Below are 57671 nucleotides of genomic sequence, written 5' to 3'. Positions count from 1 at the left end.
CGCGGACGTGCCGGACCCAGTAGTCCGGGGTGTAGGTGTCGATGAGTTCGCCGGTGAGGTTCGAGACGACGGGTGTCCGGGGCGTCTCGAAGCGCAGTCCGCCGACGACGCGGGCGAAGTCCGCCAGCACGGGGTCCATCAGCGGCGAGTGGAAGGCGTGGCTCACCGTGAGCCGGGACGTCTTGCGGCCCTGGCGGGTGAAGACCTCCGCGATCTCCAGCACGGCGTCCTCGGCTCCGGAGACCACGACGGACTCGGGGCCGTTGACCGCCGCGATGTCGGTGTCGTCGGTGAGGTACGACCGTACCTCGTCCTCGGTGGCCTGTACGGCGACCATCGCGCCGCCCTCGGGCAGGGCCTGCATCAGCGCGGCGCGGGCGGTCACGAGTGTGGCCGCGTCCTCCAGTGAGAGGGCCCCGGCGACGTGCGCGGCGGCGATCTCGCCCACGGAGTGTCCGGCCAGGTAGTCCGGTCGTACACCCCAGGACTCCAGCAGGCGGTGGACGGCGACCTCGTGTGCGAACAGGGCGGGCTGGGTGAAGGCGGTGCGGTTCAGGTGCGCGCCGTCGTCGTGGCCCCTCTCGCCGAAGGCCACCTCCCGCAGCGGCCGGTCCAGGTGCCGGTCGAGATGGGCGCACACCTCGTCGTAGGCCGCCGCGAAGACCGGGAAGGCGTCGTACAGTTCACGTCCCATGCCGACGCGCTGGGAGCCCTGGCCGGAGAACAGGAATCCGACCTGGCCGGTGTCGGCGCGGCCGAGGGCGACGCCGGGGGCGGGCGCGCCGGAGGCCAGGGCGCGCAGGCCCTCGGCGATCCGGTCGTGGTCGGCGCCGACCACAGCGGCACGGTGCTCCAGAGCGGCCCGCGTCGTGGCCAGCGAGAACCCGATGTCGGTGAGGGAGGGTGCGGCGCCGTCGGCGACCAGGGCGAGCAGGCGTTCGGCCTGGTCGCGCAGGGCGGCCTCGGTCTTGCCGGACAGCACCAAGGGCACGGCCGGGGAGGTGACCTCGACCGGTGCGACGGCGGAGGGTTCGGCCATCGGCGCCTGTTCGATGATGGTGTGGGCGTTGGTGCCGCTCACGCCGAAGGACGAGATCGCGGCCCGGCGCGGGCGGTCCGTCTCCGGCCAGTCCACGGGCTCCGTCAGCAACCGCACAGCACCCGCCGACCAGTCCACATGCGGTGTCGGCACATCGGCATGCAGCGTCCGGGGCAGCACACCGTGGCGCATCGCCATGACCATCTTGATCACGCCGGCCACGCCCGACGCCGCCTGGGCATGACCGATGTTCGACTTCAAAGAGCCGAGCAGCAGCGGCCGTTCACGATTCTGTCCGTAGGTGGCAAGCAGTGCCTGCGCCTCGATCGGGTCGCCGAGCGTCGTACCCGTACCATGCGCCTCCACGGCGTCCACGTCCGCCGGGGTGAGCCCGGCGGAGGCGAGGGCCTGCCGGATCACCCGCTGCTGAGCCGGACCGTTGGGCGCGGTCAGACCGTTGGACGCGCCGTCCTGGTTGACCGCGCTCCCCCGCACGACCGCGAGGACGTCGTGGCCGTTGCGGACGGCGTCGGACAGGCGCTCCACCAGCACCACGCCCACGCCCTCTGCCCAGCCGGTGCCGTCCGCACCGGCGCCGAACGCCTTGCAGCGGCCGTCGGCGGACAGTCCGCGCTGGCGGCTGAACTCCACGAACGCGGCCGGTACGGCCATGACGTTGACGCCGCCCGCGACGGCCATGGTGCTCTCGCCGCCCCGCAGCGACTGGATGGCCAGGTGCAGGGCGACCAGCGACGACGAGCAGGCCGTGTCGACGGTGACGGCCGGACCCTCCAGGCCGAACGAGTAGGCGACGCGCCCGGAGACGACGCTGGCGGCGCTGCCGGTGAGCAGATGGCCTTCGACGCCTTCGGGGACCTCCGGGAGGCCGGCGCCATAGCCCTGGTAGGACATGCCGACGAACACACCCGTGCGGCTGCCCTTCATGGCGGCCGGGTCGATGCCCGCCCGCTCGAACGCCTCCCAGGTGGCTTCGAGGAGCAGCCGCTGCTGGGGGTCCATCGCGAGCGCCTCGCGCGGCGAGATGCCGAACAGCGCGGCGTCGAAGTCACCCGCGTCGTAGAGGAATCCGCCGTCGCGCGCGTACGTCCTGCCCGGGGTGCCCGGGTCGGGGTCGTAGAGGCCCTCGATGTCCCAGCCGCGGTCCTCGGGGAAGCCGGAGATCGCGTCGCCGCCGGACGTCACGAGCCGCCATAGGTCCTCGGGGGAGCCGACGCCGCCGGGGAGGCGGCAGCTCATGGCCACGATGGCGATGGGTTCGTCGCCGTCGACGGCCGCCTGCCGCTCGGGCCCCGCGGTGTCCTGCGCCCCGAGCAGTTCGGTGCGCAGGAAGTGGGCCAGGGCGGTGGCATTGGGGTAGTCGAAGACCAGTGTGGTGGGCAGTTTCAGGCCGGTGTCGGCCGTGAGCCTGTTGCGCAGTTCGACGGCGGTCAGGGAGTCGAAGCCGAGGTCGTTGAACGCCCGGCCCGGTTCCACGGCCGCGCTGCCTTCGTGGCCGAGCACGGCGGCGGCGTGGGTGCGGACGAGGTCCACCAGGGTGCGGTCCCGTTCGCCCGCCGACAGTCCGGCCAGTCGTGCGGCGAGCGCGTTGCCCGCCTCGGCGCCACCGGCGGCCGGACCCTCCAGGGCGCGGGCCGCCTCGGACACACCGGCGAACAGGGCGCTGGGCCGGGTGACGGTGAAGGGGCCGATGAACCGCTGCCAGTCGAAGTCCGCGACGGTGAGGGCGGTGTCGTCGTCGGCCAGTGCCTGTTGGAGCGCGGAGAGCGCGAGGGCGGGGCGCATGGGCGGCAGACCGCGGCGGAGCAGCATCTCCTCGCCGTCGCCGACCCCGGCCATGCCGCCGTCGGCCCAGCCGCCCCAGGAGACGGCGAGCGCGGTGCGTCCGCGTGCCCGCCGGTGCTCGGCGAGAGCGTCCAGGTAGGCGTTGGCCGCGGCGTAGGCGGACTGGCTCGCGCCGCCCCAGATGCCGGCGCCCGAGGAGAACAGGACGAACGCGTCGAGTTCCCGATCGGCCAGCAGTTCGTCCAGGTGGGTGGCGCCCGCGGCCTTCGCGGACACCGTACGGGCGAACCCGGCCGGGTCGCTGTCCTCGATCATGGTGTGGTCGCCGACGCCCGCGGCATGGACGACGGCGTTCACCGGGTGCTCGGCGAGCAACGTGGCCAGCGCCTCACGGTCGGCGACATCGCACGCGGCGACGGTCACCTGCACGCCCTGCGCCTCCAACTCCGCCTTCAGAGCGGCGGCACCGGGCGCGTCGAGACCACGACGGCTGGTCAGCACCAGGTGCTCGGCGCCCGCACCGGCGAGCCAGCGGGCCACATGACCGCCCAGCGCACCCGTACCACCCGTGATCAGCACCGTGCCGCGCGGCGACCACTCCTGTGCGGGATCGGTGGCGCGGGTGGCCCGGACGAGTCGGCGCCCGTGGACGCCGGAGGCACGGACCGCCACCTGGTCCTCGGCCCGCTGGCCGAGGACGGCGGTCAGACGGGCCGCGGCACGCGCGTCCAGCAGGTCGGGCAGGTCGATCAACCCGCCCCAGCGCCGCGGGTGTTCGAGCGCCGCGGCCCGGCCGAAGCCCCACACCTGGGACTGGAGCGGGCGGTCGACGCGGTCGGCGCGGCCGGTGGATACCGCGCCGCGCGTGGCGCACCACAGCGGGGCGTCCACGCCCGCGTCGCCGAGCGCCTGCGTCAGGCAGAGGGTCGCGGCGAGGCCGTACGGCAGACCGGGCTGCCCGGCCGAGGCGGTCTCGTCCTCGGCGAGCAGGGAGAGCACGCCGGTCAGCGGGCCGATGTCGGCCAGCTCGCGGGCCAGTGCGCGGCGGTCGGTGTCGGGTCCGGCGACGAGCGTGACCGTCGTCGCGCCGTGGTCGGTGAGGGCGGTGCGGACCGAGGCGGTCCACTCGCTCTCCCCGGCCACCACGAGCAGCCAGGTCCCGGCCGTGCCGGGTTGCGGGAGCGCGCCGAGCGGCCTCCAGGTGACGCGGTAGCGCCAGCCGTCGACCACGGACCGCTCGCGGCGCTGCCGGCGCCACGCGGACAGCCGGGGCAGGAGCGCGGTCAGCGAGGTGTCCGCGCTCAGGCCGAGGGTCGCGGCCAGGGATTCGGCGTCCTCGCGCTCGACGCTGTCCCAGAAGCCGGAGTCCGCCGGGTCGGCCGTGGCGCTGATGGCGGCCGGGTCCTCGTCGCCCTCCAGCCAGTAGCGCTCACGCTGGAAGGCGTAGGTGGGCAGGGTGACGCGGTGGGCGCCGGGGATGAGGGACTGCCAGTCGGGGGTCTCGCCGCGTACGTACAGTTCGGCGAGCGCGGAGACGACGGCCTGCCGCTCGGGACGGTCGCCGCGCAGGACGGGCACGGCCACGGTGTCGTCCAGGCAGCCCTGCGCCAGGGCGGTGAGGACGCCGCCGGGGCCGATCTCCACGAAGGTGGTCACGCCCAACTCGTGCAGGGTGTGCACACCGTCGGCGAAGCGGACCGCCTCGCGGACGTGCCGTACCCAGTATTCGGGGGTGTAGGGCTCTGCCAGTCGTCCGGTGAGGTTCGAAACGACGGGAATCTGCGGCTCGTTGAAGGTCAGGTCGTGGATGGCCTGCGCGAACTCGTCCAGCATCGGGTCCATCAGCGGAGAGTGGAACGCGTGGCTGACCTTCAGCCGGGACGTCTTGCGACCCTGCGCGACGAATGCCTCGGCAACAGCGAGAACTTCCTCCTCGGCTCCCGAAATCACGACCGACTGCGGCCCGTTGACCGCCGCGACACCGACCCCGTCGGTCAGATACGGCAGCACCTCGTCCTCGGTGGCCTGTACGGCGACCATCGCACCGCCACCCGGCAACGCCTGCATCAACGCGGCACGCGCCGACACCAACTTCACCGCGTCATCCAGCGACAACACACCGGCCACATGCGCGGCCGCGATCTCACCCACCGAGTGACCGGCCAGGTAATCCGGCCGGACACCCCACGATTCAAGAAGCCGGAACAACGCCACCTCGACCGCGAACAACGCCGGTTGGGCGTTCCCGGTCTGGTGCAGGGACTCGGCAGCGACATCGAACGGCACGTCCAGCCGCGCACACACCTCGTCGTACGCGTCGGCGAACACAGGGAACGCCTCGTACAACTCACGCCCCATACCCAGACGTTGCGAGCCCTGCCCCGAGAACAGGAAGCCGACCTTGCCCGTCGCGTGGGCGCGCCCGGTGACGACGTTCGCGGCCGGTTCGCCGGTGGCGAGGGCGGTGAGGGCGTGGCGGAGTTCTTCCGGGGTCTGGGCCAGGAGTACGGCGCGGTCCTCGAAGGTCTCGCGGGCGGCCAGGGAGTAGCCGATGTCGGAGGCGGTCCAGTCGTCCGTCGCGTCGAGGTGGCCGGCGAGGCGGGCCGCCTGTGCGCGCAGTGCGGGCTCTCCCTTGCCGGACAGGATCCACGGCACGGGTGCGCCGGAGTCCGGGGTCGGGGGCAACTCGGCCGCTGCGGGGGCCTGTTCGATGATGGTGTGGGCATTGGTGCCGCTCACGCCGAAGGACGACACAGCGGCCCGGCGCGGGCGGTCCGACGCGGGCCAGTCGACGGCCTCGGTCAGCAGCCGGACGTCACCGGCCGACCAGTCGACGTGCGGTGTCGGCTCATCGGCGTGCAGGGTGCGCGGGAGCACGCCGTGGCGCATCGCCATGACCATCTTGATCACACCGGCGACGCCCGCGGCGGCCTGGGTGTGGCCGATGTTGGACTTCAACGAGCCGAGCAGCAGCGGCCGTTCACGCTCCTGTCCGTAGGTGGCAAGGAGTGCCTGCGCCTCGATCGGGTCGCCGAGCGTCGTGCCCGTACCGTGTGCCTCCACGGCGTCCACGTCCGCCGGGGTGAGCCCGGCGGAGGCGAGGGCCTGCCGGATCACCCGCTGCTGAGCCGGACCGTTGGGCGCGGTCAGGCCGTTGGACGCGCCGTCCTGGTTCACGGCGCTCCCCCGGACCACCGCGAGGACCTCATGGCCGTGGCGCACGGCGTCGGACAGGCGCTCCACCAGCACCACGCCCACGCCCTCGGACCAGCCGGTGCCGTCCGCGTCCGCGCCGAAGGCCCGGCAGCGGCCGTCGGGTGACAGTCCGCGCTGGCGGCTGAACTCCACGAAGACGTTGGGGCTGGCCATGACGGTGACACCGCCGGCCAGGGCCATCGTGCACTCGCCGCTCCGCAGCGACTGCATGGCCAGGTGCAGGGCGACCAGGGAGGAGGAGCAGGCGGTGTCGATGGTGACGGCGGGGCCTTCGAGGCCGAAGGTGTAGGAGATCCGGCCGGAGACGACGCTGGAGGCGCCGCCGACGAGCCGGTGTCCCTCGACGCCTTCGGGCGTGCGGTGCGCGTCGGCGCCGTAGCCCTGGTAGGCCATGCCGACGAAGACACCGGTGCGGCTGCCGCGCAGCTGTCCGGGGGTGATACCGGCGCGTTCGAAGGCCTCCCAGGAGGTCTCCAGGAGCAGGCGCTGCTGGGGGTCCATGGCCAGGGCCTCGCGCGGGGAGATCCCGAAGAAGCCCGCGTCGAAGTCGGTGGCGTCGTAGAGGAATCCGCCGTCGCGGGCGTAGGTCTTGCCGGGGCGTTCGGGGTCGGGGTCGTAGAGCGCGTCCACGTCCCAGCCGCGGTCGGCCGGGAACTCTGCGATGGCGTCGCCGCCGGACGCCACCAGGTCCCAAAGGGCCTCGGGCGAGTCGACGCCGCCGGGCAGGTGGCAGCTCATCGCGACGATGGCGATGGGCTCGTCGTCGGCGGCAGGCGCCTGCCGGTCCTGCGGTACGGCGCTCCGCGCGCCGAGGAGTTCGCTCTCCAGGAAGCGGGCGAGCGCGGTGGCGCTGGGGTGGTCGAAGACCAGGGTGGGCGGCAGGGCGAGACCGGTGGCCGCGTTGATCTTGTCGCGGAGTTCGACGGCGGTCAGGGAGTCGAAGCCGAGGTCCTTGAAGGCCCGGTCGGGCTCGATCTCGCCGATGCCGCTGTGGCCGAGGACGGCCGCGACATGCGCGCGGACCAGGTCGAGCAGGGCCCGGGTGCGCTCGGCCTCGGGCAGTCCGGCGAGCCGGTCCGCGAGGGGCCCGGCGCCGGTCCCGGCGTCGGCGGGCGCCGCGGCGGTGCGGGCGCGGCGCACCTCGGGCACCTCGGACAGCAGGGCGCTGGGGCGGCCGAGGGTGAACGGTCCGATGAACCGTTCCCATGCGATGTCGGCCACGACGACCGCGGTGTCGTCGCAGTCCAGGGCGCGCTGGAGTGCGGTCACGGCGAGTGCGGCGGGCAGGGTGACGACGCCCCGGCGGCGCAGGTGTTCCTCGTCGGCGTCGGTGACCATGCCGCCGTCGGCCCAGGGGCCCCAGGCGATCGCGGTGGCGGTCAGGCCCCGGGCCCGGCGCCGGGCGGCGAGCCCGTCGAGGTGGGCGTTGGCGGCGGCGTAGGCGGTCTGGCCGCCGCTGCCCCACACGCCGGCGATCGAGGAGAAGAGCACGAAGGCGTCCAGCTCGCGGTCGCCGAGCAGTTCGTCCAGGTGGGTGGCGCCGTGGGCCTTCGCCGCGAGGGTGCGGGCGAAGTCGGCCGGTGTCAGTTCGTCGAAGGGGGTGAACTGGGGCACGCCCGCGGCGTGGAAGACGGCGGTGAAGCCGTGTTCGTCGAGCAGGGCCGCGACCGCGTCGCGGTCGGCGACGTCGCAGGCGGCGAGGGTGACGCGGGTGCCCAGTTCCTCCAGTTCGGCCCTGAGCGCGGGCGCGCCGGGTGCGTCGGCGCCCTGGCGGCTGGTGAGCACCAGGTGCTCGGCGCCCGTACCGGCGAGCCAGCGGGCGATGTGTCCGCCGAGGGCGCCCGTGCCGCCGGTGATCAGGACGGTGCCGCGCGGCGACCATGTCCGGGCGGTGGCGCCGCGGGCGTGGTCGAGCCGGGCGGTGAACACGCCGGAGGCGCGGACGGCGACCTGGTCCTCCCACTCCCCCGCACCGGTGCCCTGGGCGAGTACGGCGGCGACCCGCCCGGCGGCGCGCTCGTCCACGGTGGCGGGCAGGTCGATCAGGCCGCCCCAGCGGTGGGGGTGCTCCAGTGCCAGGGTGCGGCCGAGGCCCCACACCTGGTGCTGTACGGCGCTGAGCGGGGCGTCGTCGAAGCGGCCGGTGGCGGCCGCGCCACGGGTGGCGCACCACAGCGGGGCGTCGATGTCCGCGTCGCCCAGCGCCTGCGCCAGGGCTACGGTCTGGGCGAGGCCCTGGGAGAGCGCGGGGTGCTCGGGCGTGGCGGTCTCGTCGGCGGCGAGCAACGACAGGACGCCGTCGAACGGTCCGGCTTCCGCCGCGGCCCGGGTCAACTCACCGGCCAGCCGGGCGCGGTCGGCGCTCGCGTCGACCGTCAGCGGGACCAGTCGCGCGCCGCGTCCGGCGAGAGCCGTGCGCACCGCCTCGGCCCACTCGTCGCCCTCCGGCGCGGCGAACAGCCAGGTGCGGTCCAAGAGGTCGCCCCCGGACAGGCCGTTCAGCGGCTGCCAGGTCAGCTGGTAGCGCCGGCCGTCCACGGCGGACTGCTCGCGTCGTCGGCGCCGCCAGGCGGACAACTTCGGTACGACGACGTCCAGTTCGCCGGGGCTCAGCTCCAGTGTCGCGGCGAGGGATTCGGCGTCCTCGCGCTCGACGCTCGCCCAGAAGTCGGCGTCGACCGCATCCACGGCGACGGTCTCGGCCTCGGGGGTCTCCAGCCAGTAGCGCTGCTGCTGGAAGGCGTAGGTGGGCAGGTCGACGCGGCGGGCGCCCGGGAAGAGGGTCCCCCAGTCGGGGGATACGCCGTGGGCGTGCAGTTCGGCGAGCGCGGTGACGACGGCTCGGGGTTCGGGGCGGTCGGCGCGGAGTACGGGGACGGTGACGATGCCGTCCGCACAGCCCTGCGCCATGCCGCTGAGGACACCGCCGGGACCGATCTCCGCGAAGGTGGTCACACCCAACTCGTGCAGGGTCCGGACACCGTCAGCGAAACGGACCGCCTCGCGGACATGCCGTACCCAGTACTCCGGGGTGTACGGCTCGGCCAGCCGCCCGGTGAGGTTCGAAACGACCGGGATCCGCGGCTCGTTGAAGGTCAGCCCACTGATCGCTTGCGCGAACTCCTCCAGCATCGGATCCATCAACGGCGAATGGAACGCGTGACTGACCCTCAGCCGGGACGTCTTGCGACCCTGGCCGGCGAACAGCCCGGCAACCGCGAGGACCGCGTCCTCGGTGCCCGAAATCACCACCGAACGGGGGCCGTTGACCGCCGCGACACCGACCTCGCCGGTGAGATGCGGCAGCACCTCGTCCTCCGTCGCCTCTACGGCGACCATCGCGCCGCCCTCGGGGAGCGCCTGCATCAGCGCGGCACGCGCCGACACCAGTTTCGCCGCGTCCTGAAGCGACAGCACACCCGCCACATGCGCGGCGGCGATCTCGCCGACCGAGTGACCGGCCACGTAGTCCGGCCGCAGGCCCCACGACTCCAGCAGCCGGAACAGCGCCACTTCGAGGGCGAACAGCGCCGGCTGGGTGTGCCCGGTGCGGTTCAGCTGCTCCGCGTCCGTGTCGAGCGTGACGTCGAGGTGGGCGCGGATCTCGTCGTAGGCGGCGGCGAACGCGGGGAAGGCGTCGTAGAGTTCACGGCCCATGCCGAACCGCTGCGAGCCCTGACCGGAGAAGAGGAACCCGGTCCGGTCGCCGAGGCCGCCGGTGTTCTGCACGACGGCCGCGGAGGGAATGCCGGACGCCAACGCCCGTACGCCCTCGGTGAGTTCTTCCAGGCTCTCGCCGACGACGGCCGCCCTGCGGTCCCAGGCGGTGCGGGTCGTGGCGAGGGAGTGGCCGATGTCGGCCGGGGCGCAGCCGGGGCCGCGGTCCTCCAGGAAGGTGAGCAGGCGCTGGGCCTGGGCGCGCAGCGCCGCCTCGCTCTTCGCCGAGAGCACCCATGGCCGTACACCGGTGGCGGGGGCCTCGGCCGGTTCGGTGGCGGGTTCCTCGTCGGGGGCCGGGGCCTGCTCGATGATCGTGTGCACGTTGGTGCCGCTGACGCCGAAGGACGAGACGGCGGCGCGGCGGGGGTGGTCGGTCCCGGGCCAGTCGACGGCCTCGGTGAGCAGCCGTACGCCGCCCGCCGTCCAGTCGACCTGGTCGGTCGGCTCGGCCACATGCAGCGTCCGCGGCAGGACGCCGTTGCGGATGGCCATCACCATCTTGATGACCCCGGCGACACCGGAGGCCGCCTGGGTGTGCCCGATGTTGGACTTGACGGATCCGAGCCACAGCGGCCGGTCCGCCGGGTGCTCCTGGCCGTATGTGGCGAGCAGCGCCTCCGCCTCGATCGGGTCGCCGAGGGTGGTGGCCGTGCCGTGTGCCTCGACCGCGTCGACCTGGGAGGCGGTCAGGCGCGCGTTCTCCAGCGCCTGCCGGATCACCCGTTCCTGGGACGGGCCGTTCGGGGCGGTGAGGCCGTTGGATGCGCCGTCCTGGTTGACGGCGCTGCCACGGATGACGGCGAGCACGTCATGGCCGAGCCGGCGGGCGTCGGACAGCCGCTCCAGCAGCAGGACGCCGACGCCCTCGGACATGCCGGTGCCGTCGGCGGTGGCGGAGAACGCGCGGCAGCGGCCGTCGGGCGACAGGCCGCGCTGGGCGCTGAACGCGACGAAGGTGTTCGGGGTGGCCATCACGGTGGCACCGCCCGCAAGGGCGAGCGAGCACTCGCCGCGGCGCAGCGCCTGGGCGGCCAGGTGGAGCGCGACCAGTGAGGACGAGCAGGCCGTGTCGACGGTGACCGCGGGGCCTTCGAGGCCGAGGGCGTAGGAGATGCGGCCGGAGATCACGGCGGCGGTGTTCGCGGTGACGAGGTGGGCCTCGATGTCGCTGTCGCCCGGCCGCTGGAGGTAGGCGTGGTCCTGCCCGTTGGTGCCGACGAACACACCGGCCCGGGTGCCGCGCGCGGTGGCGGGGTCGATGCCCGCGCGTTCGAAGGCCTCCCAGGAGGTCTCCAGGAGCAGCCGCTGCTGCGGGTCCATGACCAGGGCCTCACGCGGCGAGATCCCGAAGAACGCGGGGTCGAACTCCCCCGCGTCGTCAAGGAATCCGCCCTCGCGCACATAGCTGCGGCCGGTCCGCCCGGGCTCGGGGTCGTAGAGCGCATCGAGGTCCCAGCCCCGGTCGGTGGGGAATCCGGAGATGCCGTCACCGCCCGAGGCGACGAGGCGCCACAGGTCCTCGGGGGAGGTGACGCCGCCCGGGTAGCGGCAGGCCATGCCGACGATGGCGACGGGCTCGGTGTCCTTCGCCTCCAGCTCACCCAGCTGCCTGCGGGTCTGGCGCAGGTCCACCATCACGCGCTTGAGGTAGTCCCTGAGCTTGTCGTCGTTCGACATGTTTTACGTCCTCGGTAGCAGTGCGTGAGAGAGGTTCAGAGAGACCCGAGCTCTTGGTCGATGAGGTCGAACATCTCGTCGTCAGTGGCCGCGTCGATCCGATCGAGGTCGAGATCGCGGTCGGCGCCGGTGCCGGTGTCGGCGGTGTTCGACGCGGTGCCCTGGGTGTCGGTCCACTTCCAGAGCAGCGCCTTCAGACGGGCGGTGACCTTGTCCCGTACCGCGTCCTGCGGGGCGAGCGCCGTAAGCAGCGTCTCCAGCCGGTCCAGTTCGCCGAGCACGGGCGGGATCTCGGCGGCCGACTCCCGTACGAGGTTCTTGTGCAGGAGCCGGGCGACGGCGACGGGGCTCGGGTAGTCGAAGACCAGGGTGGGCTTGAGCCGGAGTCCGGTCGCGGCCTTGAGCCGGTTGCGCAGTTCCACGGCGGTCAGGGAGTCGAAGCCGATGTCCCGGAAGGCGGTGGTGGGTTCGACGCGGGCGGCGGTGGCGTGGCCGAGGGCGGCCGCCGCCTGGTTGCGCACCAGCTCCAGCAGGATCTTCTCCTGGTCGGCCTCCGGCATCCCGGCGAGCCGCCGGGCCAGGGCGGGGGTCCCCGAGTCCGTGGTCTCGCCGGACGCGGCGCCGGCGCTGCCGACGAGACCGCGCAGGACGGCGGGCAGCAGCCCGGTACGGGCCATGGCGCGCAGGCCCGGCACGTCCAGCCGGACCGGCACGATCACCGGCCGGTCCACGGTGAGGGCGGCGTCGAACAGGGCCAGCCCCTCGGACGGGGTGAACGGTACGACTCCGGCGCGCCCCATCCGGTTGCGGTCGGCGTCGGTGATCCGGCCGCCCATGCCGCCGTTGTCCGTCCACAGGCCCCAGGCCAGCGAGGTGCCGGGCAGGCCGGCGGCCCGGCGCCGGAGCGCCAGCCCGTCGAGGAAGGCGTTCGCGGCGGCGTAGCTCGCGGCGCCCGCACTGCCCAGGACCCCGGCCAGGGAGGAGAAGAGCACGAACGCGGAGAGGTCCAGGTCCCGGGTCAGTTCGTGCAGGTTCAGTGCTCCGTCGGCCTTCGGCCGCAGCACGGTGTCCAGGCGCTCCGGGGTCAGGGCGGTGATCACACCGTCGTCCAGGACCGCGGCCGCGTGCACCACGGCCGTGAGCGGGTGCTCGGCCGGGACCGTGGCCAGCAGGGCGGCGAGGGCGTCCCGGTCCGCGATGTCGCAGGCGGCCACGTCGACGTGCGCGCCCAACTCGGACAGTTCGGCCACGAGTTCGCCGATGCCTTCGGCCGCGGGGCCCCGGCGGCCGGCCAGCAGCAGCCTGCGGGCGCCGCGTTCGGCGACGAGATGGCGGGCGAGGGACCGGCCGAGGCCACCGGTCGCGCCGGTGAGCAGCACGGTCCCCTCGGGGTCCCAGGCGGGAGCGGCGGGCTCCTCGGGCGGGGTGATCCGGGCGAGGCGCGGCACGTAGAGCTTTCCGTCGCGCACCGCGGCCTGCGGCTCGTCCAGGGCGGCCAGCGCGGCAACCAGCGCGGGGCCGGTGGTGACATCCGCGACCGGGTCGTCCACATCCACGTCGACGTCCACGAGCAGGATCCGGTCCGGGTGCTCGGTCTGGGCCGATTTCACCAGCCCGGCGACCGCGGCATGCGCCACGTCGGTCTCCGGGCCGTCCAGTTCGACGGCTCCCCGGGTCAGCACCACGAGTCGCGCGTCGGAGAACCGCTCGTCCGCGACCCACTCCCGGACGACGGACAGCACATCCGCGAGCGCCTCACGCGTCGCCGCGGCGAGGTCGCCCCGGCTCGGGGCGCAGGACAGCAGGACGTGCGCGGGTACGGCCGTACCCTCGTCCACGGCCCCGCGGAGCGCGTCGAGGTCGGAGAAGGCGCCCCCGTCGCCGAGGACCGCCCACCCCGCTTCGGGATCGCCTGCGGGGGCGGACGTCGTGGTGTGCTCGACCCACTCGACCCCGAACATCCAGTCCTGGTGCGCCACTCTCGAGGCCAGTACCTGCTGTGCGGACATGGTCCGGGTCCGCACGGAGGCGGCCGAGGCGACGGGAGAGCCGTCGGCGTCGGCCAGCTCGATCGCCACCGTGTCCTCGCCGACGGCCCGGACCCGGACGCGTACGGCACCGGCCCCCGGCGTGTGCACGGACAGACCGCTCCAGGCGTACGGCATGCGCACCTCGCCCGGCTCCCCGGCGTGCGGCAGTCCGAGGGCGGCGGCCAGCAGTGCGGGGTGCAGCGCGTAGCGGCCCGCCCGGCCCTGCTCGGTGGCGGGCAGTACGGCCTCGGCGTACAGCTCCTCGCCCGCACGCCAGGCGGCGCGCAGGTACGGGCGGTCCTCGACGTCCATGGGTTCGGCGCCCGTCGGCGGCCAGAGCAGCAGGTCGAAGTCGTGCGCCGGAGCGTTCCGGGTCAGTTCCCCGGTGGCGTGCCGGACCCATGGCTCGTCGGCGCCGGCCGCGGCGGGCCGGCTGAAGACGCCTACCGGGCGCCGGTCGGGGTCGTCGCCCGTGCCGATCTGCACCTGGATGCGGACGGCGCCCTGTTCCGCCAGGACCAGCGGGGCGTCCAGGTCCAGCTGGTCCAGGTGCGGGAACCCGGCCCGTCGCCCGGCGGACAGCGCGAGGTCCGCGAACGCGGCGGCCGGGAGCACCGGCACCCCGCCGACGGTGTGGTCCGCGATCCAGGGCAGGTCGGCCGGGGACAGCCGGCCGGTGAACAGCAGGTCCGGTGCTCCGGCGGTCTCCACGACCGCGCCGAGCAGGGCGTGGCCCGCCGAGTCCAGTCCCGCCGAGGAGACGTCGGGCGCGGCCGTGCCTTCGAGCCAGTAGCGTTCGCGCTGGAAGGCGTACGTGGGCAGGTCGATCCGCTGGGCGCCGGGGAACAGCGCCCCCCAGTCGGGGGAGACGCCGTGGGCGTGCAGCTGCCCGAGGGCGAGCGTGAGTGCCTGTGGTTCGGGCCGGTCGGTGCGCAGCGCGGGGACGGTGACGATGTCCGCGTCGTCGAGGCAGCCCTGGGCGAGCGCGCTGAGGACGCCACCCGGGCCGACCTCCACGAACGTGGTCACGCCGAGGCCGCCGAGGGTCTTGATGCCGTCGGCGAATCGGACCGCCTCGCGGACATGCCGGACCCAGTATTCGGGGGTGTACGGCTCGGCCAGCCGCCCTGTGAGGTTCGAAACGACGGGAATCCGCGGCTCGTTGAAGGTCAGACCCCTGACGGTTCGGGCGAACTCCTCCAGCATCGGATCCATCAACGGCGAATGGAATGCGTGACTGACCTTCAGCCGGGACGTCTTACGACCCTGTCGGCCGAACTCCTCGGCGATCCTCAGCACCGCGTCCTCGGCACCGGAGACCACGACGGACCGCGGCCCGTTGACCGCCGCGATGCCGACGCCGTCGGTCAGGTGCGGAAGGACTTCGTCCTCGGTGGCCTCTACGGCGACCATCGCACCGCCGCCCGGCAGCGCCTGCATCAGACGGGCACGGGCCGACACCAGCTCGGCCGCGTCCTCAAGGGACAGCACACCCGCCACATGCGCGGCCGCGATCTCCCCGACCGAGTGACCGGCCACGTAGTCCGGCCGCACACCCCACGACTCCAGCAGCCGGAACAGCGCCACCTCGACGGCGAACAGCGCGGGCTGGGTCGAACCCGTCCGGTGCAACTCCTCCGAGTCGACGTCGACCGGCGTGCCCAGGAGCGCGCACACCTCGTCGTAGGCGGCGGCGAACACCGGGTACGCCGCGTACAACTCGCGTCCCATGCCGAGGCGTTGGGAGCCCTGCCCGGAGAACAGGAAGGCGGTCCTGCCCCGGTCGGCGCCGGCCCGGCCGGTCACCACCTGGGGCACGGGCTCGCCCGTCGCGAGGGCGGTCAGTCCCGCGCGCAGCTCTTCGGCGTCGGCGCCGACGACCACGGCCCGGTGTGCCAGCGCCGAGCGGGTGGCCGCCAGCGAGAAGCCCACGTCGGCCGGTGAAGCGGCCGCGAGGTCGGCGCACGACAGCAGTCGTCGTGCCTGCTCCCGCAGCGCCTGTGCGCTCTTCGCGGAGAGCACCCACGGCACCACGGTGGTCCGGGCCCGCGCCGGTTCCTCGGCCGGGGCCTCCCCGTCGGGCTCGGCTGCCGGTTCCTCGGGGGCTTCTTCGAGGATGATGTGCGCGTTGGTGCCGCTGATCCCGAACGAGGAGATCCCGGCCCGGCGGGGGTGGTCGGTCTCCGGCCAGGCGGTCGCCTCGGTCAGCAGCTCGACGGAGCCGGCCGACCAGTCGACCCGCGGGGTGGGCCGGTCCACGTGCAGCGTCTTCGGCAGCACGCCGTGCCGCATCGCCAGCACCATCTTCATCACACCGGCAACCCCGGCCGCGGCCTGCGCGTGTCCGATGTTGGACTTCAACGAGCCGATCAGCAGCGGCCGTTGCCGCCCCTGCCCATAGGTCGCCAGCAGCGCCTGCGCCTCGATCGGGTCGCCGAGGTCGGTGCCCGTGCCGTGCGCCTCCACGGCGTCGATCTCCTCGGCGGACAGCCCGGCGCCGGCCAGCGCTTCGAGGATCACCCGCTGCTGCGAGGGGCCGTTGGGCGCGGTCAGACCGTTGGAGGCGCCGTCCTGGTTGACGGCGGAGCCCCGGACCACCGCGAGCACCCGGTGGCCGAGCCGCCGGGCGTCCCGCAGCCGCTCCACCAGCAGCAGCCCGGCGCCCTCGGACCAGGACGCGCCGTCCGCCGCCGCCGCGAAGGACTTGCAGCGGCCGTCGGGTGCGAGCCCGCGCTGCCGGCTGAACTCGACGAAGGCGGACGGGCCCGCCATGACCGTCACTCCCCCGGCGAGCGCCATCGTGCACTCACCGGCTCGCAGGGCCCGCACGGCGAGGTGCAGGGCGACGAGCGAGGAGGAGCAGGCGGTGTCGACGGTGACCGCGGGGCCCTCGAAACCGAAGGTGTAGGCGATGCGTCCGGAGGCGACGCTGCCGGAGTTGCCGGTGCTCATCAGCCCCTCGACCCCTTCGGGGAGGTCGCCGGGCAGGAAGCCGTAGTCGTGGTACATCAGTCCGGCGAAGACGCCGGTGCGGCTGCCCTTGAGGGTGGCGGGGTCGATGCCCGCGTGTTCAAAGGCCTCCCAGGCGGTCTCCAGCAGCAGCCGCTGCTGGGGGTCCATGGCCAGGGCCTCGCGCGGCGAGATCCCGAAGAAGTCCGCGTCGAAGTCCGCCGCGTCACGCAGGAAGCCGCCCTGCCGGGTGTAGACCTTGCCGGGCCGCTCGGGGTCGGGGTCGTAGAGCCCGTCGACGTCCCAGCCGCGGTCCTCGGGGAACCCCGAGACGGCGTCCGTGCCCTCGGCCAGCAGCCGCCACAACTCCTCGGGGGTGCCGACGCCGCCGGGGAACCGGCAGCTCATGCCCACGATGGCGATGGGCTCCTGATCGCGGGTCTCCAGCTCGCGTACGCGGCGCCGGGCCTGGCGCAGGTCGGTGGTGGCCCGCTTGAGGTAGTCCCGGAGCTTGTCTTCGTTCATCATCGGTGTTGCCCGCCCCTTTTGGCCTGCGCGGTTCAGGAGGTGCCGAGTTCGTCGTCGAGGAGGTCGTACAGCTCCTCGTCGCTGGCCGAGCTGAGGTCGTCGTCGGTCTCGGCTCCGCCGGTGTCTTGGGTTTCGGCCGGCTCGTTCCCGTTCCAGCGGGCGAGCAGGGCCTGGAGACGCATGTTGATCCTGGTCCGGGTGACGTTGTCGAGACCGTCCGCTCCGGCGCCGTCCAGGGCGGCGGCGAGACGGTCCAGCTCGTCGAAGACCGGTGCCGTGCCCGCCGTACCGCCGGGGAGGTCCTTCAGTACCCGCTGGGCGAGCGCCGCGGGTGTCGGATGGTCGAAGACCAGCGTCGCGGGCAGACGCAGGCCGGTGGCCCGGTTCAGCCGGTTGCGCAGCTCCACCGCGGTCAGCGAGTCGAAGCCCAGGTCACCGAAGGCCTGGTCGGGCTGGACGGCCTTGGCCGAGCTGTGTCCGAGGACGGCGGCGGCCTCGGACCGTACGAGGACGAGTACGACATCCGCGCGCTCGCTCTCGGGCAGCCCCGCGATCCGCTGGGCCAGCGGTACGGCGGACGCGCGGTCGGTACGGCGCGGCCGGCCGCCGACGAGTGCCTTGAGCAGCGGCGGCACCGGCGCGGTCGCGTTGCGCAGCGCGGCCAGGTCCAGCCGGGCCGGCACCACCACGGGCTCGTCCAACGCCAGTGCGGCGTCGAGGAGTTCAAGGCCGTCCTCGTCGGCCAGCGGCAGTACGCCGCCACGGGCGAGCCGGCTGCGGTCGGCGCCACCGAGGTCCTCGGTCATGGCACCGGTGCGCTGCCACAGGCCCCACGGCAGGGACAGCGCGGGCAGCCCCTGTCCTCGGCGATACCCGGCGAAGGCGTCCACGTAGGCGTTGGCCGCAGCGTAGTTGGCCTGGCCCGGGGTGCCGAGGGTGCCCGCGAGGGAGGAGAAGACCACGAACGCCGAGACGTCGCCGGTCAGTTCGTGCAGGTTGAGCACGGCGTCGACCTTGGGGCGCAGCACCGTGTCCAGGCGCTCGGGGGTGAGCGCGGGGAGCACGCCGTCGTCGAGGACACCGGCCGTGTGCACCACGGCCGTCACCGGTGTGCCGGACAGTGCCTCGGCGAGGGCGTCCCGGTCGGCCACGTCGCAGGCGGCCCAGCGCACTTCGGCACCGGCCGCGGTCAGTTCCGCGTGGAGTTCCGCCGCGCCCTCGGCGGCCGACCCGCGCCGGCTCATCAGCAGCAGACGGCGCACGCCGTGCTCGGCGACCAGGTGCCGGGCGACGAGTCCGCCCAGGGCGCCGGACGCGCCGGTCAGCAGGACGGGCCCGGGCCCGAAGTCCACGGTGGCCGACGGGGCTTCGGCTGCGGTCCTGGTGAGCCGGGGCAGCAGGAGGGTGTCGCCGCGCAGCGCGGCCTGCGGCTCCTCGAAGGCGAGCAGCCGGGGGACGACGGTCGCCGCGATCCGCTCCACGTCGGTGCTCCCGTCGCCGTCGTCCGCGCTCTCCACCTCCGGGTGCGCGTCGGCGTCGATGAGGACGATGCGGTCGGGGTTCTCGGACTGTGCCGAGCGGATCAGGCCCCACACGGCGGCCTGCACCGGGTCGGCCGTCGCCGGGCCACCCGCGTCCGGGTCGGCTCCCGCTTCCGGCCCGTCTCCCGTTCCCGGTCCGTCCCCGGTGGCGACCGCGCCCCTGGTCACCAGCACCAGTCGGGCCACCCGGTCCTCGGACAGCCACCACTGCACCAGCCCGAGCACCTTGCGCAGGACGTCCCGGACGCGTTCGGCCTCGGTGCCCGACCCGACGGGGCAGGGTACGACCACGGCGTCCGCGTACGCCCGTACCCCGGTCTCCGTCGCGGGGGCGGCGAGGAGGGCGGAGATGTCGTCGTAGGCCCGTACGACGGTGGTGTGCCCGTCGGCCTGCGCGGTGAGCGGTGCCCACTCCACGGTGAACAGGGAGTCCCGGGCGTTCGTGCGCAGTTGCTCGGCCGACACCGGGCGCAGCGTGAGCGACTCCACCGAGACGACGGGCCGTCCCGTGCCGTCGGCGGCCTCCAGTCGTACGGTGTCGCCGCCGGCCGGGGAGAGCCGCACCCGCAGGGCGGCCGCTCCGGTGCCGTGCAGGGTGACGCGGGACCATGCGAAGGGCAGCAGGGGCCCGTCGGCGGCCGGTACCAGGCCGCCGGCGCCCAGCGCGTGCAGCGCCGAGTCGAGCAGGGCCGGGTGCAGGCCGAACGTGTCCGTGCGCGCCTCGTCGGTGACGGCGAGTTCGGCGTAGACCGCGTCATGGCCGCGCCAGGCGGCACGCAGCCCCTGGAAGACCGGGCCGTAGCTCAGGCCGAGGTCCGCCAGCCGGTCGTAGAAGCCGTCCAGGTCCACCGGCCGGGCGTCCGCCGGGGGCCAGCTGCGCAGGTCGGTGCCGGACGGGGTGGCGCCCGTGGTGAGGACCCCGGTGGCGTTGCGGACCCAGGATCCGGCACCGGCGCGCGAGTGCACGCCCAGCGGGCGGCGGCCGGAGTCGTCCTGGGCGCCCACCAGCACCTGGAGCGCGACGCCGCCCTCCTCGGGCAGGATCAGCGGTGCGTGCAGGGTGAGTTCCTCCACCAGGTCGCAGCCGGTCTCGGCGGCGGCGTGGGCGGCCAGTTCCACGAAGGCCGTGCCCGGCAGCAGGACCGTACCGAGCACCGCGTGATCGGCCAGCCAGGGCTGGGCCCGCAGGGACAGCATCCCGGTGAGCAGATGGCCGCCGGCGTCCGGCAGTTCCACCGCCGCGCCCAGGAACGGGTGGTCGGTCGCGTCAAGCCCGGCCGCCCGTACGTCACCGGCCGGGGCGCCCGCCTCCAGCCAGTACCGCTCGTGCTGGAACGCGTAGGTCGGCAGGTCGGTGCGGCGCGCGCCCGGCAGGACGGCGTCCCAGTCGATGCGCACGCCGTGCGTGTGCGCCTGGGCCAGGGAGAGCATCAGCCGGTCGCGTCCGCCGTCGCGGCGGCGCAGCGTGGGTACGACCGCGGCGTCGGCCTCGGCGGCCTCGATGGCGTCCTGGATACCGGCCAACTGGACCGGGTGCGGGCTGACTTCGACGAAGACGTCGTACCCGTCGGCGAGCGCGGCCCGGATCGCGTCGTGGAAGCGGACCGTCCGGCGCATGTTGCGGTACCAGTAGCCGGAATCCAGCTGATCCGTGTCCAGTTTCCCGCCCGTCACCGTGGAGTAGAAGGGCACGGCGCCGGGGAGCGGGCTGACACCGGCGAACCCCTCGGCGGCCTGGGCCTGGACGCGTTCGATCTGCGGTGAGTGCGCGGCGTAGTCGACGGCGACGCGGCGGGCCTGGACGCCCTCCCGCTGGCAGTGCGCGAGGAGTTCGTCCAGGGCGTCGGTGTCACCGGAGACCACGGCGGTGGCGGGGCCGTTCACGGCGGCGATGCCGAGCCGGCCGTCCCAGCGGGCGACCAGTTCGCGCACCTCCTCGTCCGGGAGCGGCACCGAGGCCATGGCGCCGAGCCCCTGGAGTTCGCGTACCGCGAGGCTGCGCCGCACCACGACGCGGGCCCCGTCCTCCAGGGAGAGGGCACCGGCGATCACCGCCGCGGAGACCTCGCCCTGGGAGTGCCCGACGACCGCGTCGGGGGTCACTCCGAAGGAGCGCCACACCTCGGCGAGGGCGACGGTCATCGCCCACAGCACAGGTTGCAGCACGTCGACCCGGTCCTGTTCGACCTCGGACGTGCCGCGCAGCACCGCGGTCAGGGACCAGTCGACGTGCGGTGCCAGCGCGCGTTCGCAGGCGTCGACGCGGTCGCGGAAGACGGGGTTGGTCTCCAGCAGTTCGGCGGCCATGCCCACCCATTGCGAGCCCTGCCCGGGGAAGACGAAGACGGTCCTGCCGCCGCGTGCGCTGCCGGTCACCGCGCCGGGCGGGGTGACGCCGGCCGCGACACCGGCCAGTTGCCGTCGAAGCTCCTGGAGGGTCTGCCCGACGACCACGGCGCGGTGTTCGAAGGCCGCCCTGGTCGTGGCCAGCGAGTGCGCCACGTCGGTCAGGAGCGCCGCCTCGCCGTCGTTGCCGTTGCTGCCGTCGCTGGCGTCACTGAGGTCGCTCTCGTCCAGGAAGGACGCGAGGCGGGCGGCCTGAGCGCGCAGTGCCGCCTCGGTCCTGCCGGACAGCACCCACGGCACGGCCGCGCCGGACCCGGACGCCGGTCCGTCGGCCGTGCGGGCCCGCTCGGCTTCGGTCGCGGGGGCCTGCTCGATGATGGTGTGCGCGTTGGTGCCGCTGACGCCGAAGGAGGACACGGCGGCCCGGCGGGGGCGGTCCGTCTCCGGCCAGTTAACGGCCTCGGTCAGCAGCCGTACCTCGCCCGCCGACCAGTCCACGTGCGGCGTCGGCTCGTCCACGTGCAGGGTCCGCGGGAGCACGCCGTGCCGCATCGCCATGACCATCTTGATCACTCCGGCGACACCCGCGGCGGCCTGTGTGTGTCCGATGTTGGACTTCAGCGAGCCCAGCCACAGCGGCTGCCCCTCGGGCCGCTCCCGCCCATAGGTGGCGAGGAGTGCCTGCGCCTCGATCGGGTCGCCGAGCTTCGTCCCCGTACCGTGCGCCTCCACGGCGTCCACATCGGCCGGGGCGAGCCCGGCGGACGCCAGCGCCTGCCGGATCACCCGCTGCTGCGAGGGCCCGTTCGGCGCCGTCAGACCGTTGGACGCACCGTCCTGGTTGACGGCGCTGCCCCGGACGACGGCCAGCACGCGGTGCCCGTGGCGTTCGGCGTCGGACAACCGCTCCACGAGGAGCATGCCGACGCCCTCGCCCCAGCCCGTGCCGTCGGCGCCGGCGGCGAACGCCTTGCACCGGCCGTCCGGGGCCAGTCCGCGCTGGCGGCTGAACTCCACGAAGACGGTCGGGCTCGCCATGACGGTGACACCGCCGGCCAGCGCCATCGTGCACTCGCCGCTCCGCAGGGCCTGGACGGCGAGGTGCAGGGCGACCAGGGACGACGAGCAGGCCGTGTCGACAGTGACGGCGGGGCCCTCCAGGCCGAAGGTGTAGGAGACACGTCCGGAGGCGACGCTGCCGGAGCCGCCGGTGGTGAGCAAACCCTCGACGCCTTCGGGCAGTTCGCGCGGGCCTTGCCCGTAGTCGTGGTACATCAGGCCGGTGAAGACGCCGGTACGGCTGCCCCGCATCGCCGCCGGGTCGATCCCGGCGCCTTCGAACGCCTCCCAGGACGCCTCCAGGAGCAGCCGCTGCTGGGGGTCCATGGCCAGCGCCTCGCGCGGCGAGATCCCGAAGAACCCGGCGTCGAACTCGGCCGCCTCGTGCAGGAATCCGCCGTCGCGCGCATAGGTCTTGCCGAGGCGCTCCGGGTCGGGGTCGTACAGCCCCTCGATGTCCCAGCCCCGGTCCTCTGGGAACCGGGAGATGCCGTCGCGCCCGGCGGCCACCAGCCGCCACAGGTCCTCCGGGGAGCGCACGCCGCCCGGGAGGCGGCAGCTCATGCCGACGATGGCGACCGGCTCGTCGGCGTCGGCCACGGTCCGCCGGGCCGTGGGCCGGGCCGTGGCGGCGGGGGCCTCGTCGAGGAGTTCGCCGCCGATGTGCCGGGCGAGGGCGGTGGGGGTGGGGTGGTCGAAGACAAGGGTGGCGGGCAGCCGCAGGCCGGTGGCGCCGGTGAGGCGGTTGCGCAGTTCGACGGCGGTCAGCGAGTCGAAGCCGAGGTCCTGGAAGGCGTGTGTGGGCTGGACGGCCCGGGGCGAGGAGTGCCCGAGCACGGCGGCGACCTCGCCGCGGACCAGTTCGAGCAGCGCCTCCGCGCGCTCGTCGCCGGTCAGCCCGGCGAGTCGGTCGGCCAGGGATCCGGTGGTCGCGCGCTGGGCCGTGCCGCGTACGGAGTTACGGACGAGCCCGCGCAGCGGGGCCGGTACGGTCTGCGCCGGGCGGTCGCGCAGGGCGGCGGTGTCGAGACGGACCGGCACGAGCAGGGGCTCGTCGGCGGCGAGCGCCGCGTCGAACAGCCGTAGGCCGTCCTCGGTGGTGAGCGCCAGGACTCCGGAGCGTGCCATCCGCGACCTGCCCGCCGCGTCCAGGGTGTCGGCCATGGCACCCTCCTGCTCCCACAGGCCCCAGGCGAGGGAGACGGTGGGGCGGCCCTGGGCGCTGCGGTGCCGGGCGAAGGCGTCGAGGAAGGCGTTGGCGGCGGCGTAGTTGCCCTGGCCGGGGTTGCCGAAGACGCCCGCGGCGGAGGAGAACATCACGAACGTCGTGCGGTCGTCGGTGAGTTCGTCCAGGTGGAGCACGGCGTCGGCCTTGGGCGCGAGGACGGCGCGCACGCGCTCCGGGGTGAGTGCGGCGATCACGCCGTCGTCGAGGACTCCGGCGGTGTGGACGACGGAGTCGACCGGGTGGGTGGCCAGCAGCCGGGCGACGGCGGCGCGGTCGGCGAGGTCGCAGGCGGCCCAGGTCGCTTCGGCGCCGAGCGCCACGAGTTCGGCCGCCAGGTCCGCGGCGCCCGGCGCGTCCGCGCCCCGTCGGCTGACGAGCAGCAGCCGCCGTACGCCGTGTCCGGTCACCAGGTGCCGGGCGAGGGTGCCGCCCAGCGCTCCGGAGGCGCCGGTGAGGAGCACGGTGCCGAGGCCGGTGGGGGCGGCGGCGGTGTCGTCCGTGTCGTCCGTCCTGCCCGTGCTCCCGGTGGCCGCGTCCTTCGTCGTTCGAGCGGCGGCGGCACGTACCAGGCGCGGTACGCCCGCTTCCCCGTTGCGGACGACGACATGGGGCTCGCCGGACCGTACGACGCCGGGCACGAGCGCGGCCGCCTCGTCCGGGCGGTCGGTTTCGAGGAGCACGATACGGCCGGGGTTCTCCGCCTGGGCCGAGCGGACCAGTCCGCCCGCGGCGGCGTGCGCGAGGTCGTCGCAGCGCGCAACCAGGACAAGGCGCGCCGTACGGTCCTCCGCCAGCCAGCGCTGGACCAGTCCCAGCACCTCGGTGGTGACCGCGCGGACCCGCTCGGCCCCGCTCTCCCCTTCCGGCCCGTCGGGGCACGGCACCACGACCACGTCCGGCTGTGCCGGCCCGTCGGCCTCGGCCAGTGCGTCGAGGTCCGGGACGTACGCGACGACGGTCCCGTCCGCGCCCTCGGCGGCCAGGCTCAACGGCGTCCGCTCGACGGTGAACAGCGCGTCACCCGAGCGCTTGCGAAGCTGCTCGGCCGACACGGGACGGAGCGTCAGCGACTCGACGGACACCACCGGCTGACCGGCGCCGTCGGCCACCGTCAGGGACACCGCGTCCGTACCGGCCGCCGCCAGCCTCACTCGTACGGTGGACGCGCCCGTGGCGTGCACGGACACCCCGGACCAGGCGAACGGCAGGAGCGGTCCGTCGGCTTCGGGGACCAGCCCGCCCACGCCGATCGCATGCAGCGCCGCGTCGAGCAGCGCCGGGTGCAGCAGGAAGGACCCGGTGTCCGTGCCGTCGGGGAGGGCGACCTCGACGAAGACTTCGTCACCCGTGCGCCAGGCACTCCGCAGTCCCCGGAACGCGGGCCCGTACGCCAGGCCGAGGTCGGCCAACCGGTCGTAGAAACCGTCGAGTTCGATCGGTTCGCAGCCCGCGGGCGGCCATGCGGTGAGCGCCCGACCGGCAGCCTTCTCCTCCTTGCCGCCCGTCTCGCCGCCCGTCTCGCCGCCCGCCTCGGCGCTCCGTTCGGTGACGAAGCCGGTCGCGTGGCGGACCCACGGCAGGTCGGTGTCGTCCTCGGGGCGCGCGTGCACGGTCAGCGGCCTGCGGCCCGAGCCGTCGGCCGCGCCGACCCATACCTGCACCGCGACGCCGCCGTGCTCGGGCACCACGAGGGGCGCTTCGAGGGTGAGGTCCTCCAGCAGGTCGCAGCCTGCTTCGTCGGCGGCGCGCACGGCCAGTTCCACGAACGCGGTACCGGGCAGCAGCACGGTCCCGAGCACGGCGTGGTCGCCCAGCCAGGGATGCGTCCGCAGGGACAGCCGACCGGTCAGCAGTCGCTCGTCACCGCCGGCCAGGGAGACGGCGGCGGCCAGCAGCGGGTGGTCGGCCGAGCCGAGACCGGCGGCGCGGACGTCGCCGCGAGCGGCCGGTGCGGTGTCGAGCCAGTAGCGCTCGTACTGGAAGGCGTAGGTGGGCAGGTCCACCCGGCGGGCGCCCGGGAAGAAGGCGTACCAGTCCGGCGAGACGCCGTGTACGTGCAGTTCGGCCACGGCGGCGAGGAGCGCGGCCCGCTCGGGGCGGTCGGCGCGCAGGGCGGGCACGGTGACCACGTCGTCGTCCAGGCAGCCCTGGGCGAGAGCGCTGAGCACCCCGCCCGGGCCGATCTCCACGAACGTGGTCACACCCAGGTCGGCGAGCGTCTTCACGCCATCCGCGAACCGCACCGCCTCCCGCACATGGCGAACCCAGTACTCGGGGGTGTACGGCTCGGCCAGCCGCCCGGTGAGGTTGGAGACCACCGGAATCCTCGGCTTCGCGAAACCCAACTCGCTTACTACCTCGGCGAATTGCTCCAGCATCGGGTCCATCGACGGCGAGTGGAAGGCGTGGCTGACCTTCAGCCGGGACGTCTTACGGCCTTGCTCCCGGAAGACCTCACCGATCGCGACCGCCGCGTCCTCGACGCCCGAAACCACCACCGACTGCGGGCCGTTGATCGCCGCGATGCCCACGCCATCGGTCAGGTAGGGCAGCACCTCGTCCTCGGTGGCCTGTACGGCGACCATCGCGCCGCCACCCGGCAGCGCCTGCATCAGACGCGCACGCGCCGACACCAGCTTGGCCGCGTCCTCAAGGGACAGCACACCCGCAACATGAGCAGCCGCGATCTCACCCACCGAATGCCCGGCCACGTAATCCGGCCGCACACCCCACGATTCGAGAAGCCGGAACAACGCCACCTCGACCGCGAACAACGCAGGCTGCGTCGAACCCGTCTGGTCCAACTCCTCCGAATCCACGTCCACGGGCGCGTCCAGAACCACACACACCTCGTCGTAAGCGGCGGCGAACACAGGGAACGTGTCATACAACTCGCGCCCCATGCCGAGGCGTTGCGAGCCCTGGCCGGAGAAGAGGAACCCGACGCGTCCGCCGGTGCCGGAGAGGCCGCGGGTGACGCCCGGGGCCGGGGCACCGGATGCCACGGCGCGCAGTCCTGCGGCGAGTTCGTCCGGCGTCTCGCCCTGGACCACCGCGCGGTGGTCCAGGGCCGTGCGCGTCGTGGCGAGCGAGAACGCGACGTCGTACAGGGGGACTTCGGCGTCCGTACGGGACAACAGCCGTTCGGCCTGGGCGCGCAGGGCCTCCTCGGTCCTGCCCGAGATCACCCACGGCACCGGTCCGCCCTCGGCCGGGCGCGCGGCCTCCCGGGCGACGGCCTCGGTGCTCTCCCCGCCTTCCCCCGAGGCGACGGCCTCCGCGCTCTCCGCGCCTTCCTCCGGCGCGTCGTCCGGGTCCTCGGTGTCCGGCGCGAACGCCTCGGCGGACGGGGCCTCTTCGATGATCGTGTGCGCGTTGGTGCCGCTGATCCCGAAGGAGGAGATGCCGGCCCGGCGCGGCTGGTCGGACGCGGGCCAGGGCGTGTTCTCGGTGAGCAGCCGTACGGCGCCCGCCGACCAGTCGACGTGCGGGGAGGGGGCGTCGATGTGCAGCGTGCGCGGAAGTTCGCCGTGGCGCAGGGCCATGACCATCTTGATGATGCCCGCGACACCGGCCGCGGCCTGGGTGTGCCCGATGTTGGACTTGATGGAGCCCAGCATCAGCGGCTTGTCGTCGGGGCGGCCCTGTCCGTAGGTGGCGAGGAGCGCCTGTGCCTCGATCGGGTCGCCGAGCCGGGTGCCCGTGCCGTGTGCCTCGACCGCGTCGACCTGTGCGGTGCTCAGCCGGGCGGCTGCCAGGGCCTGGCGGATCACCCGTTGCTGGGAGGGGCCGTTGGGGGCGGTCAGGCCGTTGGATGCGCCGTCCTGGTTGACGGCGGAGCCCCGGACGACGGCGAGGATCTCGTGTCCGTTGCGCCGGGCGTCGGAGAGGCGTTCCACCAGAAGCAGGCCGGCGCCCTCGCCCCAGCCGGTGCCGTCGGCGCCGGCAGCGAACGCCTTGCAGCGGCCGTCGGGCGCCAGTCCGCGCTGGCGGCTGAAGCCGACGAAGGTGGCGGGGCCGACCATCGCGGTGACACCGCCCGCGACGGCCAGCGAGCACTCGCCGTTGCGCAGCGACTGGACGGCCAGGTGCAGGGCGACCAGGGACGAGGAGCAGGCCGTGTCGACCGTGACCGCCGGGCCTTCAAGTCCGAAGGTGTACGAGAGCCGCCCGGAGGCGACACTGCCCGAGGTCCCCGTGCCCAGGTAACCTTCCAGGTCCTCCGGGGAGTTCTGGAGGGCGGCCAGGAACTCGTGGTTCATCACACCGGTGAACACACCGGTCCTGCTCCCCGCGAGCGAGGCGGCGTCGATGCCGGCCCGCTCGAAGAGTTCCCACGACGTCTCCAGCAGCAGCCGCTGCTGGGGATCCATGGCGAGGGCCTCGCGTGGCGAGATCCCGAAGAGACCGGCGTCGAACCGCGCGAGGTCGCTCAGGAACGCGCCCTCGCGGGCGTAACTGGTCCCGCGGGCCTCCGGATCCGGGTCGTAGAGCGCGTCCAGGTCCCAGCCTCGGTCGGCCGGGAACCCCGCGACGGCGTCGCGGCCACCCGACACCAGCTCCCACAGGTCCTCGGGTGAGTCGACGCCTCCCGGATAGCGGCAGCTCATACCGATGATGGCCACCGGCTCCCCGGCGGCGTCCTCGTAGTCACGAAGGCGCCGCCGGGTCTCCTGGAGGTCCGCGGTGACTCGCTTCAGGAAATAGCGGAGCTTGTCCTCGTTCGCCACCGAAATCGTCCCTCACCCCTGCGATGACTTACCGGAATTCGGCAAGGGCTCACCGGGACGCGCCGGAGCGGTCAGGAAATCCCGAATTCCTTGCCGAGCAGATCGAATACTTCGTCGTCCGTGGCCGATTCCAGATCGCTGCCGCTCGTGCCAGGGATTTCCTGGTCCGATGTCTTGCCGGATCCACCGGCAATCAACAGCACTTCCTGGAGCTTCACCAGGATCCGGTCGCGAGCTTCGCTCGCTGCCAACTTCGTGACCAATTCTTGTTCGACGTTGTCCAAGTTGGCAAGTAGGGAATCCACTAGGGCCGGTTCGGCGGCCCCCGCTATCTCCGTGAACACATGCCGGGCCAGGAGAACGGGTGTCGGATGGTCGAACACCAGGGTCGCGGGGAGCCGCAGCCCGGTGGTCCGGTTCAGCCGGTTGCGCAGTTCGACGGCCGTGAGGGAGTCGAAGCCCAGGTCCTGGAAGGCGTGTTCCGGCCGGACCGTGCGGTCCGACGCGTGCCCCAGGACCGCGGCCACCTCGGCCCGCACCAGATCCAGCACGGTCTTCTCCCCCTCGCCCTCGGACAGCTCCGCCAGGCGCTCGGCAAGCGAGGGCCCATGGGCGGAAGCGGAGGAGGTGGCGGAGGTGGCGGCCTGTACGGCCCTTCGGCCGGCCGGGGCCGGTGCCAGGGCGCGCAGCACCGGCGGCGCCTCACCGCCGCGCAGGGCGCCGGTGTCGAGACGGACCGGGGCGAGCACCGCCGCGTCCGAGGCAAGCGCCGCGTCGAACAGCCGCAGCCCCTCCCCCGTCGGCAGCGGCAACACCCCGCTGCGCGCCATCCGCGCCCGGTCGGCCGCGGCGAGACCGTCAGTCATCGCACCGGACTGCTCCCACACCCCCCACGCAAGAGAGGTGGCGGGCAGTCCCGCCCGGCGCCGGTGGGCCGAGAAGGCGTCGAGGAAGGAGTTCGCCGCCGCGTAACTCGCCTGACCGGCACTGCCGATCAGACCGGCGACGGACGAGAACACCACGAAGGCGGCCAGCCCCATGTCCCGGGTGCACTCGTGCAGATTCAGCACGGCGTCCACCTTGGGCCGGAAGACCTCCCTCATCCTCTCCGGGGTGACCGAGCCGATCACCCCGTCGTCCAGCACGCCCGCGGTGTGCACGACGGCCGACAGCGCCTGCCCGCCCAGCCCGTCCAGCATCGCGGCGACGGCCTCCCGGTCCGCGATGTCGCAGGCCGCCCAGGTGATCTCGGCACCCAGCGCGGTGAGTTCGGCCGCCAGTTCGGCGGCGCCCGGCGCGTCCGCGCCCCGGCGGCTCGCCAGGAGCAGCCGCCGTACCTTGTGCTCGGACACCAGATGCCGTGCGACGAGCCCGCCCAGCGCCCCGGAGGCACCGGTCACGAGCACCGTACCGGCGGCGAGGTCCGGCGCGTCGCCGAGCGCCCCGGTGGTCCTTACGAGACGCGGCACGCGCACCTCCCCGTCGTGGACCGCGAACTGCGGTTCTCCGGCGGCGAGTACGGCGGGCAGTACCCGCACCACGTCGTCGGTGTCCTCGGCCTCCGCCAGTACGAACCGGTCCGGGTTCTCCGACTGCGCGGACCGCACCAGCCCCCACGCCGCCACATGCGCCAGATCACCGGGACGCGTCACCAGCACCAGACGCCCCGCACGTTCCCGCGCCGACCACGACTGCGCCAGTGCCAGAACCTCGCTCGCGATGGCGTGCACCCGGTCGGCGGTCTGGGTGCCGGGCGTTTCCGGGCACGGTACGACCGTGACAAGCTCGGTCCCGCTCTCGTTCTCGCTACCGGTCTCGGTTTCGGTTTCGGGAAGGGCGGCGGACAGGGCGGCCAGGTCCGGGTAGACCCGTACATCGAGTGGGGTGTCGCCCTCCACAAGGGCGACGGGCTGCCAGGCCAGGCCGAACAGCGAGTCGTCGGCCCGCCCCCGGGAATCGCCGGCCGCGAGCAGCTGCTCGCGGGACACCGGCCGCAGCGACAGCGAACCGACCGTGGCGACCAGGGCGCCTGAGGCGTCGGCCACGGTCAGCGACACCGCGTCCGTGCCCGTACGGGAGACCTTGACCCGCAGCGCCGCCGCGCCCGTGGCCCGCACCCCCACCTCGGACCACGCGAAGGGCAGCAGCGGCCCGTCGGTCACGGGGACCAGCCCGCCCGCGCCGATCGCATGCAGCGCCGCGTCCAGCAGCGCCGGATGAACGGCGAACGCGTCCGCCTCCGTGTCCTCGGGGAGGGCGACCTCGGCGAGGACGTCGTCCCCGGCGCGCCACACGGAGCGCAGCCCGCGGAAGGCCGGACCATAGCTCAGGCCGAGCCCGTCCAGGCCCTCGTAGAACCCGCTCAGGTCGACGGGCTCCGCAGCCGCCGGCGGCCACGCTCCGAGGTCCACGCCGTGCGGCGGGTCGGGCAGTTCGTCCGTCAGGTAGCCGACGGCATGCCGTACCCATGGCGTGTCGTCCCGGGCATCGTCCGGGGCGTCGTCCGGCCGCGAGTGCACGCTCAGCGCGCGCCGGCCGGACTCCTCCTCGGGCCCGACCCACACCTGTACGGCGACACCGCCCTGGTCCGGGACGATCAGCGGTGCTTCCAGCGTCAGATCCTCGACCTGCGCGCACCCGGCCTCGTCGCCCGCGCGCACCGCCAGCTCCACGAGTGCGGTACCCGGCAACAGCACCCTGCCCATCACCGTGTGGTCGGCCAGCCAGGGGTGTGTCCTGAGCGACAGCCGCCCGGTGACCAGGAACCCTCCGGCGCCGGGCAGCGCGACCACCGCACCGGCCAACGGGTGCTCCGCCGCGCCCAGTCCGAGCCCGGCGGCAGCGGCCCCACCGCTGAACTCCTCCGGCGCCTCCAGCCAGAAACGCTCGTACTGGAAGGCGTAGGTCGGCAGATCGACCCGCCGAGCACCCGGGAAGACCGCCCGCCAGTCCGGGGACACACCGTGCACATACAGCTCGGCGAGCGCGGTGACGACCGCCTGCGGCTCGGGACGGTCCGCCCGTACGGCGGGGACGGTCACGATGTCGTCCACACAGCCCTGGGCAAGGGCACTCAGCACCCCGCCAGGACCGATCTCCACGAACGTCCCGACGCCCAGCTCGTGCAGGGTCCGCACACCGTCGGCGAAACGAACCGCCTCGCGGACGTGCCGTACCCAGTACGAGGGCGTGTACGGCTCGGCCAGACGGCCCGTGAGGTTCGAAACGAACGGAATCTGTGGCTCGTTGAAGACCAACCCGCCGACGACCTCGCCGAACTCCTCCAACATCGGATCCATCAACGGCGAATGGAACGCGTGACTGACCTTCAGCCGGGACGTCTTACGTCCCTGCTTCCGGAAGACCTCGCCGATCGAGACCGCCGTGTCCTCCACGCCCGAAACCACGACCGACTGCGGCCCGTTGATCGCCGCGATGCCAACCTGTTCGGTCAGATACGGCAGCACCTCGTCCTCGGTCGCCTGTACGGCGACCATCGCGCCACCGCCCGGCAACGCCTGCATCAGACGCGCACGCGCCGACACCAACCGCGCCGCATCCTCAAGGGACAACACACCCGCAACATGAGCAGCCGCGATCTCACCGACCGAGTGACCAGCCACGTAATCCGGCCGCACACCCCACGATTCGAGAAGCCGGAACAACGCCACCTCGACCGCGAACAACGCAGGCTGCGTCGAACCCGTCTGGTCCAACTCCTCCGAATCCACGTCCACGGGCCCGTCCAGAAGCCCGCACACCTCGTCATAGGCGGCGGCGAACACAGGGAACGCCTCGTACAACTCACGCCCCATACCGAGCCGTTGCGAACCCTGCCCCGAGAACAAGAACCCGACCTTGCCCCCGCTGCCCGGTTCGCCCGTGACGATCCGGCTGGACGCGGCGCCCGCAGTGAACGCGCGTAGTCCGTCGAGGAGTTCGTCGCGGATCTCCCCCACCACGGCAGCCCGGTACTCCATGGCCGAGCGCGTGGTGGCGAGGGAGAAGGCGAGATCGGCCGGCCGTAGGTCCGTGGTCGAGGCCAGGGACAGAAGGCGCTCCGCCTGGGCCCGCAGTGCCGTGTCGCTCTTCGCGGACAGCACCAATGGTACGACCGCGTCGGGCTCCGGCTCGGGAGCCGGCTCCGCCGAGTCCGGGGTCTGTTCCACGATCACATGGGCGTTCGTGCCGCTGATGCCGAAGGACGACACCGCAGCCCTGCGCGGCCCGTTGTGCGCAGGCCATTCCACGGCCTCAGTCAGCAGCCGGACGTCACCCGCCGACCAGTCCACATGCGGCGTCGGCTCATCCACATGCAAGGTCTGCGGCAGCACACCGTGCCGCATCGCCATGACCATCTTGATCACACCACCGACACCCGCAGCAGCCTGCGCATGCCCGATGTTCGACTTCAACGAACCCAACCACAACGGCCGCCCCTCCGACCGCTCCTGACCATAAGTCGCGATCAACGCCTGCGCCTCGATCGGGTCACCCAACCGCGTCCCCGTACCATGCGCCTCCACGGCATCGACCTGGTCCGAGGACACACCTGCATTCGCCAACGCCTGCCGGATCACCCGCTGCTGCGAAGGACCATTCGGCGCCGTCAGACCATTCGACGCACCATCCTGATTCACCGCCGTACCCCGAACAACCGCCAACACCTGATGACCGTGACGACGCGCATCAGACAACCGCTCCACCAGCAACATGCCCGCACCCTCAGCCCAACCCGTGCCATCCGCACCGGCCGAGAACGCCTTGCACCGGCCATCCGCCGACAGACCACGCTGCCGACTGAACTCCACGAACGTCGAAGGAGTAGCCATCACGGTGACGCCACCGACAAGGGCCATGGAGCACTCGCCGCTGCGCAGCGCCTGGGCCGCCAGATGCAGGGCCACCAGGGACGACGAGCACGCCGTGTCGACGGTGACCGCGGGCCCTTCAAGTCCGAATGTGTAGGAGACCCGCCCGGAAGCGATGCTGCCCGCGCTGCCGCTGCCCAGGTAGGCGTCCATGCCCTCCCCCGGCGTCTTCACGCGGGCGCCGTAGTCGTGGTACATCACCCCCGCGAAGACACCGGTCCTGCTCCCCCGCACCGTCGCCGGATCGATCCCGGCCCGCTCGAACGCCTCCCACGAGGTCTCCAGGAGCAACCGCTGCTGCGGGTCCATCGCCAGCGCCTCACGCGGCGAGATACCGAAGAAGGCCGGGTCGAACTCGGCGGCCTCGTGGAGGAAGCCACCGTGGCGCACATAGGACTTGCCGGAGCGGTCGGGGTCCGGGTCGTACAGGCTCTCGACGTCCCAGCCGCGGTCCTCGGGGAAGCCCGAGATCGCGTCGCCGCCGGAGGCTACGAGGCGCCACAGGTCTTCGGGTGACCGCACATCGCCGGGGAACCGGCAGGCCATACCGACGATCGCGATGGGCTCGTCCGTGCCGGTCACCGCGGCCACCGCGGCGTCCGGCCGTTCCTGGACGCCCAGTGTCTCGGCCAGCAGGAAGCGGGAGAGCGCGAGGGGCGTGGGGTGGTCGAAGACCAGGGTCGCGGGGAGCCGCAGCCCGGTCGCCGCGTTCAGCCGGTTGCGGAGTTCCACCGAGGTGAGCGAGTCGAAACCGGCGTCCTGGAAGGCGTGTTCCGGCTGCACGGCCTGGGCCGAGGAGTGCCCGAGCACGGCGGCGACCTCGCCGCGCACCAGGTCCAGCACGACGTGCTCGCGCTCGGCCGCCGGCAACCCGGCAAGCCGCTCACCCAGCGCGCCCTTCGGTGCGCTCCGCGCCGTACGCCGGGCGGTGCCCCGTACGGGTCCGCGCAGCCCGCGCAGGACCGGCGGCACCGTGCCCTGGAGACCGCCCAGGTCCAGCCGCAGGGGGGCGACGGTGGCCCGGTCCAGGGCCAGCGCCGCGTCGAAGAGCCGTAGTCCTTCGTCAACGGCTATCGGGGCCAGGCCCACCCGCTTGAGCCTGGTGAGATCCGCCTGGTCGAGCCGGTCGGCCATGCCACCGCCTTGCTCCCACAGGCCCCATGCGAGTGATGTGGCGGGGAGTCCCTGGGCGCGGCGGGATTCGGCGAAGGCGTCGAGGAAGGTGTTCGCCGCCGCGTAGTTGCCCTGTCCCGCGCTGCCCAGGATGCCGGACACGGAGGAGAACATGACGAACGCCGCCAACTCGCCTGCCAATTCATGGAGGTTGAGTACGGCGTCGACCTTGGGCCGCAGTACCTTCTCCATACGCTCGGGGGTGAGCGAGGCGATCACTCCGTCGTCGAGGACGCCTGCCGTGTGCACCACGGCCGTCACCGGTGTGCCGGACAGCACCTCGGCGAGGGCGTCCCGGTCGGCCGCGTCGCAGGCCGCCCAGCTCACCTCGGCGCCCCACGCGGTCAGTTCGGCCTCCAGCTCGACCGCGCCGGGTGACTCCGCGCCTCGGCGGCTGAGCAGCAGCAGGCTCCGTACGCCGTGCTCGGCGACCAGGTGGCGGGCGACGAGCCCGCCCAGCGCCCCGGACGCACCGGTCAGCAGCACGGGGCCGGCGCCGAAGTCTGGCGCGCCGATGGCCGCTCCAGTGGCCGTTTCGGTGGCCGCTCCGGTGGCCTTGGCCAGACGCGGGACGAACACCTCCCCGCCCCGGATCGCGAACTGCGGCTCGTCGGAGGCGAGTACGGCGGGCAGTACGCGCACCACGTCGTCGGTGTCCTCGGCCTCCGCGAGCACGAACCGGTCCGGATTCTCCGACTGCGCGGACCGCACCAGCCCCCACACCGCCGCATGCGCCAGATCGCCGGGACGCGTCACCAGCACCAGACGCCCCGCACGTTCCCGCGCCAACCACCACTGCACCAGCGTCAGAACGTCATCGGTGACGCTGTGCACGCTGTGCACCCGGTCGGTCTCCGCGTCGGATCCCGCCGGGCACGGCACGACAACGGTCTCCGGTGTCCCTTCCGCCTCCCGCAGCGCGGCGAAGTCCACGAACGTCTCGATCGCCGACGCCTCGGTGGCGGAGGGGAGAGAGAGCGGGGTCCACTCCATCCCGAACAGCTGCTCGCCACCACTGGCATCGCGCAGTTGCTCCGTCGAGACCGTCCGCAGCGACAACGACTCGACCGAGGCCACCGGTTCACCCGCGCCGTCGGCCACGGCAAGGGTGATCGAGCCGGTGGCCGTCCGCGACAGCTTCACCCGGACCATCGCCGCACCGGCCGCGTGCACGAACACGCCGGACCAGGCGAACGGCAGCGCGGGGCCGTCGTCCAATGACACCAGTCCACCGGCGGCCAGTGCGTGCAGAGCGGCGTCCAGCAGCGCCGGATGCAGGGCGAACGCCGTCGCCTCCGCGGCCGACTCCTCCGGCAGCTCGACCTCGGCGTAGACATCGTCCCCGCCGCGCCACACCGAGCGCAGGCCCTGGAAAAGCGGGCCGTAGTCCAGGCCCACGGCGGCCAGGCCCTCGTAGAACGCCGTCAGGTCGACGGCCTCCGCGCCCGCAGGCGGCCAGGTGCCGATGTCCACGGCGGACGGCGCCGCCGCCGAGGACAGCACGCCCGTCGCGTGCCGCAGCCATGGACCATCACCGGTCCGCGAATGCACGCTCAGCTGCCGGCGGCCCGACTCGTCCTCAGCCCCGGCAGCCACCTGAAGGGTGACGCCACCGCTCTCGGGCACGATCAGGGGAAGCTCAAGGGTGAGGTCCTCGATCCATCCGCACCCCGTTTCGTCACCCGCCCGGATCGCCAGCTCCACGAACGCGGTGCCGGGCAGCAGCACCGTCCCGTGTACGGCGTGATCGGCGAGCCACGGGTGGGTTTCGAGGGAGAGCAGACCGGTGAGCAGGACACCGTCACTGTCGGCCGTCACGATCGCGGCACCCAGCAGCGGATGATCCGCCGCCCCCAGGCCGGCGGCCCGGACATCACCGGACACCCGGGGAACGTCGAGCCAGAAGCGCTCGCGCTGGAAGGCGTAGGTGGGCAGGTCGATACGGCGGGCGCCGGGGAGCAGGGCCTGCCAGTCGAGCGAGACGCCGTACGCGTGCAGCGACCCCAGCGCGGCAGTGATCGCGTACGGCTCCGGGCGGTCGGCGCGCAGGGTGGGCACGGTGACGATGTCGTCCACACAGCCCTGGGCAAGGGCACTCAGCACCCCGCCCGGACCGATCTCCACGAACGTCCCGACACCCAGCTCGTGCAAGGTCCGCACACCGTCCGCGAAACGAACCGCTTCGCGCACGTGGCGTACCCAGTACGAGGGCGTGTACGGCTCGGCCAGACGGCCCGTGAGGTTCGAAACGACCGGAATTCGCGCTTCGTTGAAGACCAACCCGCCGACGACCTCGCCGAACTCCTCCAACATCGGATCCATCAGAGGCGAATGGAACGCGTGGCTCACCTTCAGTCGAGACGTCTTGCGACCCTGCTCCCGGAAGACCTCACCGATCGCGGCGACGGAGTCCTCGACGCCCGAAACCACCACCGAATGCGGCCCGTTGACCGCCGCGATACCCACGCCGTCGGTCAGGTAGGGCAGCACCTCCTCCTCGGTGGCCTGTACGGCAACCATCGCACCACCAGCCGGCAACGCCTGCATCAGACGCGCACGCGCCGACACCAACTTCGCCGCATCCTCAAGGGACAGCACACCCGCAATATGAGCAGCCGCGATCTCACCGACCGAGTGACCAGCCACGTAATCCGGCCGCACACCCCACGATTCGAGAAGCCGGAACAACGCCACCTCGACCGCGAACAACGCAGGCTGCGTCGAACCCGTCTGATGCAACTCCTCCGAATCCACGTCCACGGGCCCGTCCAGAAGCCCGCACACCTCGTCATAGGCGGCGGCGAACACAGGGAACGCCTCGTACAACTCACGCCCCATACCGAGCCGTTGCGAACCCTGCCCCGAGAACAAGAACCCGACCTTGCCCCCGAGCGCGCCTCCCACCGAAGCCGCACCGGAAGCGAGTGCCTCCAACTCCCGTCGCAGCTCGGCGAGATTCGCGCCCACGACTGCCGCACGGCGTTCCAGCGCCGCGCGCGATGTGGCCAGCGAGAGCGCCACGTCCTCCGGCCTGAGTTCGGTGTCCTCGGTGCTCTCGACGCCCTCGGTGTCGAGGAAGGACAGCAGCCGGGACGCCTGCTCCCGCAGCGCCGTGTCGCTCTTCGCGGACAGGACCCACGGTACGACCGCCCCCGACGCCGGAGCCGGTGTCTCCCCTGCCACGCCGGGCGCCTGCTCGACGATCACGTGGGCGTTGGTGCCGCTCACGCCGAAGGAGGACACCGCAGCCCTGCGCGGCCCGTTGTGCGCAGGCCATTCCACGGCCTCAGTCAGCAGCCGGACGTCACCCGCCGACCAGTCCACATGCGGCGTCGGCTCATCCACATGCAAGGTCTGCGGCAGCACACCGTGCCGCATCGCCATGACCATCTTGATCACACCACCGACACCCGCAGCAGCCTGCGCATGCCCAATGTTCGACTTCAACGAACCCAACCACAACGGCCGCCCCTCCGACCGCTCCTGACCATAAGTGGCAATCAGCGCTTGGGCCTCGATCGGGTCACCCAACCGTGTCCCCGTACCGTGCGCCTCCACGGCGTCGACCTGGTCCGAGGACACACCTGCATTCGCCAACGCCTGCCGGATCACCCGCTGCTGCGAAGGACCATTCGGCGCCGTCAGACCATTCGACGCACCATCCTGATTCACCGCCGTACCCCGAACAACCGCCAACACCTGATGACCGTGACGACGAGCATCGGACAACCGCTCCACGAGCAACATGCCCGCACCCTCAGCCCAACCCGTGCCATCCGCACCGGCCGAGAACGCCTTGCACCGACCGTCCGCCGACAGACCACGCTGCCGACTGAACTCCACGAAGACGCTCGGGCCGGCCATGACGGTGACGCCACCGACGAGGGCCATCGAGCACTCGCCGCTGCGCAGCGCCTGGGCCGCCAGATGCAGGGCCACCAGCGAGGACGAGCACGCGGTGTCGACCGTGACCGCGGGGCCCTCAAGGCCGAACGTGTAGGAGACGCGCCCTGAAGCGACGCTGCCCGCGCTGCCGTTGACGAGGTAGCCTTCCAGCCCTGCCGGTGAGGTGTGCACGCGGCCGCCGTAGTCGTGGTACATCACGCCCGCGAACACACCGGTCTTGCTCCCCCGCACCGTCGCCGGGTCGATCCCGGCCCGCTCGAACGCCTCCCACGACGTCTCCAGGAGCAATCGCTGCTGCGGGTCCATCGCCAGCGCCTCACGCGGCGAGATACCGAAGAACTCGGCGTCGAAGTCCGCCGCGTCGCGCAGGAATCCGCCCTCGCGCGTGTAACTGGTGCCCCACTGATCGGGGTTCGGGTCGTACAGCTTCGCCACGTCCCAGCCGCGGTCCTCGGGGAAGCCCGACACGGCGTCGCGACCGGAGCGGACCAGCTGCCACAGGTCTTCGGGCGACCGCACGTCGCCCGGGTAGCGGCAGGCCATGCCCACGATCGCGATCGGGTCGTCGGCCGTCGTGCCGGACGCCGGCCGGGTTTCCGGCGCGGTTGCCGCCGCCGCGTCGGAGCCTGCGGCCTCGGCGGTGAGGAAGCGGGCGAGGGTCAGCGGGTTCGGATAGTCGAAGATCAGGGTGGCGGGCAGCCGCATGCCGACGGCCGAGTTGAGCCGGTTGCGCAGTTCGACGGCGGTCAGCGAGTCGAACCCGATGTCCTTGAACGCGTCGTCCACGCCGACCGATCGGGCACCGGAGTGTCCGAGCACGGCCGCGACCTCACCGCGCACCAGGTCCAGCACCACCTGCTCCCGCTCGGCCACCGGCAGCCCGGCCAGCCGCTGCCCCAGCGAGCCCTTCGGCGCGGTCCGCGCCGTACGCCGTACCGGTGTGATCCGTACCAGTCCGCGCAGGACCGAGGGCACGGGCTGTCCCTGCCCCTCGCGGAACTGACCCTGTCCCTGGCGGAACTGGCCCTGTCCGTCGCGGAAGGCGGACGTGTCGAGGCGGATCGGGGCGACGGCCGCCCGATCGGTGGCCAGTGCCGTGTCGAACATGCGCAGGCCGTCCGCCGCTGGGATCGGGGCGAGGCCCATGCGCTTGATGCGGGTGAGATCGGTGTGGTCGAGGCCACCGGTCATGGCGCTCTCGCTGTCCTGCGCCCACAGCCCCCAGGCCAGCGAGGTGGCGCGCAGGCCGAGGGCTCGGCGGTGCTCGGCGAGGGCGTCGAGGAACGTGTTGGCGGCGGCGTAGTTGCCCTGTCCCGGCGTGCCGAGGGTGCCCGCCACCGAGGAGAAGAGCACGAACGCGGACAGGTCGCCGCACAGTTCGGCCGCGAGGTCGTGCAGGTTCAGCGCGGCGTCCACCTTGGGGCGGAACACGGCGTCCAGCCGGTCGGGTGTCAGCGATCCGATGATTCCGTCGTCCAAGACGCCGGCGGTGTGCACGATCGCGGACAGATTCTGTCCCGGTCCGGTCAGGAGTGCGCGGACGGCGTCGCGGTCGGCCACGTCGCACGCGGCCCAGGTGACGTCGGCGCCCCGCGCGGTCAGGTCGGCGGTGAGTTCGGCCGCGCCGGGCGCGTCCCCGCCCCGGCGGCTGACGAGCAGCAGGCTGTGTACGCCGTGCTCGGCGACCAGGTGCCGGGCGAGCAGCCCGCCCAGGCCGCCGGACGCACCGGTCAGCAGGACGGTGCCGGTGCCCAGGGCGGGGGCCTGCGGCTCGGCGTCCGGCGTGGCGACGCGGGCCAGCCTCGGCACCCGGATCTCGCCGTCCTCGCGTACCACGGCTTGCGGCTCGCCCGACGCGAGCAGGCCGGGCAGCACGTGGGCAAGGCCGGGCAGGAACTGGGCAGGCCCGGTGTGGTCGGCACCACTGCCGGTGGCGGCCTCCGTCGAGGTCTCGACCAGCACGATGCGGTCGGGGTTCTCGGTCTGCGCCGAGCGCACCAGTCCACGGACCGCCGCTTGGGCAAGGTCTCCCGTGCGGGTCACCAGCACCAGGCGCGCCGGGCGTTCCTCGGCCAGCCACCACTGGAGCAATTCCAGTACGGCGTAGGTGACTTCACGAACCCGGGTGGCCAGGTCCGTGGCGGTTCCGATCGGGCAGGGCACGATCACGGCATCGGCGGGGGCTTCGACCTCCGCTTCGGCTGCCCCTTCGGTTGCCGCTTCGGTTGCCGTTACGGCCGGTGAGTCGGCGTCCCGAAGTGCGGCGAGATCCTCGTACGGCTCGGTCCTGATGCCATCCGGCACGGACGGCAGGGCGGACGGCAGACCGAGTGGCGTCCACTCCAGGCCGAAGACCGCGTCGTCGCTGCCGGATCCGGCGCGCAGTTGGTCGGCGGGTACCGGGCGCAGCGTCAGCGAGTCGATCCGCGCGACCGGCTCACCGGTGCCGTCGGCCAGCAGCAGGGACACCGTGGAGGTGCCGGCGCGCGAGACCTTCACGCGCAGGGCGGAGGCACCGGCGGCCGCCAGTCGCACCCCGCTCCAGGCGAACGGGAGCAGCCCGTGCCCGGTTCCGGCATCGGGCTCCACCGCGCCGAGCCAGACGGTGTGCAGGGCGGCATCGAACAGCGCGGGGTGCAGGCCGTACGCGCTCGCGTCCATGCCGTCCGCGCCGGGCAGCTCCACCTCGGCGAAGAAGTCGTCCCCGGCACGCCAAGCGGCGCGCAGCCCCTGGAAGACGGGGCCGTAGCCGAGTGCCATACCGGCGAGGCGGTCGTAGAACCCGTCGACGTCGATCGGCTCGGCATCTGCGGGCGGCCACGCGGCGAGTGGGTCGTCCATGGGCTCTTCGGCGGCGACGGTCAGCGAGCCGGAGGCGTGCCGGATCCAGGCCCGCGCGGGGTCGTCCTGGTGGACGGGCGCGTCTCCGTCGTCGGTCCGCGAGTGCACGGTCAGCGGCCTGCGGCCGGTGCCGTCGTCGGCGCCGACCCGCACCTGGAGGGCGACGCCGCCGCGCTCGGGCATGAGCAGCGGTGTTTCGAGTGTCAGCTCCTCCAGCAGGTCGCAGCCCACGGCGTCGGCGGCGGTGACGGCCAGCTCCACGAACGCGGTGCCGGGCAGCAGCGCGACCCCGCTGACGGCGTGGTCCATCAGCCACGGGTGCGTGTGTGCCGAGAGCCGCCCGGTGAGGAGGTGTCCGTCGCCGTCGGCAAGCGGCACGGCGGCGCCGAGGAGCGGATGACCGGCCGCGCCCTGGCCCACCGCGCTCATGTCGCCGGTGGGGGCGGGGGCGTTGAGCCAGTAGCGCTCGCGCTGGAACGCGTAGGTGGGCAGATCGACACGCCGGGCATCCGGGAAGAAGGCTTCCCAGTCCAACTCGACGCCGGTGACGTGTAGTTGAGTGTAGGCGGTGGTGAGTGCCTGGGCCTCGGGGCGGTCGGCCCGCAGTACGGGGACGGTGACGATGTCGTCCACACAGCCCTGCGCCATACCACTGAGGACACCACCGGGACCGATCTCCACGAACGTCCCGACACCCAGCTCGTGCAAAGTCCGCACACCGTCCGCGAAACGAACCGCCTCGCGCACGTGCCGAACCCAATACGCGGCGGTGTACGGCTCGGCCAGCCGACCCGTGAGGTTCGAAACCACCGGAATCCGCGGCTCGTTGAAGGCCAACCCGCCGACGACCTCGCCGAACTCCTCCAACATCGGATCCATCAACGGTGAATGGAACGCGTGGCTCACCTTCAGTCGAGACGTCTTACGACCTTGACCGGCGAACAGCTCCGCAACCGCCAGGACCGCATCCTCAACACCGGAAACCACCACCGAGGAGGGACCGTTGATCGCGGCGATGCCCACGCCGTCGGTCAGGTAGGGCAGCACCTCGTCCTCGGTGGCCTGTACGGCGACCATCGCACCGCCACCCGGCAACGCCTGCATCAGCCGCGCACGCGCCGACACCAACCGCGCCGCATCCTCAAGCGACAACACACCCGCCACATGAGCAGCCGCAATCTCACCCACCGAATGCCCGGCCACATAATCCGGCCGCACACCCCACGACTCCAACAACCGGAACAACGCCACCTCGACCGCGAACAACGCAGGCTGCGTCGAACCCGTCTGATGCAACTCCTCCGAATCCACGTCCACGGGCGCATCCAGAACCGCACACACCTCGTCGAAGGCAGCGGCGAACACGGGATACGCCTCGTACAACTCCCGCCCCATACCGAGCCGTTGCGAACCCTGCCCCGAAAACAGGAACGCGACCTTCCCCGTCGCTTGGGCGCGCCCGGTGATGACGTTCGCCGCCGGTTCGCCCGCCGCGAGGGCCGCGAGGCCTGTCCGCAGTTCGGCCGGGTCGGTGCCGATCACGGCGGCGCGGTGCTCCAGTGCCGACCGTGTCGTGGCCGTCGACAATCCGGTGTCGACCGGCGACACATCGTCGGTCGCGAAGGCCAACAGGCGCTCCGCCTGGGCGTGCAGTGCCGCTTCGGTCTTCGCCGACAGCACCCAGGGCACGGGCACCGGGCGGTGTTCCCGGGCCGGCTCGGCCACGGTCGTGGCGGGCGCTTCTTCGAGGATCGTGTGCGCGTTGGTGCCGCCGATGCCGAAGGAGGAGACCGCGGCCCGGCGCGGCCCGGCGGTTCCGGGCCAGGGCACCGGTTCGGTGAGCAGTCGTACGGTGCCTGCCGACCAGTCGACGTGCCCGGTCGGCTCGTCCACATGGAGGGTCCGCGGCAGCGTGCCGTGCCGCAGCGCCAGCACCATCTTGATCACACCGGCGACACCGGCGGCGGCCTGCGTGTGACCGATGTTGGACTTGACCGAGCCCAGCCACACCGGCCGGTCGGCGGAGTGTTCGCGGCCGTATGTGGCGAGCAGTGCCTGCGCCTCGATCGGGTCGCCGAGCTTCGTCCCCGTACCGTGCGCCTCCACGGCGTCCACATCGGCCGGGGCGAGCCCGGCGGACGCCAGCGCCTGCCGGATCACCCGCTGCTGCGAGGGCCCGTTCGGCGCCGTCAGACCGTTCGACGCACCGTCCTGGTTGACCGCGCTGCCCCGGACCACCGCCAGCACCTGGTGGCCGTTGCGGCGGGCGTCGGAGAGCCGTTCCACCAGCAGCAGGCCGACGCCTTCGCCCCAGCCGGTGCCGTCGGCACCGGCGGCGAACGCCTTGCAGCGGCCGTCTGCCGACAGTCCGCGCTGCCGGCTGAACTCCACGAACAGGTCCGGCGTGGTCATCACGGTGACGCCCCCGACCAGGGCCATGGAGCACTCACCGCCGCGCAGGGCCTGGGCCGCGAGATGTAGCGCGACCAGGGACGACGAGCACGCCGTGTCCACGGTGACCGCCGGGCCCTCAAGTCCGAACGTGTAGGAGATGCGTCCGGAGACGACCGAGGCCGCCTTGCCGGTGAGCGCGTACCCCTCGATCTCCTCGGGCGCGTTGCGCAGCCCGTTGGCGTAGTCCTGGCCGTTGGTGCCGATGAACACACCGGTGCGGCTGGCGCGGACGGACGCCGGGGCGATCCCGGCGCGCTCGAAGGCCTCCCACGCGGTCTCCAGCAGCAGCCGCTGCTGCGGGTCCATGGCCAGCGCCTCGCGCGGCGAAATCCCGAACAGACCGGCGTCGAAACGGTCGGCGCCCTCGATGAAGCCACCCTCACGGGTGTACGTCGTACCCGGCCGTTCGGGGTCGGGGTCGTAGATCGCGTCGAGGTCCCAGCCTCGGTCGGTGGGGAAGCCTGACATCGCGTCCCGGCCGGAGCTGAGCAGCTCCCACAGGTCCTCCGGCGTCCGGACGCCGCCGGGGAAGCGGCAGCTCATGCTGACGATCGCGAGCGGCTCGTCGGCCGCGACGGCGGCCACCGCGTGCGGGACGGCCGTCTCCGTGCCGTGTCCGCCGAGGAGTTCGTCGCTCAGGTGGCGGGCGAGGGCGGTCGGGGTCGGGTGGTCGAAGACCAGGGTGGCGGGCAGTGCGAGACCGGTGGCCGTGCTCAGCCGGTGGCGGAGTTCGACGGCGGTGAGCGAGTCGAAGCCGGTTTCGCGGAACGTACGGTCCGCCTCGAAGGCGCCCTTGCCGGTGTGGCCGAGCACCATGGCGGCCCGCTCGCGCACCAGGTCCAGCAGGATGCGCACCCGGTCTCCCGGCGTGGCGTCGAGGAGGCGTCGGACCAGCGCGGACGCGGGCGCCTCGGTGCTCCTCGCGGCCCGGGCGCGGGCTTCGAGGGCTTCGCGGGCCTCGGGTACGCCGTGCAGCAGCGGGCAGGGGCGCGGGCCGGCGAAGGCCGGGACGAAGCGGTCCCAGTCCACGTCCGCGACGGTCACGGAGGTCTCGCCGCCGGTCAGCGCGGCATGCAGTGCGGCGATCGCGGGGAGCGCCGCGATCGGGCGTACGCCGCGCCGCCGCAGGTGGTCACCGGCGGCGCCGTCGGCCATGCCGCCGTCCGCCCAGGGGCCCCAGGCGACGGCCAGCGCGGGCAGTCCCTGGGACCGGCGCTGTTCGGCGAGGGCGTCGAGGAAGGCGTTCGCGGCGCCGTAGGCGCCCTGGCCGCCGTTGCCCCAGACACCGGTCATCGAGGAGAAGAGCACGAAGGCGTCCAGGTCCTCGCGGTCCCGGGTCAGCTCGTGCAGATGGAGCGCCGCGTCCGCCTTGGGGCGCAGTACGCTGTCGAGGCGTTCGGGTGTGAGCGAGTCGATCAGGCCGTCGTCCAGTACGCCCGCCGTGTGCACCACGGCGTTCACGGTGTGCCGGGCGAACAGTTCGGCGAGGGCGTCGCGGTCGGCGGCATCGCACGCGGCGACCGTGACCCGAGCGCCCAACTCCTCCAGTTCCGAGGTGAGTTCGGCGGCGCCGGGGGCCTCGGGTCCTCGGCGGCTGATCAGCACCAGGTGCTCGGCCCCGGCACCGGCGAGCCAGCGGGCCACATGCCCGCCCAGCGCGCCCGTGCCACCGGTCACGAGCACGGTGCCGCGCGGCGACCAGGCCGTGTCCGCCGGTGCCGCGCTCCGCGGCGCGCGCACGAGGCGTCGTACCGACACACCGGAGGGGCGCACGGCGAGCTGGTCCTCGTCGCTCTGGGCCAGCAGGCCGGCCAGGCACGCCAGCGCGCGGGGGTCCGGTTCGGCGGGCAGGTCGACGAGACCGCCCCAGCGCTGCGGCTGTTCCAGAGCGACGATTCTGCCCAGGCCCCAGAGCCGTGCGGCGGCGGGGTCGGTCAGCGGGTCAGTCGGGCCGGTCGACACCGCGCCGCTGGTCAGGCTCCACAGCGGGGCCTCGATCCCGGCGTCCCCGAGGGCCTGGACGAGCAGCACGAGCCGGTGGAGGGCGTCCGTCCCCGCGTCCGCCGGTGCCGCGTCCGCCAGTGCCGGTGCCGGTGCCGCCGCGAACAGGACGCCGTCGGCCCGCTCGCACTCGGCCTCGGCCAGGGCTCGGGCGAGCGCCTCGCGGTCGGTGTCCTCGGCCATGGTGAACGGTACGAGTGTCACGCCGAGTTCCGTGAGCCCCGCGCGCACCGCCTCGGTCCACGCGGTCTCCTCCTCGACCACGTACAGCCAGGTCCCCCGTGAAGCGGCTCCGACCGGGTCGGCGAGCGGCTGCCAGGTGATCCGGTAGCGCCAGCCGTCGGCGGCGGACCGCTCGCGCCGCTGCCGTCGCCAGGCGGACAACTTGGGGGCGACCACGTCCAGTTCGGTGGGCTCCAGTCCCAGGAGCGCTCCGAGCGACGCCGGGTCCCCGCTCTCGACGGAGTCCCAGAACTCGGCGTCCGACGCCTCCGGGAGGCCAGCGGTCGCCGTCCGGGGTACGTCGAGCCAGTAGCGCTCGCGCTGGAAGGCGTAGGTGGGCAGGTCGACGCGCCGGGCGTCCGGGAAGAAGGCACGCCAGTCAACTGCGGTACCGCTGGTGTGCAGTTCGGCGAGCGCGGCGACGACGGCCCGCGGTTCGGGGCGGTCGCCGCGCAGTACGGGGACGGTGACGATGTCGTCCGCACAGCCCTGCGCCATGCCACTGAGGACACCACCGGGACCGATCTCCACGAACGTCCCGACACCCAGCTCGTGCAAAGTCCGCACACCGTCCGCGAAACGAACCGCCTCGCGCACGTGCCGAACCCAATACGCGGCGGTGTACGGCTCGGCCAGCCGACCCGTGAGGTTCGAAACGACCGGAATCCGCGGCTCGTTGAAGACCAACCCGCCGACGACCTCCCCGAACTCCTCCAACATCGGATCCATCAACGGTGAATGGAACGCGTGACTGACCTTCAACCGGGACGTCTTACGCCCCTGGCCGGCGAATAGCTCCGCGACCGCCAGGACCACGTCCTCAACACCGGAAATCACCACCGACCGGGGACCGTTGATCGCCGCGATACCTACCCCATCGGTCAGATGCGGCAACACCTCGTCCTCGGTGGCCTGCACGGCAAACATCGCACCGCCACCCGGCAACGCCTGCATCAGCCGCGCACGCGCCGACACCAACCGCGCCGCATCCTCAAGCGACAACACACCCGCAACATGAGCAGCCGCGATCTCCCCCACCGAATGACCGGCGACGTAATCCGGCCGCACACCCCACGACTCCAGGAGCCGGAACAACGCCACCTCGACCGCGAACAACGCCGGCTGCGTCACGCCCGTCTGATGCAGTGTCTCCGCCTCGACATCGACCTCGATGTCGAGGAGCGCGCACACCTCGTCGTACGCCGTGGCGAACACCGGGTAGGACGCGTACAGTTCGCGGCCCATCCCCAGCCGCTGGGACCCCTGGCCCGAGAACAGGAACGCGACCTTGCCGCCGACGGCACCGCCCACCGGAGCGGCGCCGGAGACGATCGTCTCCAACCCATGGCGGAATTCCCCGAGTTCCATCCCCACGACCGTCGCACGGCGCTCCAGCACCGCGCGGGACGTCGCCAGGGAGAATGCCACGTCCTCCGGGCGGACGCCCGCGCCTTCGTCGTCCAGGTAGGACAGCAGCCGGGCCGCCTGCTCCCGGAGCGCCATGTCGTTCTTACCCGACAGCAGCCACGGCACGACCGCGCCCGAGCCCGGAGCCGGGGACTCCTCGGGCGTGCCGGGGGCCTGCTCGACGATGAGGTGCGCGTTGGTGCCGCTGATGCCGAAGGAGGACACCGCCGCCCGGCGCGGCGGGCCGCCCGCGGGCCACTCCACCGCCTCGGTCAGCAGGCGTACATCGCTCGCCGACCAGTCCACGTGCGGGGTCGGCTCGTCCACGTGCAGCGTTTGCGGCAGGAGGCCGTGGCGCATCGCCATGACCATCTTGATCACACCGGCCACACCGGCGGCGGCCTGGGTGTGACCGATGTTCGACTTGAGCGAGCCGAGCCACAACGGCCGTTCCTGCGACCGTTCTTGGCCGTAGGTGGCGATGAGGGCTTCCGCCTCGATCGGGTCGCCGAGTTTCGTCCCCGTACCGTGCGCCTCCACCGCGTCGACATCGGCGGGCGTGAGTCCGGCGGCCGCCAGGGCCTGGCGGATGACGCGCTGCTGGGAAGGGCCGTTGGGTGCCGTGAGTCCGTTGGACGCGCCGTCCTGGTTGACGGCGCTGCCCCGGATGACGGCGAGCACCTGGTGGCCGTTGCGCCGGGCGTCGGAGAGCCGTTCCACCAGGAGCATGCCGACGCCCTCGGCCCAGCCCGTGCCGTCCGCGCCGGCCGCGAACGCCTTGCACCGGCCGTCCGCCGACAGGCCGCCCTGGCGGCTGAACTCCACGAACATGCCGGGTGTGGACATCACCGTGACGCCACCGGCCAGGGCCATCGTGCACTCGCCGCCGCGCAGTGACTGGACGGCCAGGTGCAGGGCGACCAGGGACGAGGAGCAGGCCGTGTCCACCGTGACGGCGGGGCCTTCGAGGCCGAAGGAGTAGGCCACGCGGCCCGAGGCGACACTCGTGGTCGTGCCGGTCAGCAGGTAGCCGCCGGCTTCGTCGACGGGCTCGTGCAGCCGGGGGCCGTAGTCCTGTGCCGTCGCGCCGATGAACACCCCCGCCCGGCTGCCGCGCAGGGTGGCCGGGTCGATACCGGCCCGTTCGATGGCCTCCCAGGCGGTCTCCAGGACCAGCCGCTGCTGGGGGTCGATCGCGGCGGCCTCGCGCGGGCTGATGCCGAAGAAGGCGGCGTCGAAGTCCGCCGCCCCGCGCAGGAAGCCGCCGTACCGTGTCGAGGACTTACCGGGGGTGCCGGGCTCCGGGTCCCAGAGTGCTTCGACGTCCCAGCCGCGGTCCGTAGGGAACCCGGAGACGGCGTCGCCCCCGGAGGCGAGCAGCCGCCACAGGTCCTCGGGGGAGCTGATGCCGCCGGGCAGTCGGCAGCTCATGGCCACGATGGCGATGGGCTCGTCGGGGTCGGCGGCCGTCGTGGGCGTACGGTCCGTCGTGTCCTCGGCGCCCAGGGAGCGGGTGGCGAGGTGGCGGGCGAGTGCGGCCGGGGTGGGGTGGTCGAACAGCAGTCCGCTGGGCAGGCGCAGGCCGGTGGCGGCGTCGAGCTGATTGCGCAGTTCCACCGAGCTGAGCGAGTCGAAGCCGAGGTCCTTGAAGGTCCACTCGCTCTCGACCTGGCGGGCCTCGGCGTGGCCGAGAACGGCGGCGACATGGGCGCGGACCAGGTCGAGCGCGGCCTCTTCGCGTGCGGACTCGGGCAGTTCGGCGAGCCGCCGGCCGAGGGCGCCGAGCGGCGCGGTGTCGGTTTCGGCAACGGCGTCGGGCTGCGGGTCTGCCGGGGCCTGACCGGTGGTGGGCGGGGTGGTGGCGAGGGCGGTGGTGGCGCCGTCCAGCCAGTACCGCTGCCGTTCGAACGCGTAGGTGGGGAGCGCGACCTTGCGGTGTGTGCCTCGTCCGCCGCCGAACAGGGCGTCCCAGTCCGGCTCCAGGCCGTTGACGTGCAGTGCGGCGACGGCCGTCAGCAGGGCGGAGGTCTCGGGGCGGCGGGCGCGCAGGGCGGGGACGAACAGGGACTCGCCGTCGGCCCCCGCACGGGCCATGGAGGTGAGGACGCCACCGGGGCCGAGTTCGAGATAGGTGCGCACGCCCTGCTCGTCGAGGCGGGCGACGCCGTCGGCGAAGCGGACCGCCTCGCGCACATGGCGGACCCAGTAAGCGGCATCGCACCCCTCGTACGCCGGGAGCTTCGCGGCGAGTCGGCCCGTCACGTTGGACACGATCGGGATGCGCGGGGCGTGGAAGGTCAGGCTCTCGGCCACCTCGCGGAACTCCGCCAGCATGGGTTCCATGTGCGGGGAGTGGAAGGCGTGGCTGACCCGCAGTCGGCTGGTCTTGCGGCCGAGGGCGGCGAAGGCGTCGGCGATCCCGGTGGCGAGGTCCTCGTCGCCGGAGACGACGACGGAGTCCGGGCCGTTCAGCGCGGCGATGCTGACGCGGTCGGTGTGCGCGCCGATGCGGTCGCGGACCTCGTCCTCGGTGGCCTGGACGGCGATCATGGCGCCACCGGCGGGCAGCGCCTGCATCAGACGGCCGCGTGCGGCCACGAGGGTGCAGGCGTCGGCGAGCGAGAGGACACCGGCCACGTGGGCGGCGGCGAGTTCGCCGATGGAGTGGCCCATGAGCACGTCGGGGGTGATGCCCCAGCTCTCCAGCGCCCGGAACAGGGCGACTTCGAGGGCGAACAGCGAGGTCTGGGTGTAGAGGGTGCGGTCGAGTTCCGCCGCCTCCTCGGTGCCTTCGGCGGCGAACATCACCTCGCGCAGCGGCCTCGGCAGCAGGGGGTCGAGGTGAGCGCACACGTCGTCCAGCGCGGTGGCGAACGCCGGTACGGTCGCGGCCAGTTCGCGGCCCATGCCGGCACGCTGGCTGCCCTGGCCCGAGAAGAGGAAGGCGAGTTCGCCGCGGGGTGCCGTACGGCCCGTGGTCAGGGCCGCGTCGACGCCGTCGGTGGACAGCGCGCGCAGAGCGCGCAGGAAGTCCTCGCGGCTCTCGCCGACGACGACGGCCCGGTGTTCGAAGGCGGTACGGCCGATGGCCAGCGACCGGCCGACGTCGGGCAGGGCGAGCGCGGGGTGCGCCTCGGTGTGGGCCAGCAGGGCGGCGGCCTGGCCGCGCAGCGCGGACGCGGTCCTGGCGGACAGCGGCCAGCAGGTCGCGGCCGTACGGGTACCGGATCCATCGATGCCCGGCTTTCCCGTGCCCGGTACTTCCGTGCCCGGTACTCCCGTGCCCGCTTTCGCGCCCGCGCCTCCCGTACTGTCCTCCGCGTCCGGGTCCGCCGTCTCCCGGTGTTCCGCCAGCACGATGTGGCAGTTGGTGCCGCCCATGCCGAACGAGCTGACCCCGGCGAGCAGCGGGCGGCCCTCCTCGGCGGCCCAGGCGCTGTGCTCGGTCTGCACGCGCAGGTTCAGCCGGTCCAGCGGGATCGCCGGGTTCGGTGTCTCGAAGTTGAGGCTGGCGGGCAGTTCGCGGTGGTGCAGCGCGAGGGCCGTCTTGAGCAGGCCGGTGATGCCGGCGGCGCCCTCCAGGTGGCCGACGTTGGTCTTGGCCGAGCCGACCCGCAGCGGGTTGCCGGGGGCGCGACCCGTGCCCAGCACCGCGCCGAGCGCGGCCGCCTCGACGGGGTCGCCGACCTTGGTGCCGGTGCCGTGCAACTCGACGTAGCCGATGTGCGCGGGGTCGACACCGGCGCGCTCGCAGGCGAGCCCGAGCACCTGTTCCTGTCCGGAGCGCAGGGGCACGGTCAGCCCGTCGCCGCCGCCGTCGTTGTTGACGGCACTGCCGCGGATCACGCAGTAGACGGGGTCGCCGTCCGCGACGGCACGGGCGAGGGGTTTGAGGACGACGATGCCGCCGCCCTCGCCGCGGACGTAGCCGTTGGCGCGGGCGTCGAAGGTGAAGCAGCGGCCGTCGGGTGACAGTCCGCCGAACTTGGCGGCGCCCAGGGTGCTTTCGGGCACGAGGTTGAGACTGACGCCACCGGCGAGGGCGACCGTCGACTCGCCCTTGCGCAGGCTCTCGCAGGCCAGGTGGACCGAGACCAGGGACGAGGACTGGCCGGAGTCCACGGTCAGGCTGGGGCCGTGCAGACCGAGGAAGTACGAGACCCGGTTGGCGATGATGCTGCGGTGCAGACCGGTGACGGTGTGCGGGGAGATGGCCGTCAGCCCGGAGCGGTGGTGCAGGGTCGCGTAGTCGTCCCAGATGGCGCCGACGAACACCCCGGTACGGGTGGAGCGCAGTGTCCCGGGACGTACGTGCGCGTCCTCCAGCGCCTCCCAGGCCAGCTCAAGGACGAGCCGCTGCTGCGGGTCCATCGCGGCGGCCTCCTTGGGGGAGAGCCCGAAGAACCCGGCGTCGAAGTGGCCGACACGGTCGAGGAACCCGCCCCGGCGGATGTCGGTCCGCCCGGGCTCGGACGGGTCGGCGTCGGCCACCGCGGCCCCGTCCCACCGGTCCGGGGGTACGTCGGTGATCGCGTCCGTGCCCTCGCTGAGCAGCCGCCAGAAGGCCCCCGGGTCGGCGGCGCCCGGCAACCGGCATGCCAGACCGATGACGGCGATGTCACCGGCCGAGTCCGCCGAAGCCGAACCGGCCCGATTCCCCGTCCCGTTGCGCTCGGACTCGACCATTTGCACTCCACCCGCCCACACAGAGAACGAAAAGGCACCGCACCATGGCGGCCACGGCACAGGCGATCGGTGCGACCGAGGCGGCAACGGGTTGCGGTGTGGCCCCAGTTTCGGTCCCGCGGCAGCGCCCCGCCGCTGTGGCGGATCAGTTTTAGGGGAATCCCCAAGGGTGGAATCCCGGCGGCCGGAAATCTCTAAGGAGAACCCTAGGGGCGGTCATGAGACAACTGCACGTCATACAGCCTTCCCCAGTTCTCCTCCGATGACGAGGTCCGAGGATTTTCATGGTGCATTCGCAAGCTGCCGAGAATCCCTCGGCCCAGCCTTTTCCCACGGCGCGCCCCGCGGGTTGTCCTTTCGACCCGCCCGCTCCCTTCGCGCGAGCACGCGCCGAATGCCCGATCACCCCGCTGCGCTACCCCGACGGGCACATCGGGCAGCTGGTCACCGGTCTGGAGACCGCGCGGTCCGTGCTGGCGGACACCCGGTTCAGTTCGCTGCCCGCCGGGAAGCGCTCGCCGGTGAAGGTGCCCGGCTCGGAGCTGAGCACGGACGCGCTGCCCGCGGGGATGTTCGTCAATATGGACCCGCCCGAGCACACCCGCTACCGCCGGCTGCTGAGCAAGCACTTCACCATCCGGCGGGTACGCGAACTCCGGCCGCGCATCCAGGAATTGACGGACCGTCTGCTGGACGAGATGGCGAGCACCAGCGGTCCCGTGGACCTCGTCCAGGCCTTCGCCAAGCCCCTGCCCACACTGGTCACCTCGGAACTGCTCGGCCTGCCGGAGGCGGACCGCGCGGAGTTCGGACGCCATGTCGACGTGCTCTTCAGCCTCTCCACCACCGGGGAGGAGATGCAGCAGTCGATGGCGATCCTCGGCGGCATGCTCCACGCCCTGATCGCGGCCGCGCGCAAGGACGCGGGCCCGGACATCCTGGGCAGGCTCACCGTGGAGACGGACCTGACCGACGAGGAGCTGCTCGGGATCACGATCGTCCTGCTCATCGCCGGTCTGGAGACCACCACCAACATGCTGGCGCTGGGCACCTATGCCCTGCTGCGCCACCCCGAGCAACTGGCCGCGCTGCGCGCCGACTGGTCGCTGATGGACGACGCCGTCGAGGAACTGCTGCGCTACCTCAGCGTGGTGCAGATCGGACCGATCCGCGTGGCCGCCGAGGACTTCGAGTTCGAGGGGCGGTCGATCCGCGCGGGCCAGGTCGTCACGGTGTCGCTGCCCGCGGCCAACCGTGACCCGCTGGGCTTCGAGGACCCCGACACCTTCGACATCCGCCGCGGTCCGTCCCGGCACATGGCCTTCGGCAACGGCCCCCACCAGTGCATGGGGCACCACCTGGCCCGGCTCGAACTCGCCATCGGCTACGAGTCGTTGCTGCGCCGCTTCCCCCGCCTGGAACTTGCCGTGCCGCCCCAGGAGATCGGCACCCGGGAGATGATGGTGACGTACGGCGTCCTCGAACTGCCGGTGCGCTGGTGAGGGGTGGCCCGGTGACCCGGATCGAGATCGAGATGGACCTCTGCTGCGGCGCGGGAGCCTGCGTCCTCGCCGCCCCGGCGGTCTTCGACCAGAACGACGACGACGGTACGGTGATCCTCCTCGACGCCACTCCCCCGGCCGACCAGCGGGAGGCGGCACAGGAGGCGGCCGCGCGGTGTCCGACGTCGGCGATCAGGGTCGTATGACCACATGGCCGATGACCACGTGGCCGAGCCGTCGACGGACGACTCGCCCGTCGGCGGCACCGGGCTGACGGCGCGTCGCCGGAGCGCACACGGTCGCGTTGCCTGCGGTTCCGCTCGGTGGCGGCACTTCCCTCCCCCGCACCGACGGTGCCTGTCCCCGGCTCCCGCTCTGCCGTAACCGGTCCGGCTCGTAATGGATTTGACGGCCCGTGCCCCTTGCCGGTAGTCGTCGACGCGGACAGCACCGAGGCATCGGTCACGGCGTGAGGCGCCGGCTGCCATACGGGGGAGGGCATCATGCACGCTTGGGGCTGGATACTTCTGCTCGCTCTGGTCGCCGCGGCCGCGGTCGGCAGACAGCTCTACCGGTATCCGGGCGGCTGGAAGTTCGCCTTCGCCTCGGAGTACGGCGCCGCGCGCCGTGATCTCGACCGTGCACGCAGTGCCGTGAGCGGCCTGGAGCGTACCGCGCGCAAGGAGCTGGCCGGTGCGCGCGGTGCCGTCGAAGCCGCTGCCACCGCCCACCGGCGCCGGGTGCGTGACGCCGAGGAGCACCTCGCCCGCCTGAGCGATCCCGGCCGCGGGGTCTACCGCGCCGAACTCGGCGGCCTGTGCCTCTACGAACACGTCCTCGCCGTCTCGACCGACGACTTCAGCGGAGATCTGCCCCTGCACGAGATCGCCGTCCGCTCCGATCACACGAGGACGGCCGGCCACCTCTACCTGGTCGGTCCGAACGGACGCCAGCATCTGGTGACCTATGCCACGGCCGACATCGCGGAGGAGTATGTCCGCAAGTTCGTCGTCGACATCCACAACGCCATCGCCGCCGCCAAGTCGTTCCAACGGGACCGGCCCGCCCAGCTCCGGCAGGCAAAGGCCGATCTGCACCGGGCTATGAACGACACTTCCGCGCAAGAGAACGCCCGGCTGCGCCTCGAACAGGTCACCGCCCGGCAGGGCAGTGACCCTCGCATCCCCGCGGCACGCCAGGGCCTCGCCGCCGCTCACGACCGCTGGCAGGAACTCACCGGGCACCGCCCCTCCTGACCGACCACCGCGGACTCCCTGCCTGTCAGTGGCCCGTGCCCGGCGTGGACGGGCGAGAGTCGATATCCGTCCTGGTGGCGGACCACATGACCGGCCGTGGGCGGCGCGAAATGGGTGCCCAGGACGAGGGTGTCCGAGTCGGCGAGGGAGGCGAGCAGTGTCCGGCGCGAGGTCTCGGACCGGCGCGGGTCGATGTCGACACAGGCGCCGATGGCGGGGTGGGCGAACTGGACCGGGTGGTGGATGCAGTCACCGGTGATCAGAGCCGTCCGGCCTTGGCTGGTCAGCTCGACGGCCACGTGTCCCGGGGTGTGTCCAGGGGTGGGCAGCAGGCGCAGGCCCGGGACGATGTCGGCGCCCCCGGCGGGGACATCGACGAGGTCGAGCAGCCCTGCCTCCTCCACCGGGATCACGGAGTCCCGGAACATCTGCGCGCGTGCCTCCTCCATGTCGTACCCGGCCCAGAACTCCCGCTCGACGCGTGAGGTCAGATAGCGGGCGTTCGGGAAGGTCGGCACCCAACGGCCGTCCGTCTTCCGTGTGTTCCAGCCGACGTGGTCGGCGTGCAGGTGGGTGAGGATCACCAGGTCGACCGAGTCCGGGGGAAATCCGGCGGCGGTGAGCTCGCGCAGGTAGTCGGTGTCCAGGTCGTGCCAGGCGGGGTTGGCCCGTTCCTTGCCGTTGCCGATGCCGGTGTCGACCAGGATGCGCCGGCTGCCGAGGGTGAACGCGAAGCTGTGGCTGTCCAGGCGCAGGATGCCCTCGTCGTCGGCGAAGTGGGGGCGCAGCCAGTCCTGCGCGGCGACGAGGTCCGGGGTGGCGTCGGGCAGCAGCCAGGGTCCGGTCGCGGGCGGCAGAAGGACCTCGTCGATGCGGTGGACGGTGACGTCGCCCAGGGTCCAGGAGGGGGCGGAGGTCGGGGTGGGGGTCGGCTGAGTACTCATGATCCTTCTGTCCTTCGGGGACGACTGCGGCACGGCGAGTCAGTTTCTAAAAGCTATGGGTTTGCTTTAAGGCAAGGTAGCCCCTACGGTGAGCTAACGCAAACGGTTAGCTTTTAGCACTGAGGGGTGCTCTGGGCCACTTCAGCCCGAGGACCCCGGAAACGGAAAACCCATGCCCGACACAGCACTCACCCCGCCAGAGGCGGCCCGCTGGGCCGCCCGTGCCGGGCTTCCGCTGCCCGCCGACCGCCATGCCGCGGTCGCGGCCACCGCCGACCACATCCACTCGGTGGTCTCGATCCTGCGCGAGCTGGACTTCGGCGAGACCGTGCCCGCCGCCGCCTATCGAGCGGGACAGGAGGCGCACGATGCGACCGTATGAACTGCCCCTGACCGCGGCCGCCGAAGCGATCCGGACCCGGCAGCTGTCCCCCGTCGAGCTGGCCGACTCGGTCCTGGAGCGCATCGCGCACAGGGAGCCGCAGCTTCAGGCCTACGTCACCGTCGCCGCCGAGCGCGCCCGCGAGGCCGCCCGTGCAGCGGAACGCGACATCGTGGCCGGCCGCTATCGCGGCCCGTTGCACGGCATCCCCGTGGGCGTCAAAGATCTGATCGACGTCGCGGGTACGGCGACCAGCGCCGGCTCCCGGGTCCGCGCCGATCACCGCGCGCAGGGCGACAGCACGGTCGCCGCGCGCCTGGCGGCGGCCGGTGCGGTCCTGCTGGGCAAGACGCAGACGCACGAGTTCGCCTACGGCCTGACCACCCCGGGGACCCACAACGCCTGGGACACCGGCCGGGTCGCCGGCGGCTCCAGCGGCGGATCCGCGGTCGCCGTCGCCGCCGGCACGGCGACCTTCGCCCTGGGCACCGACACCGGCGGCTCCATCAGGGTGCCCTCCGCGCTCAACGGGGTGGTCGGCCTCAAGCCGACGTACGGCCTTCTCCCACGGCACGGCGTCACGTCCCTGTCCTGGTCGCTGGACCACGTCGGCCCGATCACCCGCACCGTCGAGGACGCGGCCCTGGTCCTGACCGCCCTGGCCGAGCACGACCCCCGCGACCCCGCCTCCCTGCCCACACCCGCCACGGACTACCGGCCGGACGCGGGCACGGATCTGACGGGGCTGCGGGTCGGCGTGCCGCGCAACTACTACTTCGACCACGTCGATCCCGAGGTCGAAGCCGCTGTCCGGCACGCCGTCGGCCAGCTCCAGGCCCTCGGCGCACGCCTCGTCGAGGTCGAGATCCCCATGACCCGCTACATCCAGGCCACCCACTGGGGTCTGATGGTGCCCGAGGCCACCGCCTACCACGAGGCCACCTTGCGTACGGTCCCCGAGCTCTACCAGGCCGATGTCCGGATCCTGCTCGAAGCCGGCGAGCTGATGACCGCCGGGGACTATCTGCGCGCTCAGCGTTCCCGCACCCTCATGCGGCAGGAGTGGGCCCGTATGTTGCGGGAGGTCGACCTCATCGCCGCCCCCACCGTCCCGGCGACCGCCGTCAGGGCCGGTCAGGAGACCATCACCTGGGCCGACGGCACCGTCGAGGGCGTCTCCGACGCCTATGTGCGTCTGTCGTCCCCGGCCAACATCACCGGGATCCCGTCCCTGTCCGTACCGGTCGGCCAGGATGCCGCGGGGCTGCCGATCGGCATGCAGTTGCTCGGGCGACCGCTCCAGGAGAGCGTGCTCCTGCGGGCCGGCCACGCCTACGAGCGGACCCAGTCGGCCCGGGAGCTCGCGCGGGTCGCGTGATCAAGGAAGGACGTGGCCGTGCGGGCGCTTCCGGGGAAGCGCCCGCGCAGGGGGCGGTGCCGACCGCCTGCCCTTCGCCCCGGTGCGGGCGGCTCACTGAAGCAACTATTTCGCTTTAAAGTAGGTGTCATGAGCAGGCAGATGGTTCGCCCCGGGGGACGCAGCGCCCGGGTCCAGGCATCGGTGCATACGGCCGTGCGTGAACTCGCCTCGGAGGTGGGCCGCGACGCCCTGACGGTGCCGATGATCGCCCAGCGTGCGGGCGTGACACCCTCGACGATCTACCGCCGCTGGGGCGATCTCCAGGAGCTGCTGTCGGATGTGGCGGTCGAACGGCTGCGGCCCGAGACCGCGCCCGGGGATCACGGCGCCCTGTCCTCCGATCTCACGGCCTGGGCCGAGCAGTTCCTCGACGAGATGTCCTCCCCCGCCGGCCGCGCCTACATCCGCGACGCTCTCCTCGGCGACCCGGACGGCGGCAACGCCGGCCAGTGCTCCGCCTACGCCGCGGAGCAGATCGACGTCATCCTCACCCGCGCGTCCGAACGCGGGGAGAAGGGGCCTGACATCGAGGCGGTCCTCGACCATGTCGTCGCCCCGCTGATGTACCGCATCCTCTTCCGCCCGGACGGACTCGACGCCGCCTACGCGCGTCGGCTCGTGACAGCGGTCCTCGACCCGGCCGGTCGATGACCGCCGGGCGCCCGAAGTCACCGCGGCCGGGTTCTCCTCCAGGCGCGTGACCTCGGGCAACGGAGTCGACGGCTGCTAGGGCCTGTCTG

Annotated in this window: 10 protein-coding genes and 1 pseudogene (1 of these 11 running past the window's edge); 6 read left to right on the top strand and 5 right to left on the bottom strand. The window is 72.8% G+C overall.

Translation table 11 applies throughout. From position 1 onward, the window contains the following. The 4 genes and pseudogenes from CCN72_RS00055 to CCN72_RS00040 form a co-directional block, all read right to left on the bottom strand. Positions 1-11455 (bottom strand): annotated as a pseudogene (locus CCN72_RS00055) (type I polyketide synthase) (its annotated part extends 3752 nt beyond the left edge of the window); the annotation flags it as partial. A 35-nt stretch (positions 11456-11490) separates the two neighbouring features. Continuing rightward, a complete protein-coding gene (locus CCN72_RS00050; protein ID WP_425276119.1) occupies positions 11491-16962 on the bottom strand; it encodes a type I polyketide synthase in 5472 nt (1823 codons plus the stop codon). A 32-nt stretch (positions 16963-16994) separates the two neighbouring features. Continuing rightward, the gene (locus tag CCN72_RS00045; protein WP_086805778.1) at positions 16995-27866 is read right to left on the bottom strand and encodes a type I polyketide synthase; all 10872 of its coding nucleotides are present in this window, start codon (positions 27864-27866) and stop codon (positions 16995-16997) included. Between the two features lie 71 nt (positions 27867-27937). Further along, positions 27938-51427, bottom strand: a complete 23490-nt coding sequence (locus tag CCN72_RS00040) for a type I polyketide synthase (RefSeq protein ID WP_086805777.1) — start codon at positions 51425-51427, stop codon at positions 27938-27940. A gap of 284 nt (positions 51428-51711) precedes the next feature. On the opposite strand from CCN72_RS00040, the gene CCN72_RS00035 reads away from it, so the two are divergent. From CCN72_RS00035 to CCN72_RS00025, 3 genes are all read left to right on the top strand, one after another. Further along, positions 51712-52929, top strand: coding sequence for a cytochrome P450 (locus CCN72_RS00035; RefSeq protein WP_086805776.1), 1218 nt, complete (start codon positions 51712-51714; stop codon positions 52927-52929). Positions 52930-52940: 11 nt separating this feature from the next. Then, a complete protein-coding gene (locus CCN72_RS00030) occupies positions 52941-53135 on the top strand; it encodes a ferredoxin (protein ID WP_256641318.1) in 195 nt (64 codons plus the stop codon). A gap of 297 nt (positions 53136-53432) precedes the next feature. Further along, positions 53433-54185, top strand: a complete 753-nt coding sequence (locus tag CCN72_RS00025) for a hypothetical protein (protein WP_086805775.1) — start codon at positions 53433-53435, stop codon at positions 54183-54185. On the opposite strand, the gene CCN72_RS00020 is transcribed toward CCN72_RS00025, so the two are convergent. Then, a complete protein-coding gene (locus tag CCN72_RS00020) occupies positions 54143-55129 on the bottom strand; it encodes an MBL fold metallo-hydrolase (protein WP_086805774.1) in 987 nt (328 codons plus the stop codon). The genes CCN72_RS00025 and CCN72_RS00020 overlap by 43 nt on opposite strands. 172 nt (positions 55130-55301) lie before the next feature. On the opposite strand from CCN72_RS00020, the gene CCN72_RS00015 reads away from it, so the two are divergent. The 3 genes from CCN72_RS00015 (at position 55302) to CCN72_RS00005 (ending at position 57582) form a co-directional block, all read left to right on the top strand. After that, complete coding sequence (locus tag CCN72_RS00015) at positions 55302-55511, top strand: hypothetical protein (protein WP_086805773.1); 210 nt, start codon at positions 55302-55304, stop codon at positions 55509-55511. Beyond that, positions 55498-56889, top strand: coding sequence for an amidase (locus CCN72_RS00010; protein ID WP_086805772.1), 1392 nt, complete (start codon positions 55498-55500; stop codon positions 56887-56889). Before CCN72_RS00015 ends, CCN72_RS00010 begins: the two co-directional genes overlap by 14 nt. 129 nt (positions 56890-57018) lie before the next feature. Beyond that, a complete protein-coding gene (locus CCN72_RS00005) occupies positions 57019-57582 on the top strand; it encodes a TetR/AcrR family transcriptional regulator (RefSeq protein ID WP_086805771.1) in 564 nt (187 codons plus the stop codon). The last annotated feature ends 89 nt before the right edge of the window (positions 57583-57671 follow it).

This window comes from Streptomyces murinus (assembly GCF_002154555.1).
GTDB classification, from domain to species: domain Bacteria; phylum Actinomycetota; class Actinomycetes; order Streptomycetales; family Streptomycetaceae; genus Streptomyces; species Streptomyces murinus.
This window is presented reverse-complemented; position numbering and strand designations above follow the sequence as displayed.

Coding starts and splice junctions, on each gene's coding strand:
- CCN72_RS00050 (WP_425276119.1), bottom strand. CDS start 16,962: ATGATGAACGAAGACAAGCTCCGGGACTACCTCAAGCGGGCCACCACC.
- CCN72_RS00040 (WP_086805777.1), bottom strand. CDS start 51,427: ATGGTCGAGTCCGAGCGCAACGGGACGGGGAATCGGGCCGGTTCGGCT.
- CCN72_RS00035 (WP_086805776.1), top strand. CDS start 51,712: ATGGTGCATTCGCAAGCTGCCGAGAATCCCTCGGCCCAGCCTTTTCCC.
- CCN72_RS00025 (WP_086805775.1), top strand. CDS start 53,433: ATGCACGCTTGGGGCTGGATACTTCTGCTCGCTCTGGTCGCCGCGGCC.
- CCN72_RS00020 (WP_086805774.1), bottom strand. CDS start 55,129: ATGAGTACTCAGCCGACCCCCACCCCGACCTCCGCCCCCTCCTGGACC.
- CCN72_RS00015 (WP_086805773.1), top strand. CDS start 55,302: ATGCCCGACACAGCACTCACCCCGCCAGAGGCGGCCCGCTGGGCCGCC.
- CCN72_RS00010 (WP_086805772.1), top strand. CDS start 55,498: ATGCGACCGTATGAACTGCCCCTGACCGCGGCCGCCGAAGCGATCCGG.
- CCN72_RS00005 (WP_086805771.1), top strand. CDS start 57,019: ATGAGCAGGCAGATGGTTCGCCCCGGGGGACGCAGCGCCCGGGTCCAG.